Genomic DNA, 49,056 nt, shown 5'->3' on the forward strand with positions numbered 1-49,056 from the left:
TACTGGGCGATCAGATCCTCCGGCGTCACACACTGCACCTCAGGGTCGTACGGTGAGGCCACCGGCTTCCGGTAGGGAGTGGCCGCGTACAGCCGCATCGCCGCCGTCCGGCCCAGGGCCCGGACCGCGAACGCGACCTGATCGATCCGCGCCGCCCCCGACACGGCGGCTTCGGTGAGGACACGGAACTTGCGGGCGCCTCGGGCAATCGCGGCCAGGTCGGCGGCGGTCTTGTGGTGGAAGTCGAACTTGGCGACCAGCCAGTCCCGCAGGGCCGAGAACCCGTCGACATCACGATGGATCTTCCAGGCCTGGGCCTTGATGACTTGGGCGAGCACTCGGGCGTGGAAGGCGTTGATGGCCGCAGCCGCCGCATCCAGGTCGGTGCGGATCTCCCTGGCGGTCTCACTCCGCTCTACCGGGTTCAGCTTCGCTGCCATGTCCACACCTCCCCGATCCGATCCTTCGATCGCCTGGTCTGTTTCCGTCCGGTTGTGCTACATCAATGGTGACAGCCGAACCAGCGCTTGCCATCACCCGCAGGGTTGGAGAAGACTCATGTTCACCGCCCGGGACCGGTGGCGTCCCAAGCGATCCACGCCCGACGCCGCACACGCCCGACAGAAGACGAACCTCCCTCGCGGCAACCCGGGGTCACTCGGCCCGAGACACGCCGCAGACACCAGCCCTCCACACACCTCACCGTCGCTGATCGCCTGAAGTCGGGCCCTCTGCCGTCCCGGCCACGGAAAGAGTGCCCGAGCGGTGTCGTCGCTCGATTGAAGGCTGGGCCGGTCGGGCCCGAGCTCAGCTTCCGGTAAGCACCAGCCTGTCCCCATCGTGCCGCGGGGACGGGGGACAATCAGGGCGTGAACGCCTTCGCGGTGCGCGTGCGGTTCGCGCCCCGGGTGATCAATCTCGTCGCCGGGGTGCCGATGGGGCTTGCCGTGACGATGCTGATCATAGGATTGGCCAGCAGAACTCCGGTGTACATCCTCTCGGCGCCGCTGCTGATCGCCAGCATCGTGATCTGGGCTCTGCTGACCGGCGGTGTGCTTCCGTGCCTGGTCGTCACGGCCTGGGAAGTGGCGAACTATTCGATCCTCTTGAACTCGTTCGTGCCTCCCCGTTGGCGGTATCCGCTGGCTCCGGGTGATGCGTTGGTGGTGACGAGCGAAGCATTGTTCATCTGGTGGTTCTGGGGCAAGCGTTATAAGCAAGTCGACGTCGACCCGCGATGGGTGAACTCACAAGACTGGGCCAGACTGCGGGATTGGGCGGCATCGATCTGGCCTCAACCGCCGGAATACACCCACCGCAGCTCCATAATCGAATAGCGACCAGCAGCGGGCTCGGCATCCGGAACGAAAGGTTGTCGTCGCTCACCGGCGGCTTCACCACTTCGCAGCGCCGCAGCAGCGGGCCCAGCTCGGCGATCACCACTTCGGACTCCATCCGGGACAGCTGACTGCCCAGGCACCGGTGCGCGCCCGCGCCGAAGGCCAGGTGCCTGCGCGAGCCCTTCTGCCCGGGGACCATCCGGTGCGGGCATTCGGCCACGCCCTCGTCCGCGCCCGCCGCCGTCAGCCAGACCAGGATCGATTCCCCGGCCTTCACCGGGAGCCCGCCGATCTCGGTGTCCACCGCCGCGACCCTGCGCCAGGAGGTGATCGAGGAATGGAGCCGCAGCCCCTCCTCGACTACCGCCGCGGGGCGGGCGTCCAGGAGCTCGGGGCGTTCGATGAGCTGGTGCGCCAAGACCGTGAGGAACTGCGAGGTCGTCTCCTGCCCGGCCACCAGCAGGAAGAACAGCGCCGCCGTCGCGGCCTCCTCGCCCTCCCGGTCGCGCACCGCCCCCAACGTGCTGCTCGCGTTCGCCGTGTAAGAACGCAGCAGCCGGTGGTAGGGGCCCACGATCCCGGCGAGCTCGAGCTGGCGCTCCGGTCCCGGTCGGCCCCAGAAGAGTTCCAGCGCCGCCCTTGAGAACCGCTTCACCTCACCGGCCTCCCCGAGTTCGAGGCCCATCAGCCTCGACAGCGCCGCCAGGGGGATCTGCGAGGAGACCGCCGAGTCCAGGTCCACCGGCTCGCCCTGCCGCAGCCGCCAGGCCACCGCGCCGACCGTCCGACGCACCAGGCCCGTCAGCCACGGCCGCAGCGCCTCCACCTTGGACGGCTCGAAGACCTCGCCGAAGAGCGACCGGATGCGCTCGTGGCTGTCGGAGCCGTTGTTCGCCAGCGTCGGCGGCAGCCGGAAGCGGTGCCGGGTCAGCTCCCGCAGCGCCGCCGCCGGTATCGGCGTTATCGCGTCCAGGGCGTTGGCCGGGGAGAACCGCTCGGCATCGGCCAGTACCCGCTTCGCCAACCGGTGCTCGGCGACCACCACCTGCCCATCCTGGCGGAACACGCCCGAGGCGGGGTGGGAATGTTTCCACAGCTCGAACAGCACGCGCGCAGCGTACCTCGCCCGCGAGCGCGAGCCTCGCTCACGGTAATCTGCAATCAGCCTCCCGACGAGCCCGCACAGAAGGAGCCAGTCCCTTGCAGGAGTTCTCCTCCCAAGCCGCTTACGACCGGGGCGAGGCCGTGTGCGTCATCGGTGCCGGAGCCTCCGGCCTCATCGCGGTCAAGAACTTGCGCGAGAACGGCTTCGAGGTCGACTGCTACGAGCGCGACACCGTGCTGGGCGGCCTGTGGAACCCCTCGAACCAGCACAGTCCGCTGTACCCGAACACGCACCTGGTGACCTCGCGTTCGCAGACGGAGATCCCAGACTTCCCGATGCCGGACCACTGGCCCGACTACCCCTCGTCCGCGCAGATGCTCGAGTACCTCCAGAGCTATGCCTCGCATTTCGGCCTCGCCGAGCACATCTGGTACGGCTCGGAGATCTCGCACATCGAGTCGGTCGACGGCGCGCGCTTCGAGGTCGTGGTCAAGCCCGCCGCCGGTTCGGCGGCGCGGCGGCTGCGCTACGCGGCCGTCATCGTCGCCACCGGCCACCACTGGGTGCCGAACCTGCCCTCCTACCCGGGGCAGGACCTGTTCCGCGGCACGGTGCTGCACTCCTCGCAGCTGGGGGACGGCTCGCGCCTGCGCGGCAAGTCGGTGCTGGTCGTCGGCGGCGGGAACTCCGGCGTCGACATCGCCTGCGAGGCCGCCGTCAGCGCCTCGCGCTGCGCCCACTCGGCGCGCCGCGGATACTGGTACCTGCCCAAGTACCTCGGCGGGGAGCCCTCGGACTACGCCCTGGCGCGGCTGCATTCGCGGCCGAAGTGGATGCGGCGGTTCCTGACCGACCGGCTGCTGAAGGGCCCGCGCCGACTGGCGGCGCGCATGGGCATGGACGAGCCCGACCACGCCCACACCGATGAGGAGCCGGTCCGCAACGGCCGCTACCTCGAGCACGTCGGGGACGGCTCGATCGAGCGCCGCCCCGAGATCGCCCGCTTCGAGGGCGGCGAGGTCGTGTTCGTCGACGGCACCGAGATGCGGCCCGATGTGGTCGTGCTCGCCACCGGCTTCCGGCCCAAGCTCGCCTGCGTGCCCGCCGAACTGCTGGGAGTCGACGATGATTCGCCCTACCCGCGCCTGATGGCCCGCATGTTCTCCCCGAAGGCCGAGACGCTCGCGGTCGCCGGTCTCGTCGAGTCGGGGGTGGGCGTGCTGCCGATCGTGCACTGGCAGACCCACGCGATCTCCCACTGGCTCACCATCCGCAAGGGCGACCCCGAGCGCGCCGCGAACTTCCGCCAGCAGGTGATCAGCGAGTCCGACCAGTACGCGGTCTCCTCCAGCGGGATCTCGCCGCGCCACCGCCTGGCCGTCGACGCCCAGGAGTACCTGGCCGGCCTGGGCCGCATCATCGACACTCTCGAACAGGAGCCTGTCAAGTGAGCCTGCAAGTCTGGGTCCGCCGCACCCGTTCCCCCGAGCCCGCCGCCGTCAAGCGCGAGGTGAACGTGCTCGAGCCGGCCGATCTGCTCGATGTGGACGCCAAGGACGACCCGGACGCCTCGCCGGTGCTGTGCTGCTCGGGCGAGCCGACCGGCGCGGCCGCGTTCGGGCCGCTGTGGCTCAAGCGCATCGCCGCCTCGGGCCGCTGCGCGGCTGCGGTCAGCGTCCGCGGCCAGGGCGGCACGCCCGCCGCGCCTGGCGGTGCCGAAGCGTATGCGCACGACGTGGTGCAGGCCGCGATCGGGATGCCGCGGCAGGCCGTGCTGATCGGCCACGGGACGGGCGCCGGCTGGTGCGCGCTGGCCGCGGCGCGGTATCCGGCCGCGGCGCTGGTGCTGGTGGCGCCCCGGAAGCTCCCCAAGCGACTGCCGCGGCCGGTGGGGGAGCCGCCGGTGATGTTCGCGGTCACCGAGGCCGAGGCGCAGTCCAAAGAGGCTCAGGCCGTGACCGCCGCCTACGGGATCTCGCCGCTGACCTTCCCCGGCGGTGCCGACGAGGTCTTCAAGGGCCAGAACGCCGAGGGCCTGCTGGACGCGATCCTGTCCTGGCTGAACCGCAAGGAGGATTAGACGATCGCGCCGTCGCCGTCGTCCTCGGACTGGTCGGGCCGCAGGCGGCTGATCAGGAGCCACACGCCGAGGACGAACACGACGATTCCGAGAGCGCGGCCGGTGCCGTCGCCCAGCGGCGCGATGCCGGGGCGGACGAACAGGAGCAGCCCGCCGAGGAGGAACAGCACGCCGCCGACGGCCTGCAGACTCGGCCAGGGCAGCGGCGGCGGGTCGGGCGGGACGTAGTCCTCTTCGTCCTCGTCCTCGGGCAGTTCGGCGTCCCACAGTTCGAGGAGGGTCGGTTCGTCCTGTTCGTCCTTGGGCGGCGGCGGTGACGCCGGCTCGGGGATCTCGGCGGACTGCCCGGTGTCGAGGTCGCGGATGAGCTCGTTGAACCGCCGGTCGACGTCCTCGGGGCGCATCTCGCCGCCGTCGGGCTCCGGATCTTCCTCGTGTCCGCGTTCGGTCATTCGGCACCTCGGGTGTTCGCCAACTGCCTGTTCATGAACTCGACGCTTCCGGAGAACACAATCTCGGCGTCGTAGTCGAGGGTCGCGACGTGGTAGCTGCGCTGCAGGACGGTCGACTCGACGTCCTTGGAGCGCACCCCGGCGCGGACGACGGCGCTGTTGCGCGGGTCGACGACGTGGTCGACGGCGCTGGTGAAGATGCGGATGGGGACGGTGACGCGCGGCAGGTCGGCGCGGGTGGTCTTCCACAGCTGCCTCGCCGAGGCGAACGCGGCCAGCGGGGTCCGGTCGCTGGTCTTCTCGCGCACGTCGGGCTTGGCCAGGTCAGAGCCGATCGAGCCGACCGCCGGAAGCACGTAGCGGAGCGCGGGGGCCAGGAAGCCGCGCGGGTTGCTGTCGTAGATCGCCGGGTTGACCAGGACCAGTCCGCCCAGGTCGGCGCCGCGCAGCTCGGCCAGGCGCAGCACGAGCGAGCCGCCCATCGACAGGCCGCCGGCGAAGACGGGCCTGCCGAACGCGAGGGCCTTGTCCAGGTGGCGTTCGACCTCGCCGTACCACTGCGGCCAGCGGGTCTTGGCCAGTTCGCGCCACGGCAGGCCGTGACCGGGCAGCAGCGGGGCGACGACGTTGAATCCGGCGTCGCGCAGGTGCTCGCCCCAGGGGCGCATGCTGTCGGGATCGCTGGTGAAGCCGTGGCACAGCAGCATCGTGGCCTCGGCGTCGGGGCCGAGGTCGAAGGTGAACGCCTCGGATTGTTCTGCCACTGCGCCTCCTGTCCGTGCGGATGCCGCCCGCCAATTCTCGCACGTCCGACCCCGCGGCGGCGAATGCGCACCCGACGCCCGCAGGGGTATTGAGTACTACCGATACGCTTGTGGCTGTGTTCTATACGGTGTTGCGCTACACGCTGGGGCCGTTGCTGTGGGTTATCTGGCGCCCCCGCGTCGAGGGCCTGCACTACGTGCCCGACCAGGGGGCGGCGATCCTCGCCAGCAACCATCTGTCGTTCTCGGACTCGTTCTTCCTGCCGCTGGTGATCCGGAAGCGGCCGATCACCTTCATCGCCAAGGAGGAGTACTTCACCGGGACGGGCCTCAAGGGCCGGCTCAGCCGGGCCTTCTTCACCGGGGTCGGGGCGATCCCGGTCGACCGCACCGGCGGGGACGCGGCGAACTTGGCGCTGCTGACCGGGCTGCGGGTGCTGAAGGAGGGGCGCCTGTTCGGGATCTACCCGGAGGGGACGCGTTCGCCGGACGGGCGGCTGTACCGCGGCAAGACCGGGGTGGCGCGTTTGTCGCTCCAGACCGGGGCGCCGGTGATCCCGGTGGCGATGCTCAACACCGGCCGGTTGCAGCCGATCGGCAGGCGGCTGCCGAAGATCGGGCGGGTGCGCATCCGCATCGGGCCGCCGTTGGACTTCGCCCGCTTCAAAGGGCTGGTGGGCGACCGCACGGTCGAGCGCGCGGTGACCGACGAGGTCATGGACGCGCTGCGGGAGCTGTCCGGGCAGGACTACGTCGACGAGTACGCAGCGAAGGTCAAGGACCGGGAAGCCTAGGGTCCGTTCAAGCGTTTGCCTCGGTGCTCAGCGTTCGGCCCATGAACGCGCGCATGGTTCGGCTCCGCCGCTGCGCTCATTGTTCGGCTCCGCCGAATCCTGCGCGGCGGCGCAGCGCCGGGAGGTCGACCACCACGATCTTGCGGCCCTCGGTGCGCAGCCAGCCGCGGTTGGCGAAGATCCCGATCGCCTGGTTGACGCTCTGGCGCGAGCCGCCGGCCATCTCGGCCAGCTGGGTCTGGTTGAGTTCGATCGTGGTCATGGGGGAGGAGTGCTGCTCGGCCAGGCGCACCAGAGTCTTGGCGACCCTCCCGGGCAGGTCCAGGAAGACGTGGTCGGAGGACTGCTCGGTGAGCCGCCGGACGATGACGCCCATCGAGCGCATCACCGAGTCCAGCATCTTGGGGCTGCCGTGGACCAGCTCGAGGAACGACGAGCGGGCCAGCGCCAGCGCGGTGGTGTCCTCCAGGGCCTCGGCCGAGGCCGAACGGGGAGACCCGTCAAGCAGCGATACCTCGCCGAGCACCTCGGGCGCGCGGGCGACGTGCAGCATCGCGCGCTCGCCGGTGGCGGCGGTGCGGAAGACGCTGACCGCCCCCGAGCGGATCATGATCAGCGACTCGCCCGGTTCCCCCTCGAAGAACAGCAGGCGGCCGCGGCGGTAGTGGCGGGGTACCGCCACGTCCGCGATCCTGCGCCGGGCCTGTGGGTCGAGGCCGGCGAACATGGCGACGCCTGCAAGCGGGTCTTCAGATGGGTTTGCACCCATAGTTCTTCCCCCTTCGGTGGGACCGATCCGCGGGTTCCCTCCGATGATCGCTGTCTTTTCCGTCGTTGTGAAGGGCTTGGTGTCGGAAACTTCACGCTCCGTTGGCGCGTGTGTCCGCTCGCGCTTCGTGTCGCTCGCCCGGATGTACGATCGACTCTACGAATTTTATAGTCCAATGTCCGGTATCGGGGTTCATGACGCTCGAATGCGTGGTCGGATACCGGCTCACAGATCGTATGGCGTAGCGTCGAGCTCAGACCGGCGACATACGGGCGCGGGCCGAGAAGGGCCGAACGAACCGCCCGTGATCCTACGAAAGGCCGAGTGTGGCGTACCGATACTTCTACGACTGCGAGTTCATCGAGGACGGTCGCGTCATCGACCTGGTCTCCATCGCGGTCGTAGACGAGCACGGTCGGGAATACTACGCCGTCTCAACGGAGTTCGACCCGTCGCGGGCGATCGAATGGGTGCGCCGGAACGTGCTCGACAAACTCCCGGCCCCGGCCAGTTCCCTGTGGAAGGACCGCGCCGCGATCCGCGACGAGCTCTACGAGTTCCTGGTCGCGCCGGTCCGCAAGAAGACCGGCTCGCACCCGGGGGAGCGGATCGAGCTGTGGGCCTGGTACGGCGCCTACGACCACGTCGTGTTCGCCCAGTTGTGGGGCACGATGCCGGACCTGCCGCGGGTGCTGCCGCGCATGACCAAGGACCTGCGGCAACGCTGGGACGACCTGGGCCGCCCGGCGCTGCCGGTGGCCGACGACGCCGACCTCCACGACGCCCTCGGCGACGCCAGGCTCAATCTCGACCGGTGGCGGGCGCTGGAGGCGGCCCGCAGTGACCTGCAACTGCCGAGATAAAGTGACCTGAGTTTCGGCAATGAGGCCGCCCAGTTAAAAGTTCTCATTTCTAGGGAGTACGACGCATGCGCATTGGCGTGCTCACCGGCGGCGGAGACTGCCCCGGTCTCAACGCGGTCATCCGTGCCGCGGTCCGCAAAGGCACCAACGAATACGGCCACGAATTCGTGGGCTTCCGCTACGGATGGAAGGGCCCGATCGAGGGCATCACCCAGGAGCTGAACTGGGACACCGTCGAGAACATCCTCGACCAGGGCGGCACCATTCTCCACTCCTCGCGCACCAACCCCTACAAGATCGAGGGCGGCGTCGAGGCCATCAAGAAGAACATGGCCGAGCTCGGCGTCGACGCCCTGATCGCCATCGGCGGCGAGGACACGCTCGGCGTGGCCACCAAGCTGACCGCCGACGGCGTCAACTGCGTGGGCGTGCCGAAGACGATCGACAACGACCTGTCCGGCACCGACTACACCTTCGGCTTCGACACCGCCGTCAACATCGCCACCGAGGCGATCGACCGGCTGTGGACGACCGCCGAGTCCCACGACCGCTGCATCGTCGTGGAGGTCATGGGCCGCCACGCCGGCTGGATGACCCTGCACGCCGGCCTCGCCGGCGGCGCCAACGCGGTGCTCATCCCCGAGGTCGAGTTCGACATGCAGAAGGTCGCCGACTTCATCAAGGACCGCATGGACGCCGGCAAGTCCTCGATCGTGGCCGTCTCCGAGGGCGCGGTCGCCAAGGGCGGCGAGATGCAGCTCAAGGACGGCGAGGTCGACGCCTTCGGCCACGTCAAGCTCGGCGGCGTCGGCGACTGGGTCGCCGACGAGATCAAGAAGCGCACCGGCTCCGAGACCCGCGCGATCATCCTCGGCCACCTCCAGCGCGGCGGCGCCCCGACCGCGTTCGACCGCGTCCTGGCCACCCGCCTCGGCCTGGAGGCGGCCTCGGCCGTCCAGGAGGGCGACTTCGGCAAGATGATGGCGCTGCGCGGCACCGACATCGTGCGAATCCCGATCCACGAGGGCACCGACGTGCTCAAGACCGTCCCGGTCGAGCGCTACGCCGAGGCCGAGGTGTTCTTCGGCGCCTAGGCCCCGTTCGGCGGAAAACCGGCGCGAAAGCCACAACCGCGGGCACGTCTCACTCGTTGGTGGGACGTGCCCGCGGCATTCATAGTGGAAATCGGAAAGCTCCCGCAGCTGACCGATTTCTCGTTTCACAAGACCCTGCTCGACGTCGACTTCGACGGACTCCCGGTGACGGGCCTCGACGCCGACTTCTACCGCCGACCGGTCGGCGACCGGCTGCTCAGCGTCGGCGTGTACCGGCTGGCCGGCGCCGAGACCCATCGGGCCTGGGGCTGGGTGGGCGAGCCGCACTGCTCCTGGCACGCCTACTGGAACCCCGAGGCGGGGCGCTTCGACGGCCCCTTCCCCGGCTGCCCCGAGCTGCGTCCACTGCACGCGGACGGGAAGGTGTACGCCTTCGAGCTAGGTTCGGGACGCCTGCGCCGCCGCCATCTTGTCGGAGCGGGCCGCCAGGCGCGTGTACGCGATGGCCGAGACGGTGATCGCGAGGCCGATCGCCAGCCCGTAGCCCTTGAACGTGTGTGAGGCCGCCGGGACGAACGCCAGGATCGCCACCGGCACCTGCACCAGGCCGATCAGGCCCGCCAGCAGCCACTTGCTGCGCCCGGCCCCCCACAGCAGCGCGGTCCAGATCGGGGCCGCCACGATCGCGATGCTGGCAATGTCCAGGAACGCGTGGAGCACCGGATTGGCGACCCGGTCGTGTTGGAACGCCATCGCCGGGCTCGCCGTGGCGACGAGAACGGCGGCGACTGTCGTTACGAAGGCGAGACGACGAGTCATGCCAGACCTCCTAGGAGTAGCGAGTCCTTGACGCTACTCCCGGTAGTCGGCGATGTCTGTCAGGTATTTTGCAGTTCGGCCGCTTCCACGGTGTGCTTGAGCAGTAGCGCCGTCGTCACCGGGCCGACGCCGCCGGGCACCGGCGTCAGCCGCCCCGCCACCGCCGCGACCCGCTCGTAGTCCACGTCGCCGACCAGCCCGCCGTCTTCGGTCGGGTTGGTGCCGACGTCGATCACGGTCGCGCCGGGCTTCACGTGGTCCGGGCCGATCATCCGCGGCCGCCCGACCGCCGCCACCAGGATGTCGGCCTCGCGGCAGACCGAGGCCAGGTCCTCGGTGCGCGAATGGCAGACCGTGACCGTCGCCGACTCGGCCAGCAGCAGCAGCGCCGCGGGCTTGCCGACCACCGTCGAGCGGCCCACCACCACCGCGCGGGCCCCCTCCAGCGGCGCGCCCTCGCGCCGCAGCAGCTCCAGCACGGCCGCGCTGGTGGCCGGGGCCCAGGTCCGCAGGCCCGCGGCGAGGCGGCCGAGACTGTGCGGGTTGGCCCCGTCGATGTCCTTGTACGGGTCGATGTGGCCGCCGACCTCGGCGAGGGTCACGCCCTCCGGCAGCGGGGTCTGGCAGATGACGCCGTGGACGGCCGGGTCGGCCGACAGCTCCTGGAGCTTGGCGACGATCTCGTCCCGGCCCGGGTCCTGGAGCTGCTCGACGCGGCACTCCAGCCCCTCCTTCCGGGCGGCCTTCGCGATCGAGCGCACGTACCAGGCCGTGCCCTCGTCGTCGGTGGGCACGACCACCGCCAGCGCCGGGACCACACCGCGCCCCCGCAGTTTCTCGGCCGCCGCGGCGACCTCCTCGCGCAGGTGCTTTGCGACCGCGCGGCCGTCGATGTCGCTCATTGCCGGATCCTCTTCGCCACGGTCTGCATGATCGCCTCGGCCTGCGCCTTGGTCTGGAGCGCCTCGTTGAGCGCGCCGGCGAGGCGCTCGCGCTGGCCGGCGTCCTTGATGGAAGCGAGGTTGATGTCGACGTTCAGCGCCGCCGACTCGAGCGCGGACCTGGCGCTGGAGGCGGCCACGGCCACGTCGGAGAGCACGTTCGGGTTCGACCCGTCCAGGACTCGCCCGGCCACCTTGATGACCGCGGCGGCGTTGGCGGCGATCGCCAGCGGCACCTCGGCGGCCTCGACCAGGCCCCGCTGGATCGCCTCGGTGCGGGCGGCCTTCTCCTCGTCGGTGCCCTTGGGCAGCTTGTAGGCGGCCATGACCCCCGAGAACGCCTCGGCGTCGTCCTCGGCCAGAGCGAGCGCCTCGCCGCGGAGCCGCTCGGCCTCGGCCAGGGCCTCCCGCATGACCGCTTCGTGCTCGGCGAACTTCGGTTTCCCGATGGTCAGGTTGCACACCATGGACACCAGCGCCGCGCCGGTGGCCGCGTTCAGTCCCGCGGCGGCGCCGCCGCCCGGGGCGGGCTTGGCCGACGCCAGGTCGGCCAGCCATTCCTCAATAGTCGTCTTGCGCACCGGCTCAGCCTAGACTCGTCGCCAAAGGTGGGATGTCTCAGTTCGCGGATGGCGTGCCCGGGTTCACCCATTGACCCATTGAGACGGGGAAACATCTTGACATCCTGCCCTCCCTCAGGGGGGATTTCCGGCTAGCTCGCCGCGTGAGCGGTGAGGGTACGGGTGGGTTCCTGCTTCTGTCCCTTACGGGGGCTGCCAGATCCGCCAGGCACGCCTGGTCTTACGTCCTGTCCACAGGCGTTTACCGTCTCCGCCTGCCCGGCGGCGACCGTGTGGTCTCGTGCGAGGCGCCTGCCCTCACGCCTGATATTGAGTTCTGCGTTGCCGTCACGGTCATGCACCGCGCCGCACCCGCACGCCCACTCTCGGACCTTGAGGCCTTCGAGGCCCTTCGGCCCTGTCAGGGAACTGCACGCCGAGCACAGCTGGGTGGACGGGAAGCACCGGTCGACTTTCACGAATGTGCGGCCGGTGCGCACGGCCTTGGATTCGAGGAGTGTCAGGAACCGGCCGAGCGCGGCATCATGCACGCTCTTCGCGCCCCGGCCTCGGGCCAGGCCCTTCACGTTCAGGTCTTCGACAAAGATGCCTTGGTTCTCGGCAACGATCATCTTGACCTGTTTGTGGAGGAAATCATCCCGGCGATTGCGGATGTCCTCATGGGCCCGCGCGACCTTGATACGAGCCTTCGCCCGGTTCGCCGAGCCTTTCTCCTTGCGACAAAACTCCCGCTGCGCTTTCTTCAGCTTCCGCTCCATCTTGCGGAAGAACTTCGGAGACTCGATGGCCTTACCCCCGCGCAGCACCGCGAACGACTTCAGCCCCAGGTCGATCCCGGTCTCCGATGCGGCGTCCGGCAGCGGTTCGAGCAGGTCGGTGTCCGCATCGACCACGACCACGAAACTGGCGTAATACTTCCCTGTCGGGGTTTTGACGACCGTCACAGAGCTCGGCGCCGACGGCAGCTCGCGCGACCACGCGACCTTCAGCTCCCCGACCTTCGCCACAAACAGCCGACCATTCGATCGGAGGCTGAACCCGTTGCGCGTGTACCGGGCCGCCTGCCTGTGCGATCGACGTTTGAAGCGGGGCGGCCCCACCCTCGCTCCGACCCGCTTACGTTTGAGCGAGTCGAAGAAGTTCCTGTAGGCGCTGTGGCAGTCCCGTAGTGCCTGCTGCAACGGCACAGTCGACACCCCCGCGAGCCACATCCGCTCGGGAGTCCGTTTCGCCTCGGTGATCAGCCGTTTGTCGAGCTCCGCCGTCGAAGGGAACGGCAGCCCCTCCGCATGGGCGCGTCGGCGTGCCGCGACCGCATCATTGAACACCGTCCGTACACACCCGAACGTCCGCGCCAACGCGACCCGCTGCGGCGCGGTCGGATAGACCCGGTAAGTGTAACGAAGATGCACACCGAAAACATAACGCCTGAGTAGGACAATTCCTTCGTACCAATCTCACTCAGCGGGATTGCGAGACAGCGAGCAATCACTCCGGATATGCCGGCCTGAAGCCACGAGCATCCTCCGGGAAATCCGGTGATCGGGGACCGAAATGCCCGCGTAAGATAAGCGCGTGAAACGTCAATGGCATGATCTGCGCAATCCCGGACTCGTCCCCGTCGCCGCCGACGCGGAGGTGGCCGAACGCTATCAGCTCGACGCCTGGCGCGAACTGCCCCGGGAGCAGATGCCGCCGTGGCCCGACTACGACGAGGTCCAGGACGTGGCCGGCGTGCTCAACGCCGTGCCCCCCATCGTCGCCCCCTATGAGGTCGACCACCTGCGCGGCCTCCTCGCCGAGGTCTGCGAGGGCCGGGCGTTCCTCATGCAGGGCGGCGACTGCGCCGAGACCTTCATCGACAACACCGAGCACCACGTGCTGGCCAACATGCGCACGCTGCTGCAGATGGCGGTCGTGCTCACCTACGGCGCCTCGATGCCTGTGGTCAAGATCGGGCGCGTCGCCGGGCAGTACTCCAAGCCGCGCTCCAAACCGGTCGACGCGCTCGGCCTGCCGACCTACCGCGGCGACATGTTCAACTCCCTGGAGGCCACCGAAGAGGCCCGGGTGTGCGACCCGCAGCGGATGATCCGCGCCTACGCCAACGCGGCCGCGGCGATGAACATGCTCCGCGCCTACCTGCGCGGCGGACTGGCCGACCTCCAGGCCGTCCACGATTGGAACAAGGACTTCGTCCGCAACTCCGCGGCCGGTGAGCGCTACGAGGCGATCGGACGCGAGATCGACCGGGCGGTGCGGTTCATGGCCGCCTGCGGGGTCGAGGACGACGCCCTGCACACCGCCGAGGTCTTCGCCTCCCACGAGATGCTCGCCATCGAGTACGACCGGGCCATGACCCGGATCTTCGACGGCAGGGCCTATGCGCTGTCGGGCCACATGCTGTGGAACGGCGAGCGGACCCGCCAGCTGGGCGGGGCCCACATCGACTTCCTCTCGCGCGTGGCCAACCCGGTCGGCTGCAAGATCGGCCCGACCGCCAGCCCCGAGTGGGTGGTGGAGATGTGCGGCAAGCTCAACCCCGACAACGTGCCCGGCAAGCTGGTGGTCATCTCCCGCATGGGCCACAAGCAGGTCCGCACGGTGCTGCCGCCGATCATCGAGAAGGTCCGGGCCGCCGGCTGCAAGGTCGTCTGGCAGTGCGACCCGATGCACGGCAACACCTACGAGTCCGAGTCCGGGTACAAGACCCGCGCGTTCGACCAGGTCATCGACGAGGTCCTCGGCTTCTTCGAGGTGCACCGGGAGACCGGCACGCATCCCGGCGGCATCCACATCGAACTGACCGGTGAGGACGTCACCGAGTGCGTCGGCGGCGCCCAGGAGATCCGCGACGACCAGCTCGCGCACCGCTACGAGACCGCCTGCGACCCGCGCCTGAACACCCAGCAGTCGCTGGAGCTGGCCTTCCTGGTCGCAGAGATGTTGAGGCACTAGACAAATAGACTCGTGCGCATGAGCGCGCACGACCTGTTCCTGCTCGGCGGAGTGTTCCCCGGCGCGACGCCGGCGGAGTCGCTCCGCCGAATCGTCTCCTATGCCCGGACGGCCGAGGCCGCGGGCCTGGACGGCGCCTGGGTCGCCGAGCACCACTTCATCGAGTACGGCGCCAATCCCTCGGCGACGCTGATGGCCTCGCACCTGCTGGCCGCGACCGAGCGGATCCAGGTCGGCACGTCGGTGGCGGTCCTGTCCAACCGGCACCCGGTGGCCCTGGGGGAGGAGGCGGCGACCCTCGACGCGCTCGCGCCGGGCCGCTTCCGGCTCGGGGTCGGCCGGGGCGGGCCCTGGATCGACCTGGACGTCTTCGGCGGCGGCCTGGACCGCTTCGAGCGCGGCTTCGAGGAGGGCCTGCGGCTGCTGCTGCGGTGGCTGTCAGGGGAGAAGGAGGTCGCGCACGCCGGGGAGTTCTTCGACCTACTGCCAGTGCGGGTCATGCCGCCGGGGCAGGGCCGCCCGGTGTGGGTGGCGGCTACCGGCGAGGGCACGGCTCGGTTGGCCGGGCGGCTCGGGCAGCCGCTGCTGCTGGGCATGCACGCCTCCGACACCGACCACGTGGCGCTGCTGCGGGCCTGGGGCGAGGAGGCCGAGGCGGCCGGGTTCGATCCGGGCGCGGCCGAGCACGTCTCGGCCCACCTGGCGCAGGTCGCCGACGCCCCCGCGGAGGTCGAGCGGCTGCGGGCCTCGCTGACCGAGCTGCTCGAGAGAGGCGTCGGCCAGTACGTGAGTCTGAAACCGTCCGGGCGCGCGCGGGACCACGCGGCCTACGTGGACTGGATGATCGGACGGCACGCCGTCGGCGGCCCGGAGCACGTGGCCGAGCGCCTGGCCGCCTCGGCCGCGGCCACCGGCGTGTCGCGGCAGCTGCTGCTGGTCGAGGGGCTCGGTGAGGCCGGGGCGGTCCGCGAGAACATCGGCAGGCTCGGCGTAGCCCTGGGGGACGTCGGCTGATCCGGCCGTTACCGCGGCCGGCGCATCGCGTGATCGAGGGCGTCGAGCACGGTCGCGTCCCGGTGGGCGAAGCCGTTCTCCCGCAGCACGGCCGGGTCGATCTTCGCTCCGCGCAGGAGTTCGACGGCGGCCTCGCCGGCGACCAGGCGGGCGGCCCAGCCGGGGATGACCCACGGGGCGGGCCGGTGCAGGACCGCGGCCATGGACTTGGTGAACTCGCGGTTGGTCGCCGGGGTGGGGCCGACCATGTTGACCGGGCCGGAGACGTCGCTCTCCAGCAGGAAGACCGCGGCGGCGGTCCAGTCGCGCAGGGATATCCACGGCAGGTACTGGCGGCCGTCGCCGAAGCGGCCGCCGATGCACAGCTTGAACACCGGGGCGAGCTTGGCCAGCAGCGGGCTGCCCGGGCCCAGCACGTGGCCGGTGCGCAGGCGCACCACGCGGGCCCCGGCCTGCCGCGCGGCCTTGGTGGCCGTCTCCCAGGCCAGGCAGGTCTTGCCGAGGTAGTCGGCGGCGGCGGGAGTGGACTCGTCGACCTGGACGTTCGCGCGGTCGCCGTACCAGCCGATCGCCGAGGCGTTGAGCAGCGCCGGGGTTCCGGCGGCGGCGACCGCCTCGGCCAGGACGCGGGTCGGGATGACCCGGGAGGCCGCTATCCGCTTCTTGTACGCCTCGTTCCAGCGCCTGCCGGCGATCGGCACGCCGCACAGGTTCACCACGGCGTCGGCGCCGTCGAGGATGGCGGGGTCGAGCGCTTCCCGGTAGGGGTCCCACCGGATTTCGTTCTCCTCGTCGGGGCGGTGCCGCACCAGCCTGACGATGTCGTGGCCCTCCAGGGCGTCCATGAGGGCGGTGCCGAGGTAGCCGCTCGATCCGGCGATGACGATCCGCATGGATCCCACTGTATTGCCTCGGTGGGGAGTCGTGCTCCGCGTCCCGCTCAGAGGCGGTCGAGGGCGAGCACGCCCATGGGGACCTGCCATTCGACGCCGGCCCTGATCCCTTTGAGCAGGGAGCGCTGGAGGGTGTTGTCCTCGGGCAGGTCGGCGGCGGGCGTGGCGGGCACGGCGGCGAAGGCGAAGCGCCAGACGTCCTCGTGACCGTTGGTGCCCGGCTGGGAGGCGGGCCCCACCAGGTCGAACAGGGAGGCGAACCGCAGGATGTTGGACCGCTCGGGCAGCCAGTCGCGCAGTTGCGGGTCCAGCAGCCAGGAGGTGCAGGTGAACGTCGGCGCCTCGCGGCCCGCGAACCGCTCGGGGAAGACCCGGGGGAAGAATTCGACCGCCTGAGACACCGAATCGGCCACCGCCTCCGGGCTCAGCGGCCCGCCCTCGCCGCGGATGTGCATGCCGAGCAGGGGCTTGGACTCGGCGCCCTCGACGCAGAACTGGAGGCGGCCGAGCTGGTAGAGCGATCCGCGGAGGTGCCCGGTGAACCATCCGGCCACGTCGAGGCCGGCCCCGCCGTGCATGCGCCGGTTGAGCCGCAGCTTCTCGCCGATGTCGGCCAGGACCAGGTCCGAGGCGGCCCGGTCGAGTCCCCGCTCGCGGTGGAAGGCGTCCATGAGCGGCACGGCCGACAGCAGCGGGTACAGGCCGGCCAGGGGCTGCTCGGGCGGCGGCTTCGGCCATTGCAGCCACTTGAGGCCGCCCATGTCGGACTCGATGGTCCGGTAGAGCTCTTCGAGCAGGTCCGGCGGCGCCTGGTCGAGGGCCGCGGCGGCGGCCTCGGCGTCGTCGGGGTCGGCGCCGCAGCGCTCCAGGAGCATCAGGCGCACCTGTTCGGGTGTCAGAGAGGGCATCGTCACCGACCCATGTCACCACGGCGGGCCCCGCCTCGGCAAGGTCGGGTCGGTCACCTTAGTCTGGCGGCGTGCGACGGTTGTTCACGGCTCCGTGGATCGTCCTCCACTGCCTGGCGGTGGTGCTGACGATCGGCTTCGGCGCGCTGGGCTGGTGGCAGCTGGGCCGCGCCCAGCACGGCAACGCGATCAGCTGGGGCTACGCCTTCGAGTGGCCGCTGTTCGCCCTGTTCACGGTGGCGCTGTGGATCCGCCAGATGCGCCTCGAACTGCGCAAGGACGCGCCGCCCCGTCGCGACAGGCCCGAGCCTCCGCCGATGACCTCCCCGTTCGAGGAGGACATCCTGCGGGCCCGCCGGAACGACGCCGAGCTCAGCCTCAAGTCCAGCGACTCTATTCCAGGGAGCAGTACATGAACGCCGCGCTGAAGCGATTCCGCATCGTCGCCTGGATCGTCGGCACGTTCCTGATCGCGCTGATCTTCGTGGCGATGCCGGTGAAGTACTTCGGGGGCGACGACACGCTGGTGACCGTCATCAGCCCGATCCACGGCCTCTGCTACATGGTCTACCTGGTGCTCGGCTTCCACCTGGCCCAGCAGGCCGGTTGGGACTTCTGGCCGCGCACGCTCGGGCTGCTGCTGGGCGGGACGGTCCCGGTGGCCTCGTTCTTCGTGGAGCGCTGGGCGCACCGCACGATCCTCGCCGAGCACCCTCAGGCGGCCGACCCGAAGGTCCGCTCCGAAGAGCCGGTCTGAACTACTCCGCCTCGCTCTGCCCGAGGTAGGAGTTCAGCTCCTCGTAGGGCACGTCCCAGCTGGTGAAGCCGTCGCCCGGCGGGAGGCCGAGCCCGGTGTTCTTGACGATGACCGGGTCGCCCCAGCGCACGAAGTTGTAGATCCACTCGCCCATCTCGTTGCTGACGTTGATGCAGCCGTGCGAGCCGTTCTCCCTGCCGAGCCGGTCCTCAGCCCAGGGCGCGCCGTGGATGTACTGGCCCGAGAAGGTCAGCCGCATCGCCCACTCGACGTCGGTCTCGTAGTCGTACAGGTCGGAGACGAACGTGGACTCCTCCTCGCGGCTCATGATGATCATGTGCCCGGAGAAGGAGCGGGCGTCGTTGCCGTCGATCTCGCGGGCGCCCAGCGAGATCGGGATGGTCTGGACGATCGTGTCGTCCTGGTAGGCGCGCAGCTGCTTGGTCTCGTCGTCGGCCTCCAGCAGCCGGGTCTCGGCGTCGATCGTGAAGGTCGTCGACTGGTCGAACTCGCCGTAGCGGTCGTTTCCCAGCGACAGTCCTCCCAGGCCCAGCCGCACGGTGACCTGGGTGTTGGGCTGCCAGTAGTCCTTGGGCCGGTATTCGAGGGCGCGGCCGGTGATCCAGTGCCAGGTGCCCTCCTGCTCCGGATCGGAGGAGACGAACAGGCGCCGCTCGACCGACTCGCGCAGCTCCTCGGGGATCTCGTAGTTGACGAAGCGGATGGCCAGCACCGCGGCCTGGCCGACCGTCGAGCCGTCCCCGGGCAGGTAGTTCTCCAGGCCCACGCGGTTGCCGGGGGAGGAGACGGTCGTGAAGGTCGATTCGGCCGTGACCGAGATGCCGTCGGCGTCCTCGGCGGTGACGGCGGCCGTGTAGGTCGCGTCCCACTCCAGAGGATCGGCCGGAACCCAGGTGGTGCCGTCGGGGTGCATGTCGCCCTCGACCTCGTTGCCCTCGGCGTCGGTGAGGCTGAAGCCGGTGTACTCGCCGCTCTCGACGCTCCAGGCGATCTCGGTGGCGGCGGTCGCGTCGCTCGCGCCGTCCTCGGGGGTGATGGTCACCTTGGCGGCGCTCTCGGGCTCGGTGGTTTCCTCACTGCCGCCGTCGCCGCCTATGGTGCCTTCGTCGCCTGTGCAGGCGCTGAGGCCGGCGGTGCCGGCGACCGTGAGTCCCGCGGCCAGAGCGCCGCGCCGGGTCAGAGGGGACCTTCCGATCGTCATGGCCCCACAGTACACAGCGCGAGCGATCCTCGCCCGCTTCGAGTGGCCTATCGAATAGACAGGTGCACGTGGTTGGTGTGGTCCGAGGAGGGGTCGCCTCCGGCCAGGGAGTAGGACTTCCAGCCCGAGGAGGGCATCCAGATCTGCTTGTACCAGATGACGTACTGCACGCCGAGCGCGTCGGCGTTCTCGACCAGCCAGGCAGCCAGGTTGTCGCCGTAGGCCTTGTCGTCGCCGTAGGCCACGCCGCCGAAGCCGTCGGCCTGGGCCGAGAAGTCGCAGGCGCGGCCCTTGGGGTGCTCGCCCCAGGAGCCGCCGCGGTAGCAGGAGACGAACCGGTTGAACCGGACGATCTGGGCCTGTTCGAGGGCGTGGAGGGTGCGCGGGGTCAGGCAGCCGCTGGTGGTCGGGTCGTTCTCGGTGCAGCCCTCGTAGGGGAGGGTGCCGTCGGAGTTGCGGGGGACCGCCTCGGCGGCCGGGGCGTCGCTGGCCGAGGGGCCGACCGCGTCGTCGCCGCCCGCGGCGGCCATCTCCCGGGCCGCGTCGTCGCGGGCCTGCTCCATCTCGTCGGCGAGGTCCTCCTGCTCGGAGATGTTGTCGGCGAGGGTGTCCTCGGTGGCCTCGATCTCGGCGAGGCGGTCGATCAGCTCGTTGAGGCGGTCGGCGCGGGACTCGCCGAGGAATTCGAGCATGGTCATGGCGTTGAGGGCCTCGGTCGGGTCCCCGGAGGCCATGAGCGCGGTCGTGGACTGGAGGTCGGACTGGGTGTAGGCGATGTAGGCGAACTCGTCGAGCTCCTCGGTGAGGACCTCGACCTCCTCCTGCGACTCGACCAGCTCGGTCTCCAGGTCCTCCTGCTCCTGCTGCAGCGCGGCGAGCTCGTCCTGCGCGTCGAGGTAGTCCTCGATGGCCTGGCTCAGGTTCGCCGAGGCGCCCTCGTCGTCCTGCGCGCTCGACTGGGAGGCGGGGGCGACCAGGAAGAGGGCGGCGGCGACCGTCAGGACCGGGATGGAGAGGAGTCTCTTGGCGAGGCGCGGGTCAGCGGTATCGGATTTCAAAGCCGGAGGGTCCTTCGGTTGCTTGAGGCCGAGTGGACGGGGTCGCCGTACAGCCTAGAACGCGAGCGCTGCTCGGTCAATGCGGGGGTCCTCGACGTAACCGCTGGTAGCGCGGTTGCTACGGACACGGGGTGCGAAGCGTGGCCCGGCTTACGAAGGCGTGTCGAACGGCATACCTCCTGTTAAGGTTGTTCTAAATTGAACCGATCCATCGGGTCGAGAGGGGGTCGATGATGGGAGAGGGCAGTTTCGAGGGCCGCTGGCTCGCGCCGGAGGTCAGCGGCGTGTGGAACCAGTTCCTGACGGTCACCCACCGGCTGGAGCAGCGCATCGACCGCCGCCTCCAGGACTACCACGGCATCACCCACACCCAGTACGAGATCCTGGTCCGCCTGGCCGACGCCGAGCGCTCGGCCCTGCGCATGTCCGACCTGGCCGAGCGCATCGTCACCGCCAAGAGCGCGGTCACCTACCAGGTCAACAAGCTGGCCGACATGGGCCTGGTCGAGCGCAACAAGTGCGACTCCGACAACCGCGGCACCTGGGTCGCGCTCACCGAGCCCGGCCGCGAGCGCCTCGAACAGGCCGCGCCCTGCATCCTGTCACTGGTGCGCGAGCTGTTCCTGGACTCGATCAACTGCGACCAGGCCCGCGAGCTGACCAAGCTGCTGGAGACCTGGTCGGCCAACCTCGACGCCCACGACGCCTCCGATCGGGCACCGCGGTCCGAGTGATCATGATCGGGTGCTCCCGCCCGGTGTAGGGTCAGGCCGTGCCGACAATTCCGCGACCACAGCACACCCGGCCCTTCCCGCTGGCCGACCTCGCAGACCTCGCGCCCGACGCGGCCGGCTCCGCGCTGTCGGCCACCGGAGTGAGCCTGGCCTCGAACCTGGTCGAGCCCGGTGACCTGTACGCCGCGCTGCCCGGCGCCCGGCGCCACGGCGCCGAGTTCGCCGCCCAGGCCGCCGAGTGCGGAGCGGTGGCCGTCCTCACCGACGCCCGCGGCGCCGAGCTCGTGGGCGACCGGCTGCCGGTCCTGGTCGTCGACGATCCGCGATCGGTCACCGGCGAGGCCGCCGCCCGAGTCTGGGGCCGCCCATCAGAGCGGCTCAACCTCATCGGCATCACCGGCACCAACGGCAAGACCTCGACCGCCTACCTGGTCGAGGCGGGCCTGGAGCGCGCCGGACGCACCACCGGCATCATCGGCACCGTAGAGACCCGTATCGCCGGCGATCGGATCGACTCCGAGCGCACCACCCCTGAGGCCCCCGAACTCCAGGCGCTGCTGGCCGCGGCCGTCGAACGCGGCGTCACCGACGTGGTCATGGAGGTCTCCAGCCACGCCCTCGCGCTCGGGCGGGTCGCCGGATGCCGCTTCGCGGCCGCCGGATTCACCATGTTCGGCACCGACCACCTGGACTTCCACACCGACCTGGACGACTACTTCCGGGCCAAGGCCAAGCTCTTCGACGGCCGCGCCGCCGTCGAGATCCTCAACATCGACGACGAGCGCGTCGCCGCCCTGGCGGGCCCCGACACCCGCACCTTCTCCCTGCGCGACCCCCGCGCCGACTACTGCGCCGAGCACGTAACCGCCGACGGGTTCACCCAATCCTTCCGACTGCGGAGCACAAGGAAGCAAGAGCACGGCAATCTGCGGGGCCTGGAAGGCCGGGTCAACATGCCCGGCCGCCACAACATCTCCAACGCGCTCCTGGCCGTGGCCCTGCTCGAAGCGGTCGGCGTCGACGCCGCGACGGCCCTGGCCGGGATCGCCTCCTGCCGCGGCGTGCCCGGACGCATGGAACTGGTCTCCGGCACCGCCCCCGTGCGCGGCGTCGTCGACTACGCCCACAAACCCGAGGCCATCTCCGCGGTCCTGGAGGCGCTGCGCGAGTCCACCCCCGGCCGCGTCATCGCGATCCTCGGCGCCGGAGGCGACCGCGACCGCTCCAAGCGGTCCCTGATGGGGGCCGCCGCGGCCGCCGCGGCCGACATGGTCGTCGTCACCGACGACAACCCCCGCACCGAGGACCCCGCACGCATCAGGACGGAGGTGGCCGCCGCCGTGCAAGGCGTTCCCTGCCGTAATATTCCGGGGCGGGAGACCGCGGTGCGCCAGACCGCCGCGCTGGCCGCCCCCGGCGACACCATCGCCCTGCTCGGCAAGGGCCACGAGACGGTCACCGAGACCGCCGACGGCCCGGTCGCCAGCGACGACCGGGAACTGCTGGCGAGGGCGCTCCGCGAGGTCGGCTGGGTCGAACCGGCGGGCCACGGCGCGACCCCCCGACCGTAGACCGGTCCCACCCGACGCCGCACATCGAATCGAATCAGCAGGAGGAGACCGCCGCGTGATCCCCATGAGCCTGGCCGAGATCGCCGCCGCCACCGGAGGCAAGCTCAGTGAGACGGCCGATCCCGAGGCCATCGTCACCGGCGGCATCGAGTACGACTCCCGCAAGGCCGGGCCCGGCGGGCTGTTCCTGGCCCTGCCGGGGGAGAAGGTCGACGGGCACGACTTCGCGGCGGTCGCCCGCGACCGCGGCGCGGTCGCCGTCATCGCCGGCCGTGAAGTGAACGTCCCGGCGATCTACGTCGAGGACGGACTCGCGGCCGTCGCCGCGCTCGCCCGCGAGGTCGTCCGCCGCTCCGAGGCCACCGTGATCGGAGTGACCGGCTCCAACGGCAAGACCTCCACCAAGGACCTCATCGGCCAGTTGTGCGCCCGGCTCGGACCGACCGTCAGCACCGAGGCCAACTTCAACAACGAACTCGGCCACCCCTACACCGTCTGCCGGGTCGAGCCCGACACCGAATACCTCGTGCTCGAACTGGCCGCCCGCGGCCTCGGGCACATCACCGAACTGTGCGAGATCGCCCCGCCGCAGATCGGCGTGGTCCTCAACGTCGGCATCTCCCACCTCGACGGCTTCGGCGACATCGAGACCACCGCCCGCGCCAAGTCCGAGCTGCCGCGCTTCCTCGACAGCACCGGCCACGCCATCCTCAACGCCGACGACGAGCGCGTGGCGGCCATGGCCTCCCGGACCGAGGCCGGGGTCCTCTACTTCGGGCTCGGCGACGGCGCCGACATCACCGCCGAAGACCTCGACCCCGGCGACGGCCGACACCTGTTCACCCTCCGCACCCCCGACGGGACCGCGCCGGTCCGCATGCGCCTGTGGGGCCGACACCACGTCTACAACGCGCTCGCCGCGGCCGGGGCCGCCTGGGTGCTCGGAGCGAGCCCCGAGCGGATCGCCGAGGGCCTCTCCGAGGCCGGACGCCAGTCCGAGCGCCGCATGGACGTGTTCACCCTCCCCGACGGCACCACCGTCATCGACGACTCCTACAACGCCAACCCCGCCTCGATGGGCGCGGCGATCGCCGCCCTCGGCCAGGTCCCCACCGCCGGGCGCCGCATCGCCGTCCTCGGCCTCATGGCCGACCTCGAAGAACTCAGCGAGGACTGCCACCGCCGCGCGGGCGCGCAGGCCGCCGAGGCGGGCGTCGACGAGCTCATCGCCGTCGGCGACGGCACCGAACCCATGGTCGACGGCGCCGAAGAGGTCGCCGAGGCCGTCCACGTACCCGACCAGACCGCGGCCGTAGAACGGCTGCGGCAGAGGCTGCGCCCCGGCGACACCGTCCTGGTGAAAGGCTCCCGCTACCGGACCTGGGACATCGCCGACTTCCTGCGCGCCAAGGAGGACAACCGACAGTGAGAGCTGTAATCATCGCCGCGTTCGTGGCGTTCGCGCTCACCATGGCGCTCACCCCCGTCGCAGCCAAGGCATTCCGACGCCTCAAGGCCGGGCAGCCCATCCGCACCGACGGACCCCAGACCCACCTGGCCAAGACCGGCACCCCCACCATGGGCGGCGTCGTCTTCATCTTCGCCACCGTCGTGGCCTACATCGTCGGCCACCTGGTCCTGATGGCCCTGCCCGAAGGCGAGACCGAGGCGTTCTCCCGGCCGACCAACTTCACCGCCACCGGCCTGGTCCTGATCGGCCTGTTCGTCCTCTGCGGGTTCGTCGGCTTCATCGACGACTGGCTCAAACTGCGCCGCAAGAACTCCGGCGGCATCTCCGGCAAGGCCAAGATCCTCGGCCTCACCCTCGCCGCGATCGCCGCCGGCCTGGTCGCGGTCTACTACACCGGCTCGATCCACAGCGCCGACATCTCCGAGACCGTCGCGACCCCCTACCTGTCCTTCACCCAAGACATCGAATGGCTCTACGTCGGACAGATCGGCGCGGTCGTCCTGTTCGTGTTCATCGTCAACGCCACCGCCAACGGCGTCAACCTCACCGACGGACTCGACGGCCTGGCCACCGGCGCCTCCATGCTCGCCTTCGTCGCCTACCTCATCATCGGATTCTGGCAGTACCGCCACTGGTGCGGCGGCGCCGGAGAGAACCTCTCGCCCAGTTACTGCTACGACGTGCGCGACCCCCTCGAGATCGCCCTCATCGCCGGGGCCGCCGCCGGAGCCATGTTCGGCTTCCTGTGGTGGAACACCCACCCGGCCAAGATCTTCATGGGCGACTCCGGAGCGCTCGGACTCGGCGGCCTCATCGGCGGCCTCGCCCTGGCCTCCAAGACCGTCCTGCTGCTGCCGATCATCGGCGGCCTGTTCGTCATCATCACCTTCAGCGTGATGATCCAGATAACCTCCTTCAAGCTCACCGGCCGCCGCGTCTTCCGCATGTCGCCCCTCCAACACCACTTCGAACTGGCCGGATGGTCGGAGGTGACCATCGTGGTCCGCTTCTGGATCATCGCCGGGATCGGCGTCGCGATCGGCCTGGGCTTCTTCTTCGCCGACTTCCTGCGGATCGCGGGGTAGGCCGTGGACCAGATCGCCGACCGCGTCCTCGTCGCCGGGACCGGCATCGCCGGCGCCGCCAGCGCCGAGGCGCTCCTGGACACCGGGCGCACCGTCGTCGTCTACGACCGCACCGACTCCGAGCGGTTGCGCGAACTGGAATCGAGGGGCGCCGGCGTCGCCGCCGCCGAGGAGTTCGACCCGTCCCTGCTCGAAGGCGTCGAACAGGTCGTGGTCTCGCCGGGCTTCCCGCCCGGCCACCCGCTCGCGAAGGCCGCCGCCGAACGGGGCATCGAGACCTACTCCGAACCCGAACTGGCCTGGCGGCTGCGCGGCCCCGAAGCCCCCCGCTGGCTCGCCGTCACCGGCACCAACGGCAAGACCACCACCACCACGATGCTCGCCGCGATGCTGAAGGCCGCGGGCCTGCGCACCGCCGCGCTCGGCAACATCGGCGAACCGCTCGTGCACGCCGCGAACGGCCCCTACGACGTGCTCGCCGTCGAACTGTCCAGCCAGCAGCTGCACTGGTCGCGCCTGCTCGCCCCGACCGCGGGAGCCATGCTCAACCTCGCCGCCGACCACCTGTCCTGGCACGGCGGCTTCGACGCCTACTCCAAAGCCAAGACCGCCGTCTGGCGCGGACAGGCGGCCGTGTTCAACCGCGACGACCCGGCCGTGGCCGCCCTCGCCGAGCACGCGAACGCCCGCTCCACCGCCTTCACCCTGGGCGAGCCCGAGCCCGGCGCGTTCGGCGTGGCCCTGGGCCACCTGGTCGACTACACCGGCGGCAGCCCGGTCCCGATCTGCTCGGTCGACGAAGTGCGCCCCGCCGGGGCGCACAACGTCGCCAACGCCCTGGCCGCCGCCGCCCTCGCCTCCCATGTGGGCGTCGGACCCGACGCGGTGGCCCGGGCCGTCCGCGACTACAGCCCCGAGCCCCACCGCAACGTCGTCGTCGCCACGGTGCCGACCGGAGAAGGCGCCGGCATCCGGTGGGTCGACGACTCCAAGGCCAGCAACCCGCACGCCGCCGCCGCCGCACTCGCCGCCTACGACCCGGTGGTGTGGATCGCCGGCGGTCAGCTCAAGGGCGTCGACGTCTCCGACCTGGTCGAGCGCTTCGCGTCTCGCATGAGGGCGGCCGTCCTCATCGGAGTCGACCGGGCCGAGATCGCCGACGCGTTCGCGCGACACGCCCCGAGCGTCCCGCTCGTGGTCCTCGACGGCGAGGACGATTCGGTCATGACCGACGTCGTCACGGCGGCCGCCGCGCACGCCCGACCCGGGGACACCGTCCTCCTGTCGCCCGCCGCGGCCTCCTACGACATGTTCGACTCCTACGCCCACCGCGGCCGCGCCTTCGCGGCCGCGATCGGGCAGACTCTCGGTATGAACACAGCGGGCGGTGATGCGTGAGGACCGGGTTCACCGAGATGCTGCGCGGCCTGCTCGACAGGCCGCTGGCCTCGTACTACCTGCTCCTGTCCTCCGCGGCGCTCCTGCTCACCGTCGGCCTGGTCATGGTGTTCTCCGCGACCATGGTCGAGTCCTACGCCGAACAGGGGTCGGCCTTCGCCGTCGTCGTCCGACAGGCCATGTGGGCCCTGATCGGACTGCTCGGCTTCTGGGTCGCCCAGCGGCTGCCGGTGCGCACCTACCGCGGCCTGGCCCGGCCCCTGCTGGTCCTGTCGCTCCTGCTCGGCGTGGTCCTGCTCCTGCCCGACATCGGCAACGCCGTCGTCGGCACCGACGACCTGTGGATCCACGTCGGACCCGTCCAGTTCCAGCCCGCCGAACTGGCCAAGTTCGCGCTGCTGCTGTGGGTGGCCGACTCGCTGGTCAGGCTCGGCCCTCGCGTCGCCTCCTGGCGCGAGCTGGCCATCCCCATGTTCCCCATCGCCGGGGTCACCATGGTCGTCATCGGCTACGCCGACCTGGGCACCATGCTCATCATCGTCGCCATGTTCATCGGCCTGCTGTGGGCGGCCGGAGTGCCGATGCGCATCCTCGGGGCCCTGTTCTCCATCGCCCTGGCCGGAACGGCCGTCCTGGTCGCCTTCCAGCCCTACCGGCTCGAACGCATCATCTCCTTCTCCCGCCCCGAGGACTTCTCCCAAGGCTGGGGCTACCAGGCCATCCAGGGCTACTACGCGATCGCCGACGGCGGCTGGTTCGGAGTCGGCCTCGGCGAGAGCCGCCAGAAATGGGAATGGCTCCCCAACGGCCACAACGACTTCATCTTCGCGCTCATCGCCGAGGAGCTCGGCGTCATCGGCTGCCTGGTGATTCTGGCGCTGTTCGGCGTCCTGGTCTACACCGGATTCCGCATCGCCCGGCGCTCGGCCGACCCGTTCCGCAGGCTCGTCTCGGCCGGCGTCACGATCTGGCTGGCCGGCCAGGCGTTCATCAACATCGGCGGCGTCCTCGGACTCATCCCCATCACCGGGGTCCCGCTGCCGTTCATCTCCGACGGCGGCACCGCGCTCGTCGTCGTCCTCGCCGCGGTCGGCATGCTCGCCGGTTTCGCGCGCGCCGAACCCGACGCCGCCACCGCGCTGCGGGCTCGCAACCCGTCCCGACTCGTGCGGTTCCTGTGGGCCCCCCTGCCGCCCGCACCGCGCGAAACTCCTGAATCGAATACCGTCCCTTCGACCAGAAAGCCATGAAGTGCCTCAGCTACGATCGGTCGTCCTCGCCGGAGGCGGCACCGGCGGCCACATCTACCCGCTCCTGGCCTACGCCGACTGCCTCCGCCGCCACGATCCGCACATCCGCATCACGTGCCTCGGCACGGAGAAGGGCCTGGAGAACGAGCTGATCCCCAAGGCCGGCTACGACCTGCGCAACGTCCCCGCGCACCAGCTGCCGCGCAAGATCAACGTCGACCTGCTGCTGACGGCCCCGCGCATGCTCAAGGCCATGAGGGCCACCCGCGAGATCATGGACGAGGTCGCCGCCGACGCCGTGGTCGGATTCGGCGGCTACGTCGCCGTCCCCGCCTACCTGGCCGCCTGGCGCCGCAAGACCCCGATGGTCGTCTTCGAGTACAACGACCCGCCCGGCGTCGCCAACAAGCTGGCCCTCAAGTTCACCGACAACCTCGCCCTGGGATTCCAGCACCTCCCGCAGGCGTCCCCGCTGCTGGCCGACGGCACCGTCACCGGCATCCCGCTGCGCCCGGCCATCTCCCACCTCGACCGGTCCAGGATGCGCGCCGACGCCTGCCGCTACTTCGGACTCGACCCGAACCGGCCGGTCCTGTTCGTCTACGGCGGCTCCCAGGGCGCCGCCTCGATCAACAACGCCGTCTCCGGCGCCGCCCAGGCCCTGACCCACCGCGGCGTCCAGGTCCTGCACATCATCGGCGCCCGCCGCGAGGAACCGGTCCACGTCCCCGAGGGCCTGCCGGTCGCCTACCGGACCCTGCCGTACCTCGACCGCATGGACCTCGGCTACGCCGCGGCCGACATGGTCCTGGCCCGCGGCGGCTCCATGACCGTCGCCGAGGTCTCCGCCCTGGGCCTGCCGACCGTGTTCGTGCCCATGCCCTGGGGCAACAAGGAGCAGTACCGCAACGCCGGGCCCGTCGTGGCCGCCGGCGGCGCCGTCTTCTGCGACGACGAGAACCTCAACCCGTCCTGGATCGAGGCCAACCTCATCCCGCTGATCACCGACCGCCAGAAGCTCGCCGCCATGTCGGCCGCCTCCGAGCGGTTCGGCATCCGCAACGGCGACGAGGCACTGAGGCAGTTCACGGTGAAAGCGGTGGAGCAGGCATGAGCGAAGACCCCAACGACCTGAGCAGCCCGATCGACGAGGGGATCACCGCCGAAGACCTCGGCCGCACCCTCTTCATCGGCGTCGGCGGCGTCGGCATGAACGGCCTGACCCGCCTCTACGCCACCCGCGGCCTGCCGGTGTCCGGCTCCGAGCTCAAGGACTGGCCCAGCCTGCCCGAGCTCGAACGCCTCGGCGTGACCCTGCACCGCGAGCACACCGAGTCCAACCTCGACGGCATCGACACCGTGGTCCGCTCCACCGCCCACAACGACGACCACCTCGAAGTGGCCGAGGCGCGCCGCCGCGGCATCCGCGTCTACCACCGCTCCGAGGCCCTGGCGGCGGCCATGTCCGGCCGCCAGTCGATCGTCGTCACCGGCACCCACGGCAAGACCACCACGACCGCGATCATCGTCCAGATGCTCCGGCACGCCGGACTCGATCCCTCCTACGTCAACGGCGGCGAGAACATCGGCGCCCACACCGGCGCGCACGGCACCGGCGAGCACTTCGTGGCCGAGGCCGACGAGTCCGACCGGTCATTCCTGCGCTACCGCCCCGAGATCGGCGTGATCACCAACATCGACCTCGACCACCTCAACAACTACGGCGACATGGAGGCCCTGACCGCGGCCTTCGAGCGGTTCGGCCGCAACACCGCCAAGGACGGCCTGCTGGTCCTGTGCGCCGACAACCCCGGCACCGCCGCCCTGGCCGCGAAGTTCCGCGCCGAGGGCCGCACCGTCGCGACCTACGGGTTCGCCGACGGCGCCGACATCCAAGTCGGCGAGGTCGAGTCCCATAAGGACGGCGTGGACTACACGGTGCTGCTGCACGGCGAGCGACTGGGCCGCTTCCACCTGCCGATGCCGGGAGCGCACATCGCCCTGAACTCGGCCGCGGCGATCGCCGTGGGCCTCCACCTCGGCCTGGACGCCGAGACCCTCACCGGGGGCCTGGCCGCCTTCGGCGGGGTCAAGCGCAGATTCGAAAGGCGCGGAGAGAAGGACGGCTACGCCGTCTTCGACGAGTACGCCTATCATCCGACCGCGATGCGCGAGGCCATCAAGACCCTCAAGGCGGTCGCGGCCCCCGGAAGGCTCGTGGTGGTGTTCATGCCCTACCGGGTCTACCGGACCGTCGAGATGCGGTCCGAGATCGCCGAGGCGCTCTCCATTGCCGACAAGGCCGTGATCATGGAGATCTTCGGCCCCGGCGAGGAGATCCCCGAAGGAGAGGGCGGACGGGCCCTGACCGATGCCGTCGAACTCCAGGAGGGCGACAAGGTCTTCGTCCCCGAATGGGACGACGTCCCCGCGGCCGTCCGGTCCCTGGCCGCCGAAGGCGACCTCGTGGTCACGATGGGAGCCCCACCGGTCTCCCTGATGCCCGACGACCTCCTCCGCCAATAGCGTTTACTGTCCGGCGGTCGGCGCGGAGCGCCGACCGCTGACTTATGCTTGTGTCACGCCTCGAACTCTAGCTGGTTAGAGTTGTGCAAGGCTGGGTAAGACGGACGGGCACTGCCAAGGAGGCGACGATGACCATGACCCTCCCGAAACCAGACACCGCAGGGCACTCATTTGATGAGGAGCGCGCAGTCTTCAGTCGTCTCGTGGACACTGCGAGCGACTGGGACATGGTCGGCTTCGACGCTGAGGTCTTCGGGAGGAACATCGTCGTGTCACCCTGGTCCAAGGGCTCCTACCTCAGGCCGATGAAGTCGCTTGTCCGCCAACTCGACCGTCGGGCCCCGGAAGGCCATGAGGCCGGTGCCGAACCGTTCCTGTTCGTATTTCCGGAGCGTTCGGGTGCCCTTGGCCCCGATGTGTGGGTGGCGCACGAAGACGCGTTCGATACCGATTCGAACCGCCTTCCTGGCGATGCCCTGTCGCTGGTGGCGGAACTGACCTCGCCCGCGACCCGCGATCGGGACCTCCACGACAAGGTCGAGGTCTACGGTCGCTCAGGAGTATCCGTGTACGTGCTGTTCGACATGAAGGAGCAGATGGTCACCGTTTATTCGGACCCGTCGCGCAAACACGGCTACCAGTCGCAGACATCGGCTGAGTTCGGTGATCCGGTGCACGTGCCCGCGCCCTTCGACTTCGAGCTCGATAGCTCAGCTTTCAAGCGCTCCGCCTAGTCGGCGTCGCGGCCGTTGCGCCAGTAGCCCATGAAGGCGCCGCACGCCTTCGGCAGGCCCAGGTCGCCGCGGATGGTGCGGCGGAGGGTCTTGACCACGCCCGCCTCGGCGGCCACCCACGCGTACGCCTCGCACGCCGCGGGCCGCTCGGGGGCGTCCCACAGGGTCTCGGTGTCCACGTCGATGTCTTCGACGGCCTCGGCGCGGCCCTCGATGTCCAGGGCCGCGGCGGCCTCGGAGACGGCCGGGATCAGCTCGGCGCCCCAGTCGGCCCCCTCGCGGGGCAGCCAGTTGACCTCGATCTCCGGCGGCGCGTCCAGGGCCAGGGTGTCGGCGGCCGCGGGCACCTCGATGAAGACCTTGCCGAAGGCCGTGATCGGCAGGCGCTCCAGGATCGCCGCGATCGCCGGCATGGCGGTCTCGTCGCCGGCCAGGAGGAGTTCGGCGCCCTCCGGCGGGTTGAAGTCGATGCCGCCGTGCGGGCCGTCGAAGCGGGCGTCCGGGCCCAGCAGGACCAGCTCGTCGCCCACCGTCGCGGCGAGCGCCCAGCGCAGCGCCGGGGCCGCCGAGCCGGGGTGCGGCTCGTGCAGCACCATGTCCACATCGACCTCGCCGAGCTCCCGGCGGACCGCCCGGACCGTGTACGTCCGCACCCGGCACTGGTCCTCGTCGGGCAGGGCCCGCAGGTCCGAGTACCAGCGGTCGCCTGCGGGGAGCTTGTCGAAACCGCACGCCGGGGCCGGGAAGATGAGCTTGAAGCGCTGGTCGTAGCCGTTGTCGGCGAAGTCCTTCAGATCCTCGGAGGCGAACGTGACGCGCAGGAACGACGGGCTGAGCCGTCGCAGTTCCTTGACCCGGCAGGGGAAGGGCCGCCAGGGTCGCACGGTGTTCAGGGTGAGTCCGTCGGTCTGCGTCGCCACACAAGCCTCCAATACGATAAGGTTTGCCTAACCTTATATGAGGATCCGGGCATGTCGCCACCGCCCTCATGGTGCGCTCGTGGCATCATCGAGCGATGCGGGGGCGATCGGAGCAGACCGACCAAGGGCCTTGGCGGCTCGTACACGTGATGCGCCGCCGGATGCCCGGCCGGAAGGCCTGGCCGTGGCTCGCGGCCGCCCTGGCGCTCACGGTGCTGGCCTTCGGGATCGTCTGGGCCACGCCGCTGTTCGCGGTCAAGGAGATCGAGGTGACCGGGACCGAGGTCCTGGACCCCGCCGAGGTCGCCGAGGCGGCCGAGGACTCCCTCGACCGGTCGATACTCCGAGCCGACCTCGATGACATCGCCGGAGAGGTCGCCTCGCTACCGGCGGTCAAGGCCGTCGACGTCACTCGATCCTGGCCTTCCGCGATACTCATCGCGGTGACCGAGCGCGATCCGTACATGGCCGTGCCGATCGACGACGAGACATTTCTCATGGTCGATTCCGAAGGCGTCGTCTTCGACGAAGTCGCCGATATTCCCGATTCAATTTGGATCGTCGAGCTCGGCGATCCCGGACCCGGTGACCTCGCCACCCTCGAGACCATCGAAGTCCTGCAAGCACTCCCGCCCGACCTCTCGGACGAGGTCGAACGGGTCGAATCGCCGTCCCCGGCCTCGGTCACCCTGTACCTCGAAGGTGGACGGACGGTCACGTGGGGCGACGGCTCGGAGAACGACAAGAAGACTCGGGTCGCCACGCGATTGTTGGAGAGCGGGTACCGACATGTCGATGTCAGCGCACCAGATGCACCCACTGTGAGTTAGCGTTAGGGGGAGCGGGTGTGCGTGCACACCCCGTTCGTCGCACCATGGGGCCGGTCAGGGAAGGAAGGCAGCCGCGATGACACCACCGCACAACTACCTCGCCGTCATCAAAGTCGTAGGAGTCGGAGGCGGCGGAGTCAATGCTGTCAACCGGATGATCGAGGCCGGACTCAAGGGCGTCGAGTTCATCGCGATCAACACCGACGCCCAGGCATTGCTGATGAGCGACGCCGACGTGAAACTGGACGTGGGCCGCGAACTGACCCGTGGACTCGGCGCCGGGGCCAACCCGGATGTCGGGGCCCGGGCCTGCGAGGACCACCGCGACGAGATCGAAGAGGTCCTCAAGGGCGCCGACATGGTGTTCGTCACCTGCGGGGAGGGCGGCGGCACCGGCACCGGCGGCGCGCCCGTCATCGCCAACATCGCGCGCAAGCTCGGTGCGCTCACCATAGGGGTGGTCACCCGCCCCTTCGCCTTCGAGGGCAAGCGCCGCCAGACCCAGGCCGTTTCGGGGATAGAGGATCTGCGCAACGAGTGCGACACGCTCATCGTCATCCCCAACGACCGACTGCTGCACCTCGGCGACCGCAACATCTCCATGATGGACGCCTTCCGCCTGGCCGACCAGGTGCTGCTCTCCGGTGTCCAGGGAATAACCGACCTGATCACCACGCCCGGACTGATCAACCTCGACTTCGCCGACGTCAAGAGCGTCATGAGCGGGGCCGGATCGGCGCTGATGGGCATAGGCTCGGCCAGAGGTGAGAACCGCGCGGTCGAGGCGGCCAGGGCCGCGATCGAGTCGCCGCTGCTGGAGCAGAGCATGGAGGGCGCGCGCGGGGTGCTCCTGTCCATCGCCGGCGGGTCCGATCTCGGCCTGTTCGAGATCAACGACGCCGCCGAACTCGTCTCCGACTGCGCCCACACCGACGCCAACATCATCTTCGGCGCGGTCATCGACGACGCCCTCGGCGAGGAGGCCCGCGTGACCGTCATCGCCGCCGGGTTCGAACAGGACCAGGCCGAGTTCGAACTGGCGCAGCCGAGCCGGATCTCGCCGAGCGTCCCCGAGATGGACAAGAAGCCCGAGCCGGCCGCCGACCCGGAGCCGCCGCGCGAATCGGCCGCGCCCGAGCCGCGCAAGGTCCTGTTCGACGACGTGGACGTCCCGGACTTCCTCAAGAATGGCTCCTGAGCCCGGACGCCGAGAACGGCTTCTGGCCGCGCTGTCGCGCACCCGCGAAGACCTCGCGGCCGCGTGCGCCGCGGCCGGACGCGAGCCGGGATCGGTGCGGCTCATCGTGGTCACCAAGAACTTTCCCGCCTCCGACGCCCGGATCCTGATCGAGGCCGGGCAGGCCGACCTGGGGGAGAACCGCGACCAGGAGGCCGCGGCGAAGGCCGCCGCGCTCGCCGAGGACGGCCTGGAACCTACCTGGCACTTCGTGGGCCGGTTGCAGCGCAACAAGGCCCGCTCGGTGGCCGAGTACGCCGACTGGATCCACTCGGTCGACCGCGCCCGTCTGGTCGACGCCCTCGACCGGGCCGCCGAGGCCCGCGGCCGGGAGGTGGGCGCGCTGCTCCAAGTCAGCCTCGACGGCGACGTCTCGCGCGGCGGCGTGCCGGTCCCGGAGCTGACCGCTCTGGCCGAACGGGTCGCCGCGTCCGCCTCGCTGCGGCTGCGCGGAGTGATGGCCGTCGCGCCCCTGGACTGGGAGCCGCTCAAGGCATTCGAGCTGCTGGCCGAGTGCTCCCAGGCCGTGCGCGGGGTCGACGCGGCCGCGACCGAGATCTCGGCGGGCATGAGCGGCGATTTCGCCGAGGCGATCGCATGCGGGGCCACAATGGTCAGACTCGGGAGAAACGTGCTCGGTGAACGTGAATCCATGACGTAAGGTGTTGGACTACCGGGAATTCAGCCGCCAGTGACGGCCGGATATCGCACCAAAACCACATCCGTGTAAGGAGACGGCGCTAGGATGAGACCGCGTACCTGACTCAACAGGGGCGGCCCGAGGAGGGAGCACGATCGATGGGCGCGATGCGGAAGGCAGGAGTATGGCTCGGCCTCATCGAAGACGAGGAGGACCGCGGATACGGGGACGCTTACGAGGAGAACGACGAGTTCGCTGAGGAGCGGCCGGTTCGCAGTCGTCAGACCCAGCGCGCCACCGGCAGGCTGGGTCGCGAAGGGGGACGCGAGGAGCGCGGCACCGTCCGCCAGCTCAACCGCGGCTCCGGTTCGGTGACCCCGCTGAACCGCGACAACCTCGCCCTGGCCGAGTCCGCTCCGGTGCGCGCGGTCCCCGAGCCCGAGCAGACGAGCACCAACTACCGGATCACCACCCTCCACCCGACGACCTACAACGAGGCGCGCACCATCGGTGAGCGCTACCGCGAAGGCACCCCGGTCATCATGAACCTCTCGGAGATGGAGGAGGCCGACGCCAAGCGGCTGGTCGACTTCGCCGCGGGGCTGATCTTCGGGACGAGGGGCTCTTTCGAGCGAGTCACCAATCGAGTGTTCTTGCTCTCTCCGCCGCACATTCAGGTGACCGCCGAGGACAAGGCGAAGATCGCCGAGGGCGGTTTCTTCAACCAGTCGTGACTGAGGGATACTGCCGAACGTGAACCTGGCATTGCAGCTGATCTATCTGGCGCTTTTCGTCTTTTATCTATTTCTTCTCGGCCGTCTGGTCGGCTCCGTGGTCGTCCAGTTCTCCCGGAGATGGGAGCCGGGCCCCCGGGCCGCGGCCCTGCTAGAGACCATGTTCAGCGTGACCGACCCTCCCCTGAAGGGGTTGAGGAGAGTGATCCCGCCTCTCAGGCTTGGTACTGTATCGATTGATCTGGCGTTCCTGGCGCTGCTGCTGATCGTGTGGATCCTGATGGACTTCGTCATCGGGCGCGCGATCTCCTAGCCGTGCCGGGGGTGGCGCGAGACCCGTAAGGTGTCGAGTGGCCCTGGCCGCCAGGCGATAGCGAGAAGGAGTTTCGAATGCCGCTGACCCCAGCAGACGTTCACAACGTCACGTTCAAGAAACCCATGCTCGGAAAGCGCGGATACGACGAGGACGAGGTCGACGGCTTCCTCGACGAGGTGGAACGCGAGCTCGCCCGTCTCAGTGACGAGAACGGCGAGCTTCGGGCCCAACTCGAGAGCCTCCGCGCCGGTGCTCCCCCCGGAGCAGCCGACCATGCCGAGATGGCCGCCGCGCTCGACCGGGCGCAGCGGGAGAAGCACGCCGCCGAGCAGCAGCTCCAGGAGCTGGACGCCGAGCTGCACGAGATCCACCAGCAGATGGTGGCGGCGCAGCAGCAGGCCCAGCAGTTCCAGCAGCAGGTGCAGCAGCTCCAGCAGGGCGGAGCGCCGCAGCAGGGCGGCGACGGCCAGGGCGGGGAGCAGGAGGCCCTGCGGCTGCTGATGGTCGCCCAGCGCACCGCCGACGAGCACCTGGAGGACTCGCGCCGCGAGGCCGACACCCTGGTGACCGAGGCCCAGCGCGAGGCCAAGACCATGGTCTCCGAGGCTCAGCACGAGTCGAAGACGATGATGACCCAGGCCCAGCGCGAGGCCGAGCACATGGTCGGCGAGGCCCGTGCGCAGGCGGAGGACCTGGTCGGTCAGGCCCGCGACAAGGCCGAGCGCCTCGAGCTCGAGGCCGAGGCCGAGCGCCAGAAGGTCATGGGGGCCCTCGAGGAGAAGCGCGGGTCGCTGCTCAAGCACATCGAGGAGCTCAAGACCTTCGAGCGCGAGTACCGCACCCGCCTGAAGCTGTACCTCGAGAGCCAGCTCCGCGACCTCAACGGCCAGCAGGGCGTCGAGGACTCGGCTGAAGAGGCCGTGGCCGAGCAGCCGGTCGAGAACGAGCGCACCGGCGCCCGGACCGGCGGCTTCGCCGGCATCCCGAGCGCGCGGAACTGAGATCACGAGCGCCCCGAAGGTTTTCGGCCCCGGGGCCATAACCTGAACCTGCGTCGCCTCGTTAAGCATGGTTGAGCGGCAGGGAACCGCCCGCGACTTGCGGATTCTCGGCTCGCGAACGTCCTCGGACGGTCTCGCGGGCCGTGAATCCCACGAGCGGAGGAGGTTCCCGCCGCTGCCCATGCGTTCAGATGCCGCGGCCCGCTTGGGGCCGCAAGGGACTGCACGAACGGAACACGCCCTTCGTGCTGGGGAGGCGACTCGTCGTGATCGTCAGCAGCCTGCTGATACTCGTCACCGCGACGGTCTTGTTGGCCATAGGAATGGTCAGCGGCAACAACGGTCTACTGATCTCGTCGATCGCGGCCAGTCTGGCCGCGGGGACGGCGCTCTATGTCGGCGCGGTCTCGCGCGCCAGACGCCGCCCGAGCCCGCGGCCGCGTCCGGCCGCCGACGACACCCAGGAACTGACCCGGATCGTCGATGACACCCCTACCACCGAGATACCGGTCGTGCGCGGCCGGATCTTCGAGCCGACCGACTACGCGATCGACCGGGAACCGGAGCTCCGCTTCGAGGACCCGCCGCGTCAGCGCGCCGTCGGCGGGCGCCATCAGGCCGACGACGACCTGCGGGACGAGCCGCTCGAGCAGCGGCTGACCAGCGTCGAGAAGGCCTCGCTGATGCGGCTCGACGCCGAGGTCGCCGTCGTCGACGGCAGGCCGCGGTTCCACCACGGCGGCTGCGTGCACCTGGTCGGGCGCGACCCCGAGCCGCTGCCGGTGGCCGAGGCGCTGGATCTGGGATTCACCCCGTGCGCGCTGTGCGAACCGGTCTCGCGTCTGCTGATGGCACCGGTCGCCGGACTCTAGAGGGCACGGACAGTCGGGGTCCAAGTTCCCGAAGTAATTGACCTACTTGCAGCTGTTGCGTATCCTGTGAGTTTAATTGCGCGGCGTGCGTCCAGTTTTCGGGGACCTGGCCGCGCATTGTCCTCGTCTTGACGAGGTGTCATGAGGTACGCGACTTGGGGAGCCAGGATGCTGAACGCCCGATCCGCGGATAACGGTGCGCGGCTCCGCCTCGCCCCGAGCCGTCCGGAACCGATCCCGACATACCCCTCCAGAGGCCCGTCATGAATGCTGCCAAGAAGTCCCAGAAGCAGGCCGCCAAGAAGCAGGCGGTCAAGAAGGCGGCGAAGAAGACCGCCAAGAAACAGCCCGCCGCCAAGCAGGCAGCGAAGCCGGCGCCGGCCAAGAAGGCCGCCAAGAAGGCGGTCGCCGCGCGCTCGGAGTCCGAGCAGGCGGAGCTGCGCGCGGCCCTCAAGGAGCGCTTGGACGAGCTGACCGACGAGCAGCAGCGGTACATCGACTCGATCGCCACCGCCCAGCGCGAGCGCCTGTCCGACACCGCCGGGGACGACCAGATCGACTCGGGCTCCAAGACCGTCGAGCACGAGCACGAGGTGGCCGTGGCCGGCGCGATCTCCGAGCGGATCCGCCAGGTCAGCCACGCGCTGGACCGGCTCAACGAGGGAGACTACGGCATCTGTGAGAGGTGCGGCAACCCCATCCCGGCGGCGCGGCTGGCCGCCTTCCCGTCCGCTACGCTCTGCGTCAGTTGCAAACAGTTGGAGGAGAGACGCTGAGCGAGGACACACAGCCCGAGACCGCCGACACGGACGGGGACGAGTCGATGGAGAACGGCCCCCCGAGGCGCCGGCTCGTCCTGACGGTGGCCTGCTACCTGATCGCGGCCGCCGTGATCTCCCTTGACCAGGTCACCAAGGCGCTGGCGCTGGCGAACCTCGACCCGGCCGATCCGGTGCGGATACTCGGCGGCCTGGTCTACCTCGACCTGACCTGGAACTCCGGCGCGGCCTTCAGCATGTTCACCGACTACACGTGGGCGCTGGCCATCGTGGCCGCCGCGGTGGTCGGGTTCCTGATCTTCCTGGCCCGGAAGATCGTCTATCCGGTCTGGGCGATCGCCCTGGGCATGGTGCTGGGAGGCGCGGCCGGGAACCTGATCGACCGGCTCTTCCAGGAGCCGGGCTTCGGCCAGGGCCACGTCATCGACTTCATCAGCGTCTTCGAGCCCGACGCCCAGGCGTTCCCGATCTTCAACTTCGCCGACTCCTCGCTGGTGTGCGGCGTGATCCTGATCGTGCTGCTGGAGCTGACCGGGCGCGGATTCTCGCCGGAGGCCCGCCGGGCCCACCGCGAGGAGAAGGAGAAGTGACCGGCCCGAGGCCGGTGCGCTCGATGCCGGTGCCCGAGGGATTCGAGGGCGACCGGGTCGACCAGGTCGTCTCCCGGATGCTGGGGCTGTCCCGCACCGTGGCCGCCGAGCTGGTCACCGCCGGGGACGTCACGATCGACGGCCGGCCCTGCGGCACCAAGTCCGAGCGCCTCAGCGTCGGGGCCTGGCTCGAGGTCACCCTCCCGCCGCCCCCGGACGACGTCGTCACCTTCCGCGAGGAGCCGGTCAAGGGCCTGGAGGTGCTGCACTCCGATGACCACATCGTGGTGGTCGACAAGCCGGTCGGCGTCGCCGCCCACCCCAGCCCCGGCTGGACCGGGCCGACCGTCACCGGCGGGCTGGCCGCGGCCGGGTACCGGCTGTCGACCCACGGCGCCGAGGAGCGGCAGGGGATCGTGCACCGCCTCGACGTGGGGACCTCGGGGATCATGGTCGTCGCCAAGAGCGAGCTCGCCTACTCCGAACTCAAGCGCGCCTTCAAGGAGCGGCGCGTCTCCAAGAGCTACCGCGCGGTCGCCCAGGGTCACCCCGACCCGCTCTCGGGCACCGTCGACGCCCCGATCGGGCGGCACCCGCGGCACGACTACAAGTGGGCGGTGGTCGCCGACGGAAAACCCAGCGTCACCCACTACGACACGCTCGAGGTGTTCCCTGGCGCGTCCCTGATGGACGTAGGGTTGGAGACAGGCAGGACCCACCAGATCCGGGTGCACTTCTCGGCCCTGGGGCATCCGCTGGTCGGCGACGCCACTTACGGCGCCGACCCGACCATGGCCGAGAAGCTCGGCCTGAATAGGCAATGGCTGCATGCCTATCGGCTCCGATTCGTCCACCCGGGAACCGGAAGGTCAGTCACCTTCGAGAGTGAATACCCCACAGATCTTGAGACCGCTCTGGCGCGGTTGCGGGCCGAACAGTGACCGACCACTACACTTGGTCGCGGGTGGAAGTCGTCAGGCTGGGAAAGGCATGACAGTTCAACCTGGCCGAGAGGAGGAAGCGCGTGGGCTCGCCCGAAGCTTGGAGCGGAGAGCGCCCGGAACCCGGGTCCCGTTGGCGGAATCTGCTGGGACGCGGCCGAGGCAGGGGCGCGCAGCAGACGCCCTCGCCTCCTCCGCGCGAGTCGTACGCCTCTCCTCCGGTGGCACCGGTGTCGGCGCCCGCGGCCGGTAGGCGGCCGGTGCCGCAGCAGCTGCCGCCGCAGACGCCGCCGCAGCGCGGCCTGCCGCCCCAGCAGACCCGGCCCCCGCAGACCGAGGCGGCCCCCGATCCGGCCGCGATCGAAGCGCTCCGCCGCGACCTGGGCCGCAGCCAGGTCATCGCGTTCATCAACCCCAAGGGCGGGGTCCACAAGACCACCGCCACGGTCCTTTCCGCGGCCGCCATGGGTTCGGCCCGCGGCGGCGGCGTCATCGCCTGGGACGACAACGAGCTGCGCGGCACGCTGGGCCTGCGCGCCGGGTCGGCCCGCCACGGGCGCACCATCAGGCACCTGGTCGAGCACCTCGCCGAGGTCGAGGCCGCCGGGGTGCACCTGCCCGAGCACCTCGACGAGTTCCTCCGCCACTCCGCCGACGGCTCCTTCGACGTCCTGGCCGGGGACGAGGATCCCAAGCTCCAGCGGCAGCTCGACCCGACCACGGTGCTGCGGGTGCTCGACATCCTCACCCGCACCCACAAGGTCGTGTGCATCGACACCGGCAACAACGTCGAATCGCAGAACTGGCGCACCGTCGTGGCCAACGCCGACCGGCTCGTGGTCACGACCGTGCCCCGCGAGGACGCCGCGTTCTCGGCCGACTGGATGCTCGACCTGCTCGAGGAGCACAACTACGGGCACCTGGTGCGCGACGCGGTCACGCTGCTGTCGATGCCCACCCCGGGCGCCGGGCCGCTGCTGGAGGACCTGCGCAGGCACTTCTCCTCGCGCACCCGCGCCGTATCCGTCGTCCCCTACGACCCGGCCCTGGAGCCCGGCGCCAAGATCGAGTTCTCGGCGCTGCGCCCGGCCACCCGCGTCGCCTGGTTCGACGCCGCCGCCACCATTTTCGACGGGTTGTGACCCTGTGGCAGGATCGTCGGCGTGACAGACGACGAGACCGTGCCCCTCAAGGCCGCTCCCGATCCCGAGACGCCCGAAGCAGAGCCCGAGCCGGGTCCTGAGAGGCGGACCCTCGGACGCGACCTCCTCGCGGCCGGTGCGCTCGCGGTGGTCCTGGCCGCGCTCGGCTTCCCGCTGGCGATGCTGTGGCAGGTGATCACGCCGCGCGTCGAGTACGTCACCGTCGACGGCGGCTGGTACTCGGTCGAGACCTACTCCGACGGCTTCGTGCTCGGCGACCTCTACTTCGCCGGGCTCGGCCTGATCCTGGGGATCGTGGTCGCGATCGCGGCCTGGACGGCCATGCGCGCGCGGCGCGGGCCGGTCGTCCTGCTCGGCCTCGTGGTCGGCTCGGTCGCCTGCCAGGTCGTGGCCTGGCGCATCGGCCGCCACGAATGGGAGCAGTTCTGGGAGGCGGTCCGGGCCGCCCCGCCGGGAGTGCACATGTGGCGGCCTCCGGCGGTCCTTTTCGTCGATCTCGACCCGGGGGCGGCCTGGGGCGCGGCGCGAGTCGGGGATTTCACAGAGGCCCTGTCCTCGCTCCAGCTCGGCGGGCTGGCCGTCATGGCCCTCGCGGCGGTCTTCACTTACACCATTTGCGCAGGTTGGTCACGTCGGCCCAACCTTCGGTCGGACGTTCCCGAATAGCGGTATCCCCGTCGCGCCCGATCCGGCGCCGATTACGCTTGTACCGTGCTCAGACGCATTGATCTATCAGGAGAAGTTGCCGACTACCCGGTCCGCGCCCTGCGCGGACTGCTGCCGCGCGCCGCGTTCGACGTGAACGCCGCCCTGCGGGAGATCCAGCCGCTGCTGGACGACATCTCCCATCGCGGCACCTCCGCGGTGGTCGAGGCCGTCGAGCGGTTCGACGGTGTGCGTCTGGAGCACCTGCGCGTCCCCGAAGCCGCGATCAAGGCCGCCCTGGCCGACCTCGATCCGGACCTGCGCCGCGCCTACCAGACCTCCATCGACCGGGCCCGCAAGGCCCACGAGGCCCAGCGCCTTCCCGAGGTCGTCACCGAAGTCGCCCCCGGCGGCATCGTCACCGAACGGTACGTGCCGGTCGGCCGCGTCGGCCTGTACGTGCCCGGCGGCCTCGCCGTGCTCGCCTCTTCGCTCATCATGAACGTCGTCCCGGCGCAGATCGCCGGTGTCGGCTCGATCGCGCTCACCAGCCCTGCCCAGAAGACCAACGGCGGCCTGCCCGCCGGCAGCATCCTCGCCGTCGCCGGAATGCTCGGCATCGACGAGGTCTACGCGGTCGGCGGACCCACCGCGATCGGCATGTTCGCCTACGGCACCGACGAGTGCGAACCGGTCGACATGATCACCGGGCCCGGCAACATCTACGTCACCGCCGCCAAGCGCGCCGTCAAGGGCCTGGTCGGCATCGACGCCGAGGCCGGGACCACCGAGATCGCCGTCATCGCCGACGCCGGGGCCGACCCCGCGCACGTCGCGGTCGACCTCATCAGCCAGGCCGAGCACGACCCGGCCGCCGCCAGCGTCCTCATCACCGACTCGGCCTCCCTGGCCGACGCCGTCGACGCCGAACTGGAACGGCGCGTCCCGGCCACCCGCCACGCCGAGCGCATCGCGACGGCCCTGGCGGGGGAGCAGTCCGGCACGATCCTCGTCGCCGACCTCGACGAGGCGGTGACCGTCGCCGACGCCTATGCCTCCGAGCACGTGGAGATCCAGACCGCGAACGCCCGCGAACTGGCCCCGCGCATCCGCAACGCCGGGGCGATCTTCGTCGGCGCCTACTCGCCGGTCTCCCTCGGCGACTACTGCGCCGGATCGAACCACGTCCTGCCGACCGGCGGGTGCGCCCGCCACTCGGCCGGGCTGAGCGTCCACACGTACCTGCGCGGCGTCCACATCGTCGACTACTCCCGCGAAGCGCTCGCGGAGGTCGCCGACGACGTGGTGGCCTTCGCGAACTCCGAAGACCTCCCCGGCCACGGCGAAGCGGTGACGGCGAGGTTCGAGCGGTGACCGAGATCGAGGACCTGCTGCGCGAGGACCTGCGCGGCCAGTCGCCCTACGGCGCGCCCCAGCTCGACGTGCCGGTGCAGCTCAACACCAACGAGAACGCCTACGCGATCCCCGACGACGTCGCCGAGGTCATCGAGGGGTACCTCGCGCGCCAGACCCGGGGCCTGAACCGCTACCCCGACCGCGACGCGGTCGCCCTCAGACAGGACCTGGCGGCATACCTCGCCGCACACGGCGGGCCCGGCCTGACCGCGGACCACGTGTGGGCCGCCAACGGCTCCAACGAGATCCTGCAGCAGCTGCTCCAGGCTTTCGGCGGCCCCGGCCGCACCGTGCTCGGATTCATGCCGTCGTACTCGATGCACCCGCTGCTCGCGCGAGGCACCGGCACGGCCTTCGTCGACGCCGGACGCGAGGCCGACTACACGCTCAGCGCCCACTACGTGCGCGAGGCGATCGGCGCGCACGACCCGGACCTGGTGTTCCTGGTCAGCCCGAACAACCCGACCGGGACCGCGCTCGCGGCCGAGGTCATCGAAGCCGCCTACGAGGCCGCCCGCGGCATCGTGGTCGTCGACGAGGCGTACGCCGAGTTCGCCCGCGACCCCGGCTCGACCGCGCTGCACCGCCTCGCGGGCCGGCCGCGCCTGGTCGTCACCCGCACCATGTCCAAGGCATTCGCCTTCGCCGGCGCCAGGGTCGGATACCTTGCGGCCGACCCCGAGCTGGTCGAGAAGCTGCTGCTGGTGCGGCTGCCGTACCACCTGTCGAGCCTGACCCAGGCCGCCGCGCGCGGCGCGCTCGCCTGCGCCCCGCGGCTCCAGTCCGAGGTCGACCAGCTCAAGCACCAGCGGGACCGGATCGTGAAGCACCTGCGAGCCAAGGGCCTCCCGGTCGCCGACTCCGACGCGAACTTCGTGCTCGTCGGCGGACTGGCCGACGCCGCCGCCGTCTGGCGGGCGATGCTGGACGAGGGTGTCCTCATCCGCGACGTCGGCCTGCCGGGCCGCCTGCGCGTCACCGCCGGAACCGAAGAGGAGACCACCGCCCTGCTGGGGGCCTTCGAGACCGTCATGGCCGCACGGCCGGACCTATTTGAGGAGAGCGAGTAAGTGAGCCGAAAAGCCCGTGTCACCCGAACCACCGGTGAGACGAGTGTCGACGTGCACGTCGACCTCGATCCCGCCGACAAGACCGTGGAGATCGCCACCGGCGTCGGCTTCTTCGACCACATGCTCCACCAGCTCGGCAAGCACGGCGGCTTCGGGCTCAAAGTGAAGGTCAAGGGCGACCTGCACATCGACGCCCACCACACGATGGAGGACACCGCGATCGCGCTGGGCCAGGCGTTCGCCGAGGCGCTCGGCGACAAGGCCGGCGCGGTCCGCTTCGCGGACGCCTCCGTGCCGCTCGACGAGGTCCTGGCCCGCGCGGTGGTCGACCTCTCCGGGCGGCCCTACATGGTCCACGAGGAGCCGGTCGACATCGCCCCGATGATCAACACCGACTACCCGACCTCGATGACCCGGCACATCCTGGAGTCCTTCGCCTACCACGCGAAGATCTGCCTGCACGTGACCGTGCTGCGCGCCTCGAACCCGGGCCAGAAGCCCGACGCCCACCACGTGATCGAGGCCCAGTTCAAGGCTCTGGCGCGGGCGCTCAAGGCCGCCACGCGCATCGACGGGGACGAGATCCCGTCCACCAAGGGCGTGCTGTGAACGAGTACGTCGGACCGATCCTGCTCATGGCCCTGGCCGGGATACTCCTCGGCGGAGCCCAGAGCCTGCGCAAGAACGAGAAGTACGCCGCCTCCGCCGCCTGCGCGGTCATGGCCTTGGCCGCGTTCATCGGCGGCGTCTCCCTCATCTACGGCTAGGAGACCTCCAGTGTCCAAACCGAGCATCGCCCTGTTCGACTACGGCTCAGGGAACCTCCGTTCCGCCTTCCGCGCCTTGGAGCGGGCCGGAGGCCAGGTGGAGCTGACCGGCGACCTGGACGCCGCGCGCCGCGCCGACGGGCTCGTGGTGCCCGGTGTGGGCGCCTTCGCCGCCTGCATGGCCGGGATCGCGGGGCACGGGCTCGACGGGGTGGTGCGCGAGCGCGCCGCCGCCGGCGCGCCGGTGCTCGGCATCTGCGTCGGCGAGCAGGTCCTGTTCGAGGAGGGCATCGAGCACGGCGTCGAGACCGCCGGCATCGGCGTCTTCGAGGGACGGGTCGACCGGCTCGTGGCCGACCGGGTGCCGCACATGGGATGGAACACCGTCGAGGCGGCCGAGGGCATGCGCCTGTTCGCCGGGATCGACCCGGCCGAGCGGTTCTACTTCGTCCACTCTTACGCGGCCAAGACCCCGCCACCCGGCGCGGCGGTGGCCACCGCCGTCCACGGCGAGCCGTTCGTCGCCGCGGTCGAGCGCGGGCCGGTCTCGGCCACCCAGTTCCACCCCGAGAAGTCCGGCGACGCCGGGCGTGCCCTGCTCACCAACTGGATCGAAGGACTGAGATGAAGACACTCGAATTGCTCCCGGCCGTCGACGTCACCGGCGGCAAGGCCGTACAGCTCGTGCAGGGCGTGGCCGGGTCCGGCAAGCAGTACGGCGAGCCGCTCGACGCGGCCCTCGAATGGCAGCGGCAGGGCGCCGAGTGGCTGCACCTGGTCGACCTGGACGCGGCCTTCGGGCGCGGCACCAACCACGAGCTGCTCGCCCGGGTCGTGGGCAGGGTGGACATGAAGGTCGAGGTCTCCGGCGGCATCCGCGACGACGAGTCCCTGGAACGGGCCCTGGCCTCCGGCGCGCGGCGCGTCAACATCGGGACCGCCGCCCTGGAGAACCCCGAGTGGTGCGACCGGATCTGCGGCGAGTACGGCGACCGGGTCGCGATCGGTCTGGACGTCAAGGCCGGCCGTCTGGCCGCGCGCGGGTGGACCCGCGAGGGCGGGGAGCTGTTCGAGACCCTGGAGCGCCTGGAGCGGGCCGGGTGCGAGCGGTACGTGGTCACCGACGTCAAGAGCGACGGGATGCTCTCGGGTCCGAACCTGGAGCTGCTGCGGAGCGTCTGCGAGGCCACCGACAAGCCGGTGATCGCCTCCGGCGGGGTGTCCTCGCTGGAGGACCTGCGGGCGCTGGCCGGACTGACCGGCGACGGCGTCGAGGGCGCGATTGTGGGTACGGCCCTGTACGAGCGTAACTTCACGGTCGCTGAAGCGTTGAACTTGCTGAAGGGGCTCTGAGGCAGGGCCCCAAGCAGGGGAGGCGCGCATGGCACTGGTCCATCGAGTGGAGGAGACGGGGCCGTGGGCGCAGCTCTACGGCTATTCGCGGGCGGTCGCGGTCGGTCCGCTGGTGGTCACCAGCGCCTGCACGGCCGACGTGGACGGCCGCCCGAGCCTGATCGACGATCCGGCCGCCCAGGCCAAGGAGGCGTTCCGGACCGCGCTGGACGCGATGGTCCACGCCGGGGCGAGCGTGGCCGACGTGGTCCGCAGCAGGCTGTACGTGACCGACCCGTCCTATGCGGACGCGGTGGGCCGGGTCCACGGCGAGTTCTTCGGCGTGGTGAAGCCGACCGCGACTGTCGTGGCCGTCTCCCAGCTGCTGCAGCCCGGTCAATTGGTGGCGGTAGAACTCGAAGCCTTCCGGGCCTGGAGAGAGATAGACTGAGCGGCCTTAACGATCGTTCAGTATCCGGGTAGGCTTGGCCTCAGGAGGTGTCGACGTGGACCCTGAGGAGATCGCCGAAGGCCGAAAGCGCTGGGAGAAGCGGTACGAGGCCGCCCCGAAGCGCGACGCGGATTTCACCACCCTGTCCGGGATGGAGGTCGATCCGGCCTACGGCCCGTCCGAGGACGCGGCCGACCCGCGGATGGAGCGCATCGGCTGGCCGGGCGAGTTCCCCTACACCCGCGGGCTCTACCCGACCGGCTACCGGGGCCGGGCCTGGACGATCCGGCAGTTCTCCGGCTTCGGCAACGCCGAGCAGACCAACGAGCGCTACAAGATGCTGCTGGGCGCGGGCGGCGGCGGGCTCAGCGTCGCGTTCGACATGCCCACGCTCATGGGCCGCGACTCCGACGAGCCGGCCTCGCTCGGCGAGGTCGGCCACTGCGGGGTCGCCATCGACTCCACCGCCGACATGGACGTCCTGTTCGACGGCATCGACCTGGGCAAGACCACCACCTCGATGACGATCTCGGGCCCGGCCGTGCCGATCTTCTGCATGTACCTGGCCGCGGCCGAGCGGCAGGGCGTCGACATCGGCACCCTGGACGGAACCCTCCAGACCGACATCCACAAGGAGTACATCGCCCAGAAGGAGTGGCTGTTCCCGCCAGAGCCGCACCTGCGGCTCATCGGCGACCTCATGGAGTACTGCGGGGCCAACATCCCGCGCTACAAGCCGCTGTCGGTCTCCGGCTACCACATCCGCGAGGCCGGTTCGACCGCCGCGCAGGAGCTGGCGTTCACCCTCGCCGACGGCTTCTCGTACGTGGAGCTGGGGCTCTCGCGCGGGCTCGACGTCGACCGCTTCGCGCCGGGGCTGTCGTTCTTCTTCGACGCGCACCTGGACTTCTTCGAGGAGATCGCGAAGTTCCGCGCGGCCCGCCGCATCTGGGCGCGCTGGCTGCGGGACGTCTACGGCGCCGAGACCGAGCGGGCCCAGTGGCTGCGGTTCCACACCCAGACCGCCGGCGTCTCGCTGACGGCGCAGCAGCCGTACAACAACGTCGTGCGCACCGCGGTGGAGGCGCTCTCGGCCGTGCTGGGCGGGACCAACTCCCTGCACACCAACGCGCTCGACGAGACCCTCGCGCTGCCGACCGACCAGGCCGCCGAGATCGCCCTGCGCACCCAGGCCGTCCTGCGCGACGAGACCGGCGTGACGAACGTGGCCGATCCGCTGGGCGGGTCCTGGTACGTGGAGGCCCTGACCGACAAGGTCGAGGCCGCAGCCGAGGAGATATTCGGCCAGATCCTCGCCCTCGGGGGCGAGCCCGGCGAGGACCCGGCCGAGACCGCCAGGGCCGCGATGGGAGCCGGACGCCATGAGATCGGGCCGGTCACCGCCGGAATCCTGCGCGGCATCGAGGACGGCTGGTTCAACGCCGAGATCCACGAGGCGGCCTTCGCCTACCAGCGGCAGCTCGAAGAGGGCGACAAGCACATCGTGGGCGTCACCGAGCTGACCGACACGGTCACCCCGGAGCTGGAGACGCTCAAGATCTCCCACGAGATCGAGCGCGACCAGAACGCCGCACTCGGACGCCGCCGCGCCGGGCGCGACGGCGCGGCGGTCGACGCGGCGCTCGAACGCATGGTCGAGGTGGCGCGGGGCGACGGGAACCTCATCGAGCCGATCCTGGAGGCCGCCCGCGCCGAGGCCACGCTCGGCGAGATCTGCGGCGCGCTGCGGCGGGAGTGGGGCGAGTACCGCGAGCCCGCCCGGATCTAGGACCGTCCGGGAGCGGAATGGCCTTCGATTCGCAGGCCATTCGGAATTCGCTTTCCTTATGGGTCTCGCACTATTTTCAGGGTGGCTTTCGGCCGGTCGGATCCGGTCTGTCTTCTTGCGTCCTCGGCGGCGCCCTCTGCCGCTGAATCCGATGTTGATCTTGTCCACAGGGGTGAATCCATGTCCCGCGGTGTGTTGAGTGCGGCGTCTGGACCTGTGTATATATAGTTCAGGAGGCCCTTATAAAAATGCATGTGATCGGCACTACTTTTGAATTTACCTCGATATTCTCTCGCGGTACTGGACTCGTGGTCCAGAAGTAGTAGGCTGATCGTGTTGTCGGATATTCACGTTCATAGGTGCCACTCGTTTCGCCCTTTACAACTCGTCAGATGCCTTGTCCCCGGATGGCAGGAGCGGC

Annotated in this window: 52 protein-coding genes and 1 pseudogene; 38 read left to right on the top strand and 15 right to left on the bottom strand. The window is 70.1% G+C overall.

Annotated elements, in window-relative coordinates; translation table 11 throughout:
• From JFB92_RS18090 to JFB92_RS18100, 3 genes are all read right to left on the bottom strand, one after another.
• A partial coding sequence (locus tag JFB92_RS18090; RefSeq protein WP_199042107.1) for a hypothetical protein occupies positions 1-440 on the bottom strand: 440 nt, incomplete at its 3' end.
• A 422-nt stretch (positions 441-862) separates the two neighbouring features.
• The gene (locus JFB92_RS18095; RefSeq protein ID WP_199042110.1) at positions 863-1,075 is read right to left on the bottom strand and encodes a hypothetical protein; all 213 of its coding nucleotides are present in this window, start codon (positions 1,073-1,075) and stop codon (positions 863-865) included.
• Between the two features lie 110 nt (positions 1,076-1,185).
• Complete coding sequence (locus JFB92_RS18100) at positions 1,186-2,448, bottom strand: cytochrome P450 (protein ID WP_199042112.1); 1,263 nt, start codon at positions 2,446-2,448, stop codon at positions 1,186-1,188.
• Positions 2,449-2,540: 92 nt separating this feature from the next.
• Between JFB92_RS18100 and JFB92_RS18105 the strand changes: the two genes are divergently transcribed.
• Together JFB92_RS18105 and JFB92_RS18110 are read left to right on the top strand one after the other, a co-directional pair.
• A complete protein-coding gene (locus JFB92_RS18105; protein ID WP_199042114.1) occupies positions 2,541-3,896 on the top strand; it encodes a flavin-containing monooxygenase in 1,356 nt (451 codons plus the stop codon).
• Entirely contained in the window at positions 3,893-4,525 is a 633-nt protein-coding gene (locus tag JFB92_RS18110; protein WP_199042122.1) for an alpha/beta fold hydrolase, read from the top strand. The genes JFB92_RS18105 and JFB92_RS18110 overlap by 4 nt, the downstream gene beginning before the upstream one ends.
• Here JFB92_RS18110 and JFB92_RS18115 read toward each other — a convergent pair.
• Positions 4,522-4,977, bottom strand: coding sequence for a hypothetical protein (locus JFB92_RS18115; protein WP_199042124.1), 456 nt, complete (start codon positions 4,975-4,977; stop codon positions 4,522-4,524). The genes JFB92_RS18110 and JFB92_RS18115 overlap by 4 nt on opposite strands.
• Positions 4,974-5,741 carry an alpha/beta hydrolase gene (locus JFB92_RS18120; protein ID WP_199042126.1) on the bottom strand — a complete coding sequence of 256 codons (768 nt, stop codon included), beginning with the start codon at positions 5,739-5,741 and terminating at the stop codon, positions 4,974-4,976. The genes JFB92_RS18115 and JFB92_RS18120 overlap by 4 nt, the downstream gene beginning before the upstream one ends.
• Before the next feature lie 116 nt (positions 5,742-5,857).
• Between JFB92_RS18120 and JFB92_RS18125 the strand changes: the two genes are divergently transcribed.
• Positions 5,858-6,535 carry a lysophospholipid acyltransferase family protein gene (locus tag JFB92_RS18125; protein ID WP_307789203.1) on the top strand — a complete coding sequence of 226 codons (678 nt, stop codon included), beginning with the start codon at positions 5,858-5,860 and terminating at the stop codon, positions 6,533-6,535.
• Between the two features lie 76 nt (positions 6,536-6,611).
• On the opposite strand, the gene JFB92_RS18130 is transcribed toward JFB92_RS18125, so the two are convergent.
• Positions 6,612-7,304 carry a Crp/Fnr family transcriptional regulator gene (locus tag JFB92_RS18130; RefSeq protein ID WP_199042128.1) on the bottom strand — a complete coding sequence of 231 codons (693 nt, stop codon included), beginning with the start codon at positions 7,302-7,304 and terminating at the stop codon, positions 6,612-6,614.
• Positions 7,305-7,630: 326 nt separating this feature from the next.
• Here JFB92_RS18130 and JFB92_RS18135 point away from each other — a divergent pair, with 326 nt between their 5' ends.
• The gene (locus JFB92_RS18135; protein WP_199042137.1) at positions 7,631-8,167 is read left to right on the top strand and encodes a polyadenylate-specific 3'-exoribonuclease AS; all 537 of its coding nucleotides are present in this window, start codon (positions 7,631-7,633) and stop codon (positions 8,165-8,167) included.
• Between the two features lie 65 nt (positions 8,168-8,232).
• On the top strand, positions 8,233-9,261 hold the full coding sequence (locus JFB92_RS18140; RefSeq protein ID WP_199042139.1) for a 6-phosphofructokinase: 1,029 nt from the start codon (positions 8,233-8,235) through the stop codon (positions 9,259-9,261).
• A 399-nt stretch (positions 9,262-9,660) separates the two neighbouring features.
• On the opposite strand, the gene JFB92_RS18145 is transcribed toward JFB92_RS18140, so the two are convergent.
• The 4 genes from JFB92_RS18145 to JFB92_RS18160 form a co-directional block, all read right to left on the bottom strand.
• On the bottom strand, positions 9,661-10,041 hold the full coding sequence (locus tag JFB92_RS18145) for a hypothetical protein (RefSeq protein ID WP_199042141.1): 381 nt from the start codon (positions 10,039-10,041) through the stop codon (positions 9,661-9,663).
• A gap of 59 nt (positions 10,042-10,100) precedes the next feature.
• A complete protein-coding gene (locus JFB92_RS18150) occupies positions 10,101-10,943 on the bottom strand; it encodes a bifunctional 5,10-methylenetetrahydrofolate dehydrogenase/5,10-methenyltetrahydrofolate cyclohydrolase (RefSeq protein ID WP_199042143.1) in 843 nt (280 codons plus the stop codon).
• Positions 10,940-11,563, bottom strand: a complete 624-nt coding sequence (locus tag JFB92_RS18155) for a cyclodeaminase/cyclohydrolase family protein (protein WP_199042145.1) — start codon at positions 11,561-11,563, stop codon at positions 10,940-10,942. The genes JFB92_RS18150 and JFB92_RS18155 overlap by 4 nt, the downstream gene beginning before the upstream one ends.
• Before the next feature lie 131 nt (positions 11,564-11,694).
• On the bottom strand, positions 11,695-12,975 hold the full coding sequence (locus JFB92_RS18160; RefSeq protein ID WP_199042146.1) for an RNA-guided endonuclease InsQ/TnpB family protein: 1,281 nt from the start codon (positions 12,973-12,975) through the stop codon (positions 11,695-11,697).
• A gap of 163 nt (positions 12,976-13,138) precedes the next feature.
• Here JFB92_RS18160 and JFB92_RS18165 point away from each other — a divergent pair, with 163 nt between their 5' ends.
• Positions 13,139-14,521 carry a class II 3-deoxy-7-phosphoheptulonate synthase gene (locus JFB92_RS18165; RefSeq protein WP_199042148.1) on the top strand — a complete coding sequence of 461 codons (1,383 nt, stop codon included), beginning with the start codon at positions 13,139-13,141 and terminating at the stop codon, positions 14,519-14,521.
• Positions 14,522-14,539: 18 nt separating this feature from the next.
• Positions 14,540-15,535: an LLM class flavin-dependent oxidoreductase gene (locus JFB92_RS18170; protein WP_199042150.1), complete on the top strand. Its 996-nt coding sequence runs from the start codon at positions 14,540-14,542 to the stop codon at positions 15,533-15,535.
• Positions 15,536-15,543: 8 nt separating this feature from the next.
• Here JFB92_RS18170 and JFB92_RS18175 read toward each other — a convergent pair whose 3' ends face one another.
• Both JFB92_RS18175 and JFB92_RS18180 read right to left on the bottom strand, forming a co-directional pair.
• A complete protein-coding gene (locus JFB92_RS18175) occupies positions 15,544-16,428 on the bottom strand; it encodes a TIGR01777 family oxidoreductase (protein WP_199042152.1) in 885 nt (294 codons plus the stop codon).
• Positions 16,429-16,475: 47 nt separating this feature from the next.
• A complete protein-coding gene (locus JFB92_RS18180) occupies positions 16,476-17,336 on the bottom strand; it encodes an acyltransferase domain-containing protein (protein ID WP_233163473.1) in 861 nt (286 codons plus the stop codon).
• A gap of 71 nt (positions 17,337-17,407) precedes the next feature.
• On the opposite strand from JFB92_RS18180, the gene JFB92_RS18185 reads away from it, so the two are divergent.
• Both JFB92_RS18185 and JFB92_RS18190 read left to right on the top strand, forming a co-directional pair.
• Complete coding sequence (locus JFB92_RS18185; protein ID WP_199042156.1) at positions 17,408-17,752, top strand: hypothetical protein; 345 nt, start codon at positions 17,408-17,410, stop codon at positions 17,750-17,752.
• Positions 17,749-18,093 carry a DUF3817 domain-containing protein gene (locus JFB92_RS18190; RefSeq protein ID WP_199042158.1) on the top strand — a complete coding sequence of 115 codons (345 nt, stop codon included), beginning with the start codon at positions 17,749-17,751 and terminating at the stop codon, positions 18,091-18,093. Before JFB92_RS18185 ends, JFB92_RS18190 begins: the two co-directional genes overlap by 4 nt.
• 1 nt (position 18,094) lies before the next feature.
• Here the strand turns inward: JFB92_RS18190 and JFB92_RS18195 are convergent, their stop codons facing one another.
• On the bottom strand, positions 18,095-19,315 hold the full coding sequence (locus JFB92_RS18195) for a L,D-transpeptidase (RefSeq protein ID WP_199042160.1): 1,221 nt from the start codon (positions 19,313-19,315) through the stop codon (positions 18,095-18,097).
• Between the two features lie 47 nt (positions 19,316-19,362).
• On the bottom strand, positions 19,363-20,373 hold the full coding sequence (locus JFB92_RS18200) for a coiled-coil domain-containing protein (protein ID WP_199042162.1): 1,011 nt from the start codon (positions 20,371-20,373) through the stop codon (positions 19,363-19,365).
• Positions 20,374-20,606: 233 nt separating this feature from the next.
• Between JFB92_RS18200 and JFB92_RS18205 the strand changes: the two genes are divergently transcribed.
• From JFB92_RS18205 to JFB92_RS18245, 9 genes are all read left to right on the top strand, one after another.
• Positions 20,607-21,107 (top strand): MarR family winged helix-turn-helix transcriptional regulator, encoded by a 501-nt coding sequence (locus tag JFB92_RS18205; protein WP_199042164.1) that lies wholly within the window; start codon positions 20,607-20,609, stop codon positions 21,105-21,107.
• Positions 21,108-21,145: 38 nt separating this feature from the next.
• Positions 21,146-22,678, top strand: coding sequence for a UDP-N-acetylmuramoyl-L-alanyl-D-glutamate--2,6-diaminopimelate ligase (locus JFB92_RS18210; protein WP_199042166.1), 1,533 nt, complete (start codon positions 21,146-21,148; stop codon positions 22,676-22,678).
• 55 nt (positions 22,679-22,733) lie between these two features.
• On the top strand, positions 22,734-24,107 hold the full coding sequence (locus tag JFB92_RS18215) for a UDP-N-acetylmuramoyl-tripeptide--D-alanyl-D-alanine ligase (protein WP_199042168.1): 1,374 nt from the start codon (positions 22,734-22,736) through the stop codon (positions 24,105-24,107).
• Positions 24,104-25,234, top strand: a complete 1,131-nt coding sequence (mraY, locus tag JFB92_RS18220) for a phospho-N-acetylmuramoyl-pentapeptide-transferase (protein ID WP_199042170.1) — start codon at positions 24,104-24,106, stop codon at positions 25,232-25,234. Before JFB92_RS18215 ends, mraY begins: the two co-directional genes overlap by 4 nt.
• A 3-nt stretch (positions 25,235-25,237) precedes the next feature.
• Positions 25,238-26,632: a UDP-N-acetylmuramoyl-L-alanine--D-glutamate ligase gene (gene murD / locus JFB92_RS18225; RefSeq protein ID WP_307789205.1), complete on the top strand. Its 1,395-nt coding sequence runs from the start codon at positions 25,238-25,240 to the stop codon at positions 26,630-26,632.
• Positions 26,629-27,882, top strand: a complete 1,254-nt coding sequence (gene ftsW / locus JFB92_RS18230) for a putative lipid II flippase FtsW (RefSeq protein WP_307789206.1) — start codon at positions 26,629-26,631, stop codon at positions 27,880-27,882. The genes murD and ftsW overlap by 4 nt, the downstream gene beginning before the upstream one ends.
• Position 27,883: 1 nt before the next feature.
• On the top strand, positions 27,884-28,996 hold the full coding sequence (locus tag JFB92_RS18235) for a UDP-N-acetylglucosamine--N-acetylmuramyl-(pentapeptide) pyrophosphoryl-undecaprenol N-acetylglucosamine transferase (RefSeq protein ID WP_199042172.1): 1,113 nt from the start codon (positions 27,884-27,886) through the stop codon (positions 28,994-28,996).
• On the top strand, positions 28,993-30,408 hold the full coding sequence (gene murC, locus JFB92_RS18240; RefSeq protein WP_233163464.1) for a UDP-N-acetylmuramate--L-alanine ligase: 1,416 nt from the start codon (positions 28,993-28,995) through the stop codon (positions 30,406-30,408). Before JFB92_RS18235 ends, murC begins: the two co-directional genes overlap by 4 nt.
• 128 nt (positions 30,409-30,536) lie before the next feature.
• Positions 30,537-31,142 (top strand): Uma2 family endonuclease, encoded by a 606-nt coding sequence (locus tag JFB92_RS18245; protein ID WP_199042174.1) that lies wholly within the window; start codon positions 30,537-30,539, stop codon positions 31,140-31,142.
• Here JFB92_RS18245 and JFB92_RS18250 read toward each other — a convergent pair.
• Positions 31,139-32,062, bottom strand: coding sequence for a siderophore-interacting protein (locus tag JFB92_RS18250; RefSeq protein ID WP_199042176.1), 924 nt, complete (start codon positions 32,060-32,062; stop codon positions 31,139-31,141). The two genes, JFB92_RS18245 and JFB92_RS18250, sit on opposite strands and share 4 nt — an antisense overlap.
• A 95-nt stretch (positions 32,063-32,157) precedes the next feature.
• Between JFB92_RS18250 and JFB92_RS18255 the strand changes: the two genes are divergently transcribed.
• The 20 genes and pseudogenes from JFB92_RS18255 (at position 32,158) to icmA (ending at position 48,635) form a co-directional block, all read left to right on the top strand.
• On the top strand, positions 32,158-32,892 hold the full coding sequence (locus JFB92_RS18255; RefSeq protein ID WP_199042178.1) for a cell division protein FtsQ/DivIB: 735 nt from the start codon (positions 32,158-32,160) through the stop codon (positions 32,890-32,892).
• 76 nt (positions 32,893-32,968) lie between these two features.
• A pseudogene (gene ftsZ, locus JFB92_RS18260) lies at positions 32,969-33,908 on the top strand (cell division protein FtsZ); the annotation flags it as partial.
• Positions 33,909-34,079: 171 nt separating this feature from the next.
• On the top strand, positions 34,080-34,790 hold the full coding sequence (locus JFB92_RS18265) for a YggS family pyridoxal phosphate-dependent enzyme (RefSeq protein WP_199042182.1): 711 nt from the start codon (positions 34,080-34,082) through the stop codon (positions 34,788-34,790).
• 137 nt (positions 34,791-34,927) lie between these two features.
• A complete protein-coding gene (locus tag JFB92_RS18270; RefSeq protein WP_199042184.1) occupies positions 34,928-35,503 on the top strand; it encodes a cell division protein SepF in 576 nt (191 codons plus the stop codon).
• 19 nt (positions 35,504-35,522) lie between these two features.
• Positions 35,523-35,816: a YggT family protein gene (locus JFB92_RS18275; protein ID WP_199042186.1), complete on the top strand. Its 294-nt coding sequence runs from the start codon at positions 35,523-35,525 to the stop codon at positions 35,814-35,816.
• Positions 35,817-35,893: 77 nt separating this feature from the next.
• A complete protein-coding gene (locus JFB92_RS18280; protein WP_199042188.1) occupies positions 35,894-36,820 on the top strand; it encodes a DivIVA domain-containing protein in 927 nt (308 codons plus the stop codon).
• A 266-nt stretch (positions 36,821-37,086) separates the two neighbouring features.
• Positions 37,087-37,692: a hypothetical protein gene (locus JFB92_RS18285; RefSeq protein WP_199042190.1), complete on the top strand. Its 606-nt coding sequence runs from the start codon at positions 37,087-37,089 to the stop codon at positions 37,690-37,692.
• Positions 37,693-37,955: 263 nt separating this feature from the next.
• Positions 37,956-38,468, top strand: a complete 513-nt coding sequence (locus JFB92_RS18290; protein ID WP_199042192.1) for a TraR/DksA family transcriptional regulator — start codon at positions 37,956-37,958, stop codon at positions 38,466-38,468.
• Positions 38,441-39,061 (top strand): signal peptidase II, encoded by a 621-nt coding sequence (gene lspA, locus JFB92_RS18295; protein WP_199042194.1) that lies wholly within the window; start codon positions 38,441-38,443, stop codon positions 39,059-39,061. The genes JFB92_RS18290 and lspA overlap by 28 nt, the downstream gene beginning before the upstream one ends.
• Before the next feature lie 23 nt (positions 39,062-39,084).
• The gene (locus JFB92_RS18300; protein WP_199042224.1) at positions 39,085-40,002 is read left to right on the top strand and encodes an RluA family pseudouridine synthase; all 918 of its coding nucleotides are present in this window, start codon (positions 39,085-39,087) and stop codon (positions 40,000-40,002) included.
• A gap of 260 nt (positions 40,003-40,262) precedes the next feature.
• A complete protein-coding gene (locus JFB92_RS18305; RefSeq protein WP_307789208.1) occupies positions 40,263-41,144 on the top strand; it encodes a MinD/ParA family ATP-binding protein in 882 nt (293 codons plus the stop codon).
• Between the two features lie 21 nt (positions 41,145-41,165).
• Positions 41,166-41,831: a DUF2567 domain-containing protein gene (locus JFB92_RS18310; RefSeq protein ID WP_199042198.1), complete on the top strand. Its 666-nt coding sequence runs from the start codon at positions 41,166-41,168 to the stop codon at positions 41,829-41,831.
• 45 nt (positions 41,832-41,876) lie between these two features.
• The gene (gene hisD / locus JFB92_RS18315; protein WP_199042200.1) at positions 41,877-43,184 is read left to right on the top strand and encodes a histidinol dehydrogenase; all 1,308 of its coding nucleotides are present in this window, start codon (positions 41,877-41,879) and stop codon (positions 43,182-43,184) included.
• A complete protein-coding gene (locus JFB92_RS18320; RefSeq protein WP_199042202.1) occupies positions 43,181-44,296 on the top strand; it encodes a histidinol-phosphate transaminase in 1,116 nt (371 codons plus the stop codon). The genes hisD and JFB92_RS18320 overlap by 4 nt, the downstream gene beginning before the upstream one ends.
• The gene (hisB, locus tag JFB92_RS18325) at positions 44,297-44,905 is read left to right on the top strand and encodes an imidazoleglycerol-phosphate dehydratase HisB (RefSeq protein WP_199042204.1); all 609 of its coding nucleotides are present in this window, start codon (positions 44,297-44,299) and stop codon (positions 44,903-44,905) included.
• A complete protein-coding gene (locus tag JFB92_RS18330) occupies positions 44,902-45,063 on the top strand; it encodes a CG2302 family histidine operon protein (RefSeq protein ID WP_199042206.1) in 162 nt (53 codons plus the stop codon). The genes hisB and JFB92_RS18330 overlap by 4 nt, the downstream gene beginning before the upstream one ends.
• Positions 45,064-45,073: 10 nt before the next feature.
• Positions 45,074-45,691 (top strand): imidazole glycerol phosphate synthase subunit HisH, encoded by a 618-nt coding sequence (gene hisH / locus JFB92_RS18335; RefSeq protein WP_199042208.1) that lies wholly within the window; start codon positions 45,074-45,076, stop codon positions 45,689-45,691.
• On the top strand, positions 45,688-46,416 hold the full coding sequence (priA, locus tag JFB92_RS18340; RefSeq protein ID WP_199042210.1) for a bifunctional 1-(5-phosphoribosyl)-5-((5-phosphoribosylamino)methylideneamino)imidazole-4-carboxamide isomerase/phosphoribosylanthranilate isomerase PriA: 729 nt from the start codon (positions 45,688-45,690) through the stop codon (positions 46,414-46,416). Before hisH ends, priA begins: the two co-directional genes overlap by 4 nt.
• A gap of 28 nt (positions 46,417-46,444) precedes the next feature.
• A complete protein-coding gene (locus JFB92_RS18345; RefSeq protein ID WP_199042212.1) occupies positions 46,445-46,846 on the top strand; it encodes a Rid family hydrolase in 402 nt (133 codons plus the stop codon).
• Between the two features lie 55 nt (positions 46,847-46,901).
• Positions 46,902-48,635, top strand: coding sequence for a coenzyme B12-dependent isobutyryl-CoA mutase large subunit (gene icmA, locus JFB92_RS18350; protein ID WP_199042214.1), 1,734 nt, complete (start codon positions 46,902-46,904; stop codon positions 48,633-48,635).
• The last annotated feature ends 421 nt before the right edge of the window (positions 48,636-49,056 follow it).

Origin of the sequence: Glycomyces salinus, assembly GCF_016428645.1 — a bacterium.
Taxonomy (GTDB): domain Bacteria; phylum Actinomycetota; class Actinomycetes; order Mycobacteriales; family Micromonosporaceae; genus Glycomyces; species Glycomyces salinus.

Bases quoted from the DNA above. Each gene is read 5' to 3' on its own strand.
- JFB92_RS18115 (WP_199042124.1), bottom strand. From the start codon at position 4,977: ATGACCGAACGCGGACACGAGGAAGATCCGGAGCCCGACGGCGGCGAG.
- JFB92_RS18130 (WP_199042128.1), bottom strand. From the start codon at position 7,304: ATGGGTGCAAACCCATCTGAAGACCCGCTTGCAGGCGTCGCCATGTTC.
- JFB92_RS18140 (WP_199042139.1), top strand. From the start codon at position 8,233: ATGCGCATTGGCGTGCTCACCGGCGGCGGAGACTGCCCCGGTCTCAAC.
- JFB92_RS18145 (WP_199042141.1), bottom strand. From the start codon at position 10,041: ATGACTCGTCGTCTCGCCTTCGTAACGACAGTCGCCGCCGTTCTCGTC.
- JFB92_RS18150 (WP_199042143.1), bottom strand. From the start codon at position 10,943: ATGAGCGACATCGACGGCCGCGCGGTCGCAAAGCACCTGCGCGAGGAG.
- JFB92_RS18170 (WP_199042150.1), top strand. From the start codon at position 14,540: ATGAGCGCGCACGACCTGTTCCTGCTCGGCGGAGTGTTCCCCGGCGCG.
- JFB92_RS18175 (WP_199042152.1), bottom strand. From the start codon at position 16,428: ATGCGGATCGTCATCGCCGGATCGAGCGGCTACCTCGGCACCGCCCTC.
- JFB92_RS18180 (WP_233163473.1), bottom strand. From the start codon at position 17,336: ATGCCCTCTCTGACACCCGAACAGGTGCGCCTGATGCTCCTGGAGCGC.
- JFB92_RS18190 (WP_199042158.1), top strand. From the start codon at position 17,749: ATGAACGCCGCGCTGAAGCGATTCCGCATCGTCGCCTGGATCGTCGGC.
- JFB92_RS18195 (WP_199042160.1), bottom strand. From the start codon at position 19,315: ATGACGATCGGAAGGTCCCCTCTGACCCGGCGCGGCGCTCTGGCCGCG.
- JFB92_RS18205 (WP_199042164.1), top strand. From the start codon at position 20,607: ATGGGAGAGGGCAGTTTCGAGGGCCGCTGGCTCGCGCCGGAGGTCAGC.
- murC (WP_233163464.1), top strand. From the start codon at position 28,993: ATGAGCGAAGACCCCAACGACCTGAGCAGCCCGATCGACGAGGGGATC.
- JFB92_RS18245 (WP_199042174.1), top strand. From the start codon at position 30,537: ATGACCATGACCCTCCCGAAACCAGACACCGCAGGGCACTCATTTGAT.
- JFB92_RS18255 (WP_199042178.1), top strand. From the start codon at position 32,158: ATGCGGGGGCGATCGGAGCAGACCGACCAAGGGCCTTGGCGGCTCGTA.
- JFB92_RS18265 (WP_199042182.1), top strand. From the start codon at position 34,080: ATGGCTCCTGAGCCCGGACGCCGAGAACGGCTTCTGGCCGCGCTGTCG.
- JFB92_RS18270 (WP_199042184.1), top strand. From the start codon at position 34,928: ATGGGCGCGATGCGGAAGGCAGGAGTATGGCTCGGCCTCATCGAAGAC.
- JFB92_RS18280 (WP_199042188.1), top strand. From the start codon at position 35,894: ATGCCGCTGACCCCAGCAGACGTTCACAACGTCACGTTCAAGAAACCC.
- JFB92_RS18290 (WP_199042192.1), top strand. From the start codon at position 37,956: ATGAATGCTGCCAAGAAGTCCCAGAAGCAGGCCGCCAAGAAGCAGGCG.
- JFB92_RS18300 (WP_199042224.1), top strand. From the start codon at position 39,085: ATGCCGGTGCCCGAGGGATTCGAGGGCGACCGGGTCGACCAGGTCGTC.
- priA (WP_199042210.1), top strand. From the start codon at position 45,688: ATGAAGACACTCGAATTGCTCCCGGCCGTCGACGTCACCGGCGGCAAG.
- JFB92_RS18345 (WP_199042212.1), top strand. From the start codon at position 46,445: ATGGCACTGGTCCATCGAGTGGAGGAGACGGGGCCGTGGGCGCAGCTC.